Annotated in this window: 57 protein-coding genes and 1 riboswitch (1 of these 58 cut by a window edge); of the genes, 22 read left to right on the forward strand and 35 right to left on the reverse strand. The window is 40.0% G+C overall.

The window, feature by feature from the left end; all coding sequences use genetic code 11:
* The 3 genes in view from BLR53_RS20040 to BLR53_RS03260 are tightly spaced (at most 26 nt apart) and all read right to left on the reverse strand, a layout consistent with a single transcriptional unit that may run on beyond the window.
* Window positions 1–209 carry the 5' portion of an N-6 DNA methylase gene (locus BLR53_RS20040; RefSeq protein WP_143007810.1) on the reverse strand. The gene continues 103 nt to the left of window position 1, outside the view, so the window shows 209 of its 312 coding nt (coding positions 1–209); it begins with the start codon at window positions 207–209; its stop codon lies off the left edge, out of view.
* Window positions 210–235: 26 nt separating this feature from the next.
* Window positions 236–1081 carry a hypothetical protein gene (locus tag BLR53_RS03255; protein ID WP_143007811.1) on the reverse strand — a complete coding sequence of 282 codons (846 nt, stop codon included), beginning with the start codon at window positions 1079–1081 and terminating at the stop codon, window positions 236–238.
* A gap of 7 nt (window positions 1082–1088) precedes the next feature.
* A complete protein-coding gene (locus tag BLR53_RS03260) occupies window positions 1089–1964 on the reverse strand; it encodes an AraC family transcriptional regulator (RefSeq protein ID WP_074587116.1) in 876 nt (291 codons plus the stop codon).
* Window positions 1965–2049: 85 nt separating this feature from the next.
* Between BLR53_RS03260 and BLR53_RS03265 the strand changes: the two genes are divergently transcribed.
* Genes BLR53_RS03265 through BLR53_RS03275 form a run of 3 tightly spaced genes read left to right on the forward strand, consistent with a single transcriptional unit; the run spans window position 2050 to window position 4576 of the window.
* Entirely contained in the window at window positions 2050–2997 is a 948-nt protein-coding gene (locus BLR53_RS03265; RefSeq protein ID WP_074587118.1) for an NADP-dependent oxidoreductase, read from the forward strand.
* A gap of 11 nt (window positions 2998–3008) precedes the next feature.
* A complete protein-coding gene (locus BLR53_RS03270) occupies window positions 3009–3968 on the forward strand; it encodes an alpha/beta hydrolase (RefSeq protein WP_074587120.1) in 960 nt (319 codons plus the stop codon).
* Between the two features lie 2 nt (window positions 3969–3970).
* On the forward strand, window positions 3971–4576 hold the full coding sequence (locus BLR53_RS03275; RefSeq protein WP_074587122.1) for an NAD(P)H-dependent oxidoreductase: 606 nt from the start codon (window positions 3971–3973) through the stop codon (window positions 4574–4576).
* 69 nt (window positions 4577–4645) lie between these two features.
* Here the strand turns inward: BLR53_RS03275 and BLR53_RS03280 are convergent, their stop codons facing one another.
* Window positions 4646–5638: a helix-turn-helix transcriptional regulator gene (locus BLR53_RS03280; protein WP_074587124.1), complete on the reverse strand. Its 993-nt coding sequence runs from the start codon at window positions 5636–5638 to the stop codon at window positions 4646–4648.
* Window positions 5639–5749: 111 nt separating this feature from the next.
* On the opposite strand from BLR53_RS03280, the gene BLR53_RS03285 reads away from it, so the two are divergent.
* From BLR53_RS03285 to BLR53_RS03295, 3 genes are read left to right on the forward strand one after another with little or no spacing between them, the layout of a single operon-like run.
* Entirely contained in the window at window positions 5750–8128 is a 2379-nt protein-coding gene (locus BLR53_RS03285; protein WP_074587127.1) for a TonB-dependent receptor plug domain-containing protein, read from the forward strand.
* A 26-nt stretch (window positions 8129–8154) separates the two neighbouring features.
* A complete protein-coding gene (locus tag BLR53_RS03290; protein WP_234797546.1) occupies window positions 8155–9405 on the forward strand; it encodes a hypothetical protein in 1251 nt (416 codons plus the stop codon).
* A 41-nt stretch (window positions 9406–9446) separates the two neighbouring features.
* Window positions 9447–10160 (forward strand): nickel transport complex protein, NikM subunit, transmembrane, encoded by a 714-nt coding sequence (locus BLR53_RS03295; RefSeq protein ID WP_074587362.1) that lies wholly within the window; start codon window positions 9447–9449, stop codon window positions 10158–10160.
* Window positions 10161–10251: 91 nt separating this feature from the next.
* On the opposite strand, the gene BLR53_RS03300 is transcribed toward BLR53_RS03295, so the two are convergent.
* The 5 genes from BLR53_RS03300 to BLR53_RS03320 all read right to left on the reverse strand — a co-directional run bounded on the left by BLR53_RS03300 (window position 10252) and on the right by BLR53_RS03320 (window position 17003).
* The gene (locus tag BLR53_RS03300) at window positions 10252–11292 is read right to left on the reverse strand and encodes a linear amide C-N hydrolase (protein ID WP_074587364.1); all 1041 of its coding nucleotides are present in this window, start codon (window positions 11290–11292) and stop codon (window positions 10252–10254) included.
* Window positions 11293–11690: 398 nt separating this feature from the next.
* Window positions 11691–14465 carry an outer membrane beta-barrel family protein gene (locus BLR53_RS03305; RefSeq protein ID WP_083331981.1) on the reverse strand — a complete coding sequence of 925 codons (2775 nt, stop codon included), beginning with the start codon at window positions 14463–14465 and terminating at the stop codon, window positions 11691–11693.
* A 172-nt stretch (window positions 14466–14637) separates the two neighbouring features.
* A complete protein-coding gene (locus BLR53_RS03310) occupies window positions 14638–15624 on the reverse strand; it encodes a FecR family protein (RefSeq protein ID WP_074587132.1) in 987 nt (328 codons plus the stop codon).
* Between the two features lie 74 nt (window positions 15625–15698).
* Window positions 15699–16295, reverse strand: coding sequence for an RNA polymerase sigma factor (locus BLR53_RS03315; RefSeq protein ID WP_074587134.1), 597 nt, complete (start codon window positions 16293–16295; stop codon window positions 15699–15701).
* Window positions 16296–16409: 114 nt separating this feature from the next.
* Window positions 16410–17003 (reverse strand): pentapeptide repeat-containing protein, encoded by a 594-nt coding sequence (locus BLR53_RS03320; RefSeq protein WP_037444136.1) that lies wholly within the window; start codon window positions 17001–17003, stop codon window positions 16410–16412.
* Between the two features lie 152 nt (window positions 17004–17155).
* Between BLR53_RS03320 and BLR53_RS03325 the strand changes: the two genes are divergently transcribed.
* Window positions 17156–17407: a hypothetical protein gene (locus BLR53_RS03325; protein WP_037444138.1), complete on the forward strand. Its 252-nt coding sequence runs from the start codon at window positions 17156–17158 to the stop codon at window positions 17405–17407.
* Between the two features lie 117 nt (window positions 17408–17524).
* Window positions 17525–19063 (forward strand): serine hydrolase domain-containing protein, encoded by a 1539-nt coding sequence (locus BLR53_RS03330; RefSeq protein ID WP_176763509.1) that lies wholly within the window; start codon window positions 17525–17527, stop codon window positions 19061–19063.
* On the opposite strand, the gene BLR53_RS03335 is transcribed toward BLR53_RS03330, so the two are convergent.
* On the reverse strand, window positions 19064–19597 hold the full coding sequence (locus BLR53_RS03335; RefSeq protein WP_051760204.1) for a hypothetical protein: 534 nt from the start codon (window positions 19595–19597) through the stop codon (window positions 19064–19066). It lies immediately after the preceding gene.
* Between the two features lie 202 nt (window positions 19598–19799).
* On the opposite strand from BLR53_RS03335, the gene BLR53_RS03340 reads away from it, so the two are divergent.
* The 3 genes from BLR53_RS03340 to BLR53_RS03350 all read left to right on the forward strand — a co-directional run bounded on the left by BLR53_RS03340 (window position 19800) and on the right by BLR53_RS03350 (window position 22928).
* Window positions 19800–21368: an MFS transporter gene (locus BLR53_RS03340; RefSeq protein ID WP_074587144.1), complete on the forward strand. Its 1569-nt coding sequence runs from the start codon at window positions 19800–19802 to the stop codon at window positions 21366–21368.
* A gap of 38 nt (window positions 21369–21406) precedes the next feature.
* On the forward strand, window positions 21407–22546 hold the full coding sequence (locus BLR53_RS03345; protein ID WP_074587147.1) for a DEAD/DEAH box helicase: 1140 nt from the start codon (window positions 21407–21409) through the stop codon (window positions 22544–22546).
* 61 nt (window positions 22547–22607) lie between these two features.
* A complete protein-coding gene (locus tag BLR53_RS03350) occupies window positions 22608–22928 on the forward strand; it encodes a hypothetical protein (RefSeq protein WP_074587150.1) in 321 nt (106 codons plus the stop codon).
* 117 nt (window positions 22929–23045) lie between these two features.
* Here BLR53_RS03350 and BLR53_RS03355 read toward each other — a convergent pair whose 3' ends face one another.
* Window positions 23046–23504, reverse strand: coding sequence for a GNAT family N-acetyltransferase (locus BLR53_RS03355; RefSeq protein ID WP_236634455.1), 459 nt, complete (start codon window positions 23502–23504; stop codon window positions 23046–23048).
* A gap of 70 nt (window positions 23505–23574) precedes the next feature.
* On the opposite strand from BLR53_RS03355, the gene pdxR reads away from it, so the two are divergent.
* Entirely contained in the window at window positions 23575–25032 is a 1458-nt protein-coding gene (gene pdxR, locus BLR53_RS03360) for a MocR-like pyridoxine biosynthesis transcription factor PdxR (protein WP_074587153.1), read from the forward strand.
* A 46-nt stretch (window positions 25033–25078) separates the two neighbouring features.
* On the opposite strand, the gene BLR53_RS03365 is transcribed toward pdxR, so the two are convergent.
* The 6 genes from BLR53_RS03365 to gnd form a co-directional block, all read right to left on the reverse strand.
* Window positions 25079–26002, reverse strand: a complete 924-nt coding sequence (locus tag BLR53_RS03365; RefSeq protein ID WP_074587155.1) for a carbohydrate kinase family protein — start codon at window positions 26000–26002, stop codon at window positions 25079–25081.
* Entirely contained in the window at window positions 26002–26376 is a 375-nt protein-coding gene (locus BLR53_RS03370; RefSeq protein ID WP_074587157.1) for a hypothetical protein, read from the reverse strand. Before BLR53_RS03370 ends, BLR53_RS03365 begins: the two co-directional genes overlap by 1 nt.
* Window positions 26377–26486: 110 nt before the next feature.
* Window positions 26487–26846, reverse strand: coding sequence for a winged helix-turn-helix transcriptional regulator (locus tag BLR53_RS03375; RefSeq protein ID WP_037444155.1), 360 nt, complete (start codon window positions 26844–26846; stop codon window positions 26487–26489).
* A 75-nt stretch (window positions 26847–26921) separates the two neighbouring features.
* A complete protein-coding gene (locus tag BLR53_RS03380; protein ID WP_083331982.1) occupies window positions 26922–29096 on the reverse strand; it encodes a multicopper oxidase family protein in 2175 nt (724 codons plus the stop codon).
* Window positions 29097–29170: 74 nt separating this feature from the next.
* Window positions 29171–29572 (reverse strand): hypothetical protein, encoded by a 402-nt coding sequence (locus BLR53_RS03385; protein ID WP_143007812.1) that lies wholly within the window; start codon window positions 29570–29572, stop codon window positions 29171–29173.
* A gap of 240 nt (window positions 29573–29812) precedes the next feature.
* The gene (gnd, locus tag BLR53_RS03390; protein WP_037444158.1) at window positions 29813–31267 is read right to left on the reverse strand and encodes a decarboxylating NADP(+)-dependent phosphogluconate dehydrogenase; all 1455 of its coding nucleotides are present in this window, start codon (window positions 31265–31267) and stop codon (window positions 29813–29815) included.
* A gap of 91 nt (window positions 31268–31358) precedes the next feature.
* Between gnd and BLR53_RS03395 the strand changes: the two genes are divergently transcribed.
* Window positions 31359–31823: a DUF1572 domain-containing protein gene (locus tag BLR53_RS03395; RefSeq protein ID WP_074587164.1), complete on the forward strand. Its 465-nt coding sequence runs from the start codon at window positions 31359–31361 to the stop codon at window positions 31821–31823.
* A 28-nt stretch (window positions 31824–31851) separates the two neighbouring features.
* Window positions 31852–32244, forward strand: a complete 393-nt coding sequence (locus BLR53_RS03400; RefSeq protein WP_037444162.1) for an acyl-CoA thioesterase — start codon at window positions 31852–31854, stop codon at window positions 32242–32244.
* Window positions 32245–32293: 49 nt separating this feature from the next.
* Here the strand turns inward: BLR53_RS03400 and BLR53_RS03405 are convergent, their stop codons facing one another.
* Window positions 32294–33907: a Na+/H+ antiporter gene (locus BLR53_RS03405; protein WP_074587167.1), complete on the reverse strand. Its 1614-nt coding sequence runs from the start codon at window positions 33905–33907 to the stop codon at window positions 32294–32296.
* A 149-nt stretch (window positions 33908–34056) separates the two neighbouring features.
* Between BLR53_RS03405 and BLR53_RS03410 the strand changes: the two genes are divergently transcribed.
* A complete protein-coding gene (locus tag BLR53_RS03410) occupies window positions 34057–35205 on the forward strand; it encodes a lycopene cyclase family protein (protein ID WP_074587170.1) in 1149 nt (382 codons plus the stop codon).
* 22 nt (window positions 35206–35227) lie between these two features.
* Here the strand turns inward: BLR53_RS03410 and nudK are convergent, their stop codons facing one another.
* The 6 genes from nudK to BLR53_RS03440 all read right to left on the reverse strand — a co-directional run bounded on the left by nudK (window position 35228) and on the right by BLR53_RS03440 (window position 40067).
* The gene (gene nudK, locus BLR53_RS03415) at window positions 35228–35806 is read right to left on the reverse strand and encodes a GDP-mannose pyrophosphatase NudK (protein ID WP_074587173.1); all 579 of its coding nucleotides are present in this window, start codon (window positions 35804–35806) and stop codon (window positions 35228–35230) included.
* Between the two features lie 47 nt (window positions 35807–35853).
* A complete protein-coding gene (locus BLR53_RS03420; RefSeq protein ID WP_074587175.1) occupies window positions 35854–36141 on the reverse strand; it encodes a hypothetical protein in 288 nt (95 codons plus the stop codon).
* 16 nt (window positions 36142–36157) lie between these two features.
* On the reverse strand, window positions 36158–38044 hold the full coding sequence (locus tag BLR53_RS03425; protein WP_074587178.1) for a gamma-glutamyltransferase family protein: 1887 nt from the start codon (window positions 38042–38044) through the stop codon (window positions 36158–36160).
* A 78-nt stretch (window positions 38045–38122) separates the two neighbouring features.
* A complete protein-coding gene (locus tag BLR53_RS03430) occupies window positions 38123–38548 on the reverse strand; it encodes an NUDIX hydrolase (protein WP_244889445.1) in 426 nt (141 codons plus the stop codon).
* Window positions 38535–39113 (reverse strand): hypothetical protein, encoded by a 579-nt coding sequence (locus tag BLR53_RS03435; protein ID WP_074587181.1) that lies wholly within the window; start codon window positions 39111–39113, stop codon window positions 38535–38537. Before BLR53_RS03435 ends, BLR53_RS03430 begins: the two co-directional genes overlap by 14 nt.
* Window positions 39114–39191: 78 nt before the next feature.
* Window positions 39192–40067, reverse strand: a complete 876-nt coding sequence (locus BLR53_RS03440; RefSeq protein WP_083331983.1) for a lysophospholipid acyltransferase family protein — start codon at window positions 40065–40067, stop codon at window positions 39192–39194.
* Window positions 40068–40219: 152 nt separating this feature from the next.
* Here BLR53_RS03440 and BLR53_RS03445 point away from each other — a divergent pair, with 152 nt between their 5' ends.
* Genes BLR53_RS03445 through BLR53_RS03460 form a run of 4 tightly spaced genes read left to right on the forward strand, consistent with a single transcriptional unit; the run spans window position 40220 to window position 43468 of the window.
* Window positions 40220–41257 carry a hypothetical protein gene (locus tag BLR53_RS03445; RefSeq protein WP_037444173.1) on the forward strand — a complete coding sequence of 346 codons (1038 nt, stop codon included), beginning with the start codon at window positions 40220–40222 and terminating at the stop codon, window positions 41255–41257.
* A gap of 47 nt (window positions 41258–41304) precedes the next feature.
* Window positions 41305–41877: a porin family protein gene (locus BLR53_RS03450; protein ID WP_037444174.1), complete on the forward strand. Its 573-nt coding sequence runs from the start codon at window positions 41305–41307 to the stop codon at window positions 41875–41877.
* Window positions 41878–41918: 41 nt separating this feature from the next.
* On the forward strand, window positions 41919–42485 hold the full coding sequence (locus BLR53_RS03455) for an RNA polymerase sigma-70 factor (RefSeq protein WP_037444176.1): 567 nt from the start codon (window positions 41919–41921) through the stop codon (window positions 42483–42485).
* Complete coding sequence (locus BLR53_RS03460; RefSeq protein ID WP_074587183.1) at window positions 42482–43468, forward strand: FecR domain-containing protein; 987 nt, start codon at window positions 42482–42484, stop codon at window positions 43466–43468. The genes BLR53_RS03455 and BLR53_RS03460 overlap by 4 nt, the downstream gene beginning before the upstream one ends.
* Before the next feature lie 32 nt (window positions 43469–43500).
* On the opposite strand, the gene BLR53_RS03465 is transcribed toward BLR53_RS03460, so the two are convergent.
* The 10 genes from BLR53_RS03465 to BLR53_RS03510 all read right to left on the reverse strand — a co-directional run bounded on the left by BLR53_RS03465 (window position 43501) and on the right by BLR53_RS03510 (window position 53004).
* A complete protein-coding gene (locus BLR53_RS03465) occupies window positions 43501–45135 on the reverse strand; it encodes a hypothetical protein (RefSeq protein ID WP_074587185.1) in 1635 nt (544 codons plus the stop codon).
* Window positions 45136–45236: 101 nt separating this feature from the next.
* Window positions 45237–46283, reverse strand: a complete 1047-nt coding sequence (gene moeB, locus BLR53_RS03470; RefSeq protein ID WP_074587187.1) for a HesA/MoeB/ThiF family protein — start codon at window positions 46281–46283, stop codon at window positions 45237–45239.
* A 20-nt stretch (window positions 46284–46303) separates the two neighbouring features.
* Window positions 46304–47416, reverse strand: a complete 1113-nt coding sequence (gene thiH, locus BLR53_RS03475; protein ID WP_074587189.1) for a 2-iminoacetate synthase ThiH — start codon at window positions 47414–47416, stop codon at window positions 46304–46306.
* A complete protein-coding gene (locus tag BLR53_RS03480; RefSeq protein WP_074587191.1) occupies window positions 47409–48176 on the reverse strand; it encodes a thiazole synthase in 768 nt (255 codons plus the stop codon). The genes thiH and BLR53_RS03480 overlap by 8 nt, the downstream gene beginning before the upstream one ends.
* An 8-nt stretch (window positions 48177–48184) precedes the next feature.
* The gene (locus BLR53_RS03485) at window positions 48185–48844 is read right to left on the reverse strand and encodes a thiamine phosphate synthase (RefSeq protein ID WP_074587194.1); all 660 of its coding nucleotides are present in this window, start codon (window positions 48842–48844) and stop codon (window positions 48185–48187) included.
* A gap of 11 nt (window positions 48845–48855) precedes the next feature.
* A complete protein-coding gene (locus BLR53_RS03490) occupies window positions 48856–49488 on the reverse strand; it encodes a thiamine phosphate synthase (RefSeq protein ID WP_143007813.1) in 633 nt (210 codons plus the stop codon).
* The gene (gene thiC / locus BLR53_RS03495) at window positions 49472–51355 is read right to left on the reverse strand and encodes a phosphomethylpyrimidine synthase ThiC (protein WP_074587198.1); all 1884 of its coding nucleotides are present in this window, start codon (window positions 51353–51355) and stop codon (window positions 49472–49474) included. Before thiC ends, BLR53_RS03490 begins: the two co-directional genes overlap by 17 nt.
* 15 nt (window positions 51356–51370) lie before the next feature.
* Window positions 51371–51574, reverse strand: a complete 204-nt coding sequence (gene thiS / locus BLR53_RS03500) for a sulfur carrier protein ThiS (protein ID WP_037444195.1) — start codon at window positions 51572–51574, stop codon at window positions 51371–51373.
* A 59-nt stretch (window positions 51575–51633) separates the two neighbouring features.
* Window positions 51634–51722, reverse strand: a riboswitch (TPP riboswitch).
* Window positions 51723–51921: 199 nt separating this feature from the next.
* Window positions 51922–52668, reverse strand: coding sequence for a DUF2931 family protein (locus tag BLR53_RS03505; RefSeq protein ID WP_074587200.1), 747 nt, complete (start codon window positions 52666–52668; stop codon window positions 51922–51924).
* 3 nt (window positions 52669–52671) lie between these two features.
* Window positions 52672–53004 (reverse strand): hypothetical protein, encoded by a 333-nt coding sequence (locus tag BLR53_RS03510; RefSeq protein ID WP_037444200.1) that lies wholly within the window; start codon window positions 53002–53004, stop codon window positions 52672–52674.
* A gap of 170 nt (window positions 53005–53174) precedes the next feature.
* On the opposite strand from BLR53_RS03510, the gene BLR53_RS03515 reads away from it, so the two are divergent.
* The 3 genes from BLR53_RS03515 (at window position 53175) to BLR53_RS03525 (ending at window position 56530) form a co-directional block, all read left to right on the forward strand.
* Window positions 53175–54158: an aldo/keto reductase gene (locus BLR53_RS03515; protein WP_074587202.1), complete on the forward strand. Its 984-nt coding sequence runs from the start codon at window positions 53175–53177 to the stop codon at window positions 54156–54158.
* A 145-nt stretch (window positions 54159–54303) separates the two neighbouring features.
* Complete coding sequence (locus BLR53_RS03520) at window positions 54304–54819, forward strand: PPC domain-containing DNA-binding protein (RefSeq protein ID WP_037444206.1); 516 nt, start codon at window positions 54304–54306, stop codon at window positions 54817–54819.
* Window positions 54820–55054: 235 nt separating this feature from the next.
* Complete coding sequence (locus BLR53_RS03525; RefSeq protein WP_074587204.1) at window positions 55055–56530, forward strand: serine hydrolase domain-containing protein; 1476 nt, start codon at window positions 55055–55057, stop codon at window positions 56528–56530.
* A gap of 11 nt (window positions 56531–56541) precedes the next feature.
* Here BLR53_RS03525 and BLR53_RS03530 read toward each other — a convergent pair whose 3' ends face one another.
* Entirely contained in the window at window positions 56542–57612 is a 1071-nt protein-coding gene (locus tag BLR53_RS03530) for an AI-2E family transporter (protein WP_051760214.1), read from the reverse strand.
* Between the last annotated feature and the right edge of the window lie 59 nt (window positions 57613–57671).

Here is a 57671-nt window from a genome sequence, read left to right on the forward strand (position 1 = left end):
TACGGCCAACAGTCTTCCAACGTATCGCCATTGGAAGTTAAGAGAGGATAAATCTTGATTTTGATAATGACTTCGAATCCCAGCGGGATCAGGAAAACCCTCACATTTCTGTGCGGATTTTTGCGTTTAGAAATAAGGGGCGGGATAAAAAGCTGAGGCAGTTTTAGCATCTTTCGCATACCGAAAGACAGGCGAGAAATGAGCCTCATGAAAACTAATGAGTTAAGGGAAATGCTTATTTTGAGGAGCTAGCGGCGCTCAGAAACATTTTGCCATTCACGGTAATCCAGGTGAAATAATTGTATGGCCACTCTTTTGATTTATTAGTAACCATTTTAGACAGTTGCTGATCGTCAATTCGTTCTATATGAACTTTACCACTGGGATAATGGCATTGGTATAACGATTGATTTGTTGTAAAGGCTATCGTTTGCTTATCTGGTGACAAGGCTGCAAATTCCCCTCTGATTCTGTCTTTTCCTGGCCGCGTTATTTCATAAGTTTTGCCGGTTTTCTGGTTAAAAACATAGTCATTGTCGACCATTAAGATATCAGGTCCAATCTTCACCATATCACGGTTTTCCCATTGCCTGTCGCCCTCTATAACAGTAGGCCTGTCTATACTATAGACCTTTAAACCCGATTTTTGAGCTGTGAATAAATAAAATCTATTTCCTATACTATATGGACCGGAAATACGCGCAATAAAACTTGTTTTGGATGGATTAATATAGGTAACATCATCAAAGTCGTATTGAGAACGCTCCTGAGAAGGGTAGTCTGATGATTCGGAATCGCTGGGTGGCGCCACCTGTGGATTTATCCTGATAACTGTATTATTGTACAGCACTTCATTCCATTCTTTGAATTGTTTAGATCCGAATATCCCCCCTACCCATTTTTCTTTCCTGCTTTTTAGATGCCGTTGTGAAAACACAGGTTCTCCTACATTTGGATATTCATTTAAATCAACTTTTGTATCAAAAAGTGTAGCTTGATATACTTTTTCATGCTTACAGGATGTAAATATGATCAAGGAGAAACAAAGTATAATCTTATATTGAAAATGATTATTGGTCATAATTTTACTATAGCCCATTACTGGCATTGTCTAAGGAAGTCAGAACATTTACTTTCTTACAGTTATCCCTGTAAACACGTAAACTTAATCCTTTATGTCGTTTGAAAAATTTATTGATATGACTTTCATCGGCAAACCCAAATTCATCTGCTATTTCATGAACTCGTTTATCGCTGAAACGTAATCGATGCTCCATCAGTCGAATTCGGTATGAAGAGATATACTGTTGTATTGATTCATTGCATTGCTTCCGGAAATAACTACCAAGATAAGTGTCAGACAATCCGAATTTCTGAGCAATTACACCTATTTTAAGCAGTTCAGGGTTACGTATATTTTCTTGAATATAATCTGTTATTTGTAGTATTCGGATGTCTGTATTTGGTGAAATGGATTCGGGTTTGATAACTGATATGTTTCGGGCCGCAATCACAATAATAGCATTGACTAAATGACGTATTAAATCTTCTCCATAAATAGACTTCTGTCCCACGGTGTGCAGTAAATTCTGCATCAAACTACCAACAATGAGCTGATCCGCTTCATTGCTTAAAATAGAGCCCGAAAAATGAGAGGCATAATACAATAAACACTCAATATGGTCTATACTTTGCCAACTATAACTTTTCACATAAGATGGTGCAAAGCGCACAACCATAAACTCACAGACCTGATGCAGATCAAATGAATGACAATCACGAGGTGTGATTAGAAAAAGATCTCCGGTTTTAAAAGGAAGTTGATTGCCATTGATTCCATGCATTCCATTTCCAGATAATACGTAGACAAATTCGAAAAAATTGAATTCTCGATCCTGCAATGGACAGCAATCTATCTTTTCATAATATACTTCCAGTGAGTTATGAATATTTTCTCTTGCCATAACGCAAAAACACCTAAATACACTGGAAATGTACCAGTAATACCTTTTAATTTCAGTCTATTTTTGCCGAATAACTATTAAATACATGAAAGCAATCGTATTGAAGAGATTCGGAGGGATAGAAAATTTCATTTATCAAGACATAGAAAAACCTGAAATAAACGAAAATGAAGTGCTTATTAAAGTTATAGCAATTAGCATTAATCCAGTAGATATTAAGGTTCGCAATAGAACAGCGCCGTTGGCAGAGGATTTAGCACATTTTGATCCTTTGATTTTAGGCTGGGACATTTCAGGAGAAGTTGTGGATGCTGGAAATAAAGTTACCAGATTTCGTATTGGCGATGAAGTATTCGGAATGATAAACTTTGTTGGACATGGAAGGGCTTATGCAGAATATGTGAGTGCTTCGGAAGAGCACCTGGCTCTGAAACCGAAGAATATTAGCCACACTGAGGCCGCTGCAAGCGCAATGGCAGCCCTAACCGCCTGGCAGGCTTTTGACCGTTATGGGAAATTGAGATCCGCAGACAAAGTTCTTATCCATGCTTCTGCAGGTGGGGTCGGTCATTTTGCCTTGCAGATTGCTAAACATATTGGAGCTTACGTAATCGCTAGCTCATCGGCATCCAATCGTGATTTTGTGCTGGAACTGGGAGCAGATCAGCATATCGATTATCAAACTATTCGCTTTGAACAAACACTTGAAGACATTGATTTTGTATTAGAATCCGTTGGAGCTGAAAATTTTCAGAAATCAGTACGCGTTCTAAAACCCTTCGGTACTATCGTTGCTTTGAATTCCGGGTATACCATTGACGATGAACGTAGTGCTCAGGCTAAACATCTCCATGCCTGTTATTTTATGTCCGTTTATTCTAATTCTTCTGATATACAATACATCGCTTCCCTGCTGGGAACTGGCCTGTTAAAACCACATATTTCTCATGTATTTGACTTTGACGAAATGGCAAAAGCACATCTTCAAATCCAAACCGGCCGTACGGTGGGGAAGGTTGTGGTAAAACTGTAAACAATATAGATATGGAAAGTACGATTGAGAATGTTGATCCGGCTCTTTGGAAAGCGATTGCTAAAAGCCCCTATCATCAAATAGATTACGAAAACCTGTTAGAGAACAGCCCCACGGAAATCAGGAAAGAGGAAATTAATTTGTCATTAAAAGAAGAACCTCTTAAGATTCCGGAACATTTGGATGTCAAGGATATATCCGTTCAATCTGCTGATAAATCCAGAAAGATCTGCTTAAGAATATACAGACCAAAAGGAAAGCAGGATTTACCAATGTTGTTGTATTTCCATGGTGGTGCGTTTATCTATGGTACTCCCGAACAATATGATTTTATATTCTATCGCTTAGCGCTGGATATTGATTTAATGATAATTTCAGTGGATTACCGGTTAGCTCCGGAACACCCATTTCCAGCAGGTATGGAAGACGGTTATGATGCGTTACTATGGATTTCTAAATATGCTGATCAAATAGGTGGAGACAAAGATAATATCCTGATCGGTGGAAGCAGTGCCGGTGCAACAATTGCGGCATCTATTACACAGCTAGCAAGAGACCGAAAGGAGGTGGAAATCCGACACCAATACTTGCTATACCCTCCAATGAGCCAGCTTTTACAAACATCATCTATGACTAAACTAGCAAATGCACCAATGCAAACCAAAAAGGCTGCAGAATGGATGTGGAAACATTATCTGCAACATAAAATAACTCAGCCGCCAAAATATGCAGTTCCATTATTAGCAGAGAGTTTCGAGAACCTCCCAGATGCAACCATTATTCTTTGCGAGTTAGATCCGCTAAAAGATGAAGGAAAAATGTATGCCAAGGAATTACAGAAAGCAAATATTCCGGTTCATCTGGTAGAAATAAAAGGAGCCGTACACGCTTTCGATTTCTTCTCCTGTCCCCTCTCCCATAATTTTTATGCGCAACAGATTCAAATATTCAAGCAAATTTTAAATCAATAGAAATGAAAAAAATATTAGTTGTCAATGGACATCCGAATAAAGAAAGTTTTAACACTGTCATTGCACAATCCTATATGAAATCTGCATTGGAAGCCGGTTCAGAAGTGAGATATATTGCCATTGGAGAACTGAATTTCAATCCGAATCTACAGTTCGGTTATCGCCAGCGAATGGAGTTGGAACCGGATTTGGTAAAAGCATTGGAAGATATCCAATGGAGCGAGCACCAGGTATGGATACATCCTTTGTGGTGGCTTGGGATGCCAGCAATTATGAAAGGGTTTTTCGACAGGGCATTTCTTCCTGGCATCACTTTTAAAAGTGGTAAAGAAGGGAGTACTGCAGGATTGCTGACTGGTCGGACAGGAAGAATTATTACAACGGCAGGAGATCTGTCCCTTGATGTTTATGAGGACATCTATGCGTCAAGCGGATTAGTTCAATTAAAAAAAGGAATTCTGGAATATTGCGGAATATCTTCTATTCAGGATAGTTTCATCGGACCGCTTTACGAATTAGAGGAGGATGACAGAAGAAAATGGATAGCCCGGATAGAAAATTTCGCTCAATCAGACTCAAAGAGAAAAATTCCGCTTAATGCCTTATAAATAACATTGAAAAAATTCGGTCCCCAATGTTATAGGACGTCGGGATGTTTAGCAACGAGTGTTTAGTCTTTAAGCTTTAGCACGAAGCCGGTTCGGTGGATAGCCATAGGTTTGCTTAAAAGCAGTGCTAAAGTTGGATATGTTTTTATAGCCTGATGAGCGGCTTATCTGCTGTATTGTCAGGCTTGTATCGAGTAAAAGTTTAGTTGCCATATGCATCCTCGTCTCTTGTAAGTAACCGAAAACAGTATTATTGAAAATGGCCTTAAAGCCACTCTTCAGTTTCGTCTGATTGATTCCTACTTTACGTGCAAGCTCCATAATCGTAAAGGGATTATTAAGATTCTCCCGGATCAATACAGCAGCATATTTGATTCTTTCTATATCAGGCCCTGTCAACCGGTATTCCGCAACAGTATGTTCGGTACTTTCGTGCATAAAAGCAAGCAACTCATAAATTTTTGACTCCAGGTATACCTTTTTAGTAAAACCTTCAAAGGGACATTCCCTAATTGCCTGAATCGTACTATATATTCTGGGATTTATTGCAATTTCAGAATTCGAAAGTGTCGTGCTGAGGTTTTTATGTATATTATTTAAAAAAGTGTCCACTGTAGGGCTCTCTCCCATATAGTTTGATAACAGAGACAATGGCAGATGAATATCAAATGTGCGGTAGCATATATCTTGATTGAATGCTATTTTAGCCCGGTTTTCCTCCGCAGAAAGAAAGGTAATATTACCAGTCATTGCCGGAGCAAACTCTCTTTTAATGGCGTTGTTATGATAATATATATCGTGGTCTGATATATTAAAATGCATTTCCAGCAAATGCGCATCCCCTTCCCCATATATAGTAATGTCTTCATTGAGGTGATAACTCCCCTGAAGAATATACAGACCGTCCTTTACTAAATCTTCCTTATACGAGATCTGACCTTTAAGGGTATGCAGCCTGGTCTGTACCGGACTTATTAGATCTGCCTGAGCTAGTTCAGCCCCCGCTGAGCTAGCAGAAGCAAGAAATTCACTAAAATCGTTACCCTGAAATATAAACCCCATTTAAACTTCCATTTTCAAAACAAATACTTCCTAATTCATAAATGCTCCCCAGACCAAAAGAAATACATTTGCACGACAAATTTAGTTTATAATTAGTTTAAATAAAACACCTTGATTAAAGTTCTACTTACCTGTTTTCTGCTGACCACTTGTTTACTGGCAACCGCCTGCCCGGTATTTATGCAGGTGAAGGATAAAAGTGGCAAAGCGGTTCAGGGCATTACCATTGTTGTCGATGGTATTGTCAAAGGAAACACAGACGCTACCGGAATGCTGACAGTTGAACTGGAAAGCGGCCACCATAATCTTCTGTTCCGTAACAACTCATTACTGTTAAAACAGACGGCCATAAATGTCGACTGTAAAGAGGAAAATCGATTTGAATTTGAATTGAGAGATCATAACGGCAAGTCAATAGTACTGGAAGAGGTCACAGTAAAAGCGATAACCGCGAAGGAACTGAATGCACAATCACCATTCTCTGTACAGACAATAGATCTTAAAAAATCTTATGAAAAAGGCGGAGACGTCGGAGAAATTTTAAACCGTGCTTCCGGAGTTAGATTACGGAGTGACGGCGGACTCGGCGCTCCTGTGCAAGTCAATTTAGGAGGATTACAGGGAAAGGCAGTCAAATTATTTAAAGATGGAATCCCTATTGAGTTATTCGGACACGGCTTTAACCTGGGAACTATTCCGGTAAATATGCTAGACAGAGTAGAAATATATAAAGGCGTAATGCCTATATATCTTGCTTCTGATGCCTTAGGTGGAGGAGTCAACTTTGTTTCCCGACATGACAATAAGAATTTTGCGGAATTGTCCTATGAAGTTGGTTCATTTAACACACATCGGGTTACTGCTAATGCTTTATGGAGAAATAAAGCGAAAACATGGTATCTGGGAACGAGTAGTTCTTTTAATTATTCAGATAACAGCTACACTATTAACGCCCCAATGCCTACCAGCCCGGTTACTTTTAAGGATGTCAGGCGTTTTCACGATGCCACAAACACTTACTATGCCGAAGGCTATGCAGGTATTCAAAATGTAGCATGGGCTGACGATCTGCGCCTTACCTTGATCAGTTCCAGCTTTTACAAGGAAATACAGCATGATTCGCAGATGGATAAAGTGTATGGCGACCCTTATTCGAAAGAAAGAAATTACACCGGTTTGCTGACCTATAAAAAGAACTTTTTAAATGAACGGTTGAAAACAAATATTGTAGGAACATATAGTTTATTCAAAACTAAGTTCATCGATACCGCGACCGTAAGGTATGATTGGGATGGTAAGATCATCGGCAGTAACTTAAAACCCGGCGAGATCAACATGGGAAATAATCAACATATTGATTACCGTTTTTTTTCTTCACGCGTAAATCTTTCCTATGAGCTTTCAGACCGGCATACCCTCGATTTCAGTGAATTGTTTTACCAGCAAAACCGCAAAGGCAGTGATCCGCTAGGTGCTATTTCAGCTATCGAAGGCATTGACGTGCTTAGCGTACCCGCGGTTTACCGGAAGGATAATACAGCATTGGGTCTTCGCTCAAATTGGTTGGGCAAGGAAATGGAAAGCATTATTGCGGCTAAATACTATCATTTTAAGACGGAAGGTTATACAACAGACAATTTTGGAATGGGATACCGGTCTTCCGGAAGTGGGCAGAGTCTGGGTTATATGGGTGGATTGAGGTGGAGCCGGGGTAATTATCTGGTTAAAGCTTCCTATGAATACGCCACCCGCCTACCCGATGAATACGAAATTTTCGGTGATGCCAGACTGATTAAAGAAAACATGGACCTCAAGCCGGAGCGAAGCCACAATATCAATGTGAACGGACAGTACCGGATAGAAAATGGAGATCAGGTCTTCACGTTCTCCACCGGTCTTTTTTACCGGAAGGTAAAAGACATCATCTTCCTGCAGCTTGATATTCCGTTCAGCAGGTACATTAACTATGAGCAGGCTAAAGTAAAAGGTATTGAGCTGGAAGCCAGTTATGCGCCCTCCAAACGTTTTGATGTCGGAGCGAATGCCACTTATCAGGATATCCGCCGGATCGATATCAAAGAAGCTATGTTTAGAAATCTTGAGAATTCGAGAGTGCCCAATGTCCCATTTTTGTTCGGTAATTTCTGGTTGAACTACTACTTCAAAGACGTACTGCATAGCGGAGATCGCGTGGAATTAAATTGGAACGGAAATTACACCCACCGGTTCTTTTTACACGCTATTCCAAAAAACCAGGAACCAGGCCTGTTTGAGAAGTCTGGCAATATTCAGACCTCTTTGATAATTCCAAGAGACGGCAGGCTGGGACAGTTTGCAAACAATGCCGGAGCCTATTATCACTTCGCAAAGCCTAAGCTAACGCTGTCGGCTGAGTGCAGAAATATCGGAGATGTTAAGCTATATGATAATTTCAACATACAGAAACCAGGCAGAGCACTCTATTTCAAAATACTATACCAATTTTTTTAATCACACTATACAAATTAAGAATTAATATGAAACGTAACAAATTTTGCGTAATGATGATCGGTCTTTCTGCACTGATGGTTTTTGGCTCCTGCAGCAAGGATAACGATGTCGAACCAGCACCTCCTGGCGGCGATCTGCCAGCAAATGAAACCTGGATTATTTACAACGCCAACGCCAACTGGAGTGGTGGAATTTACGCGCTGAAAGATAAAAAAGCAAGGGAAATAAACCTTTCCGGCATGCCTTTTTTCCAGGTAAGCAGCTCATTGGGTGGCAGTGTTCTTGGAAAAACACTCTACAAGGTTAATAGTGCCTCAAATGCGCAGGGAATTCTGAAACTTGGTCTTAATTCTGCAGGTAATGTAACCGAAGATAAATTTCTACCATCGCTTTCCTCAGCGTATATCTCTAACTACCTGGTGGCAAGTCCAACCGAGGGCTATTACTGGGATGACGTAAGAGGAGGATTAAAGGTACAGAAATTCAATCCGACTACTATGGAACGCACGGGTGAGATTGACTTTAGCTCCTTATCAGAAGGTCTGCCTAATGAATCTGCAGGGCAACTGATCCTGGCTAAACGTGATGATAAGCTTTACGTAGATTTATTATTGGGAACAAAACAGGCCGGAGACTGGCAGGTATCACCAAAAAATAAAGAAGTTGCTCTAGCGGTTTATGATCTGACCAATAACAAAATCCTGAATGTTACGAAATTTGCCGGAACTACAAATCTGGGTGTATTTATAGACCACGTACTTTGGGGCCTTGATGAGAAAACCAAAGATCTGTACTTTGTTGCAGTAGGTGACATGAAAAGGCAACCATCAAATTACTCTTCTAAAATTGTACGTATAAAAAGCGGAGAGACACAGTTCGATCAAAACTTTTCTATTGATATCAAGTCATACCAGTTCCCTGCTGAATTTAACAGACTGTTTGTATACGATAGTAAGATTTATACTACTATCCCTTCACGCGGTGTTTCTTATTACGGTGGCGCACAGCACGGTGTCTCTTACAGAAGTGATGTCTGGTTCTGGAACGAAATTGACGCAACAACGAAAAAAGCTAAACGCCTACCGATTCCAGCTGACAGCTTCTACGGTACACAAAACCCTTTCTTGCACAACGGCGAGATTTATTTCCTTTCTAACAACACTTCAGAAGGCTATTCTGGCGTAAATCAATATAACCCTGCTACAGGAACCGTTAAGGAAACTTTTCATTTGAAAGAGAGTGGAAGACTAAATGGGTTCAATATCATCGCTGATTAAGCGAGCTTGGAAGTTTTAATAAGACACGAAAAATTATGAAGATGAAAAAATGGAATATTTTATTGCTCACTTTTGCAATTAGTCTGATGACCACAGGCGCGTTTGCCCATGCAATCTGGATTGAAACAGGTAATACAGGTCAGATCGGCAAAGCGCAAACTGTGAGAATCTACTACGGAGAATTCGTTGACGGAGAACGCGATAGTGTAGCCAAATGGTATTCAGATATTAAAGATCTGGAACTTTGGCTGGTTGGGCCGGATCAGAAGAAAATAAAGTTAAAAACTACCGCAGCCGCAAATTATTATGAAGCGAAGTTTACTCCGGGTAGTAACGGGGCATATACATTAACGATAAGCCATCAGGCTAAGGAGTTAGGCGGCGAAACCAAATATCATTTTCTGGCTAGCGCAGATGTTATTGTGGGTAAACCGGCAGGTAAAAGCACAGTTTTTGTTAATAGCTTACAGCTTCAAAAAAGTGAGATTACAAGCGCTCAGGTGAACAAGCAGATAATGCTGAAAGCTTCTCACAATAATAGTGACGCTGCTAAAATGAAAGTTTCTGTTTTTTCACCAAATGGATGGTCAAAAGAATTAACTACTGACACCACAGGCAGTGTTTCATTTCTCCCTCCCTTCCCGGGCAGATATGTGATCGAAATTTCGGACATGGATAAAACAGCGGGCGAACATTATGGCAAACCTTACCAGGAAACCTGGAGTGGCGCCACTTATAGTTTCGAAGTTAAATAATCTAGTAATAAAAAAAGGAACCGATCGTAGCTGTTGTGCAACAGCCACGATCGGTTCCTTTTTTTATATTAAACCAGATTTATTTATCTAATTAGATTCCAACAAACTTAAAAGGCTCTGCCGCTTTAAAATCCGAATTAGACAGGCCATTTATAGCCGTGCTCTGTTTCAGAGCGAGCTTCATAGATTTTGCACCCTCTTTTAAATCAAACTTTTTAAGGTCGACCCAAAAAGTACCTGGTGTTAAAACATTCTCGAAGTAGTACACGTTATTTTTCTGATCTGCTACAGATCTCCAACGGGTTGAGGAAATATTCGGTTCTGCTACTGAACTGATTCCAAAAGGTACAGAGCAATTTCTAATTACACTGAATACGCTCGCAACAGCGATCCTGGTATCTTCCGTTTGTGGAATAGCATTAATATAGTACGAAGCGCGGACAAAACGATCAGCAGCTCGGTTGGTACCCGGCAACATCATTGTTCCCGGAATCCCCTGCCAATAGCTGTTCAATGCCAGCTGCTCTCCGAAGATTGGAGAGTTGGTCATTACTGTATAAGAGGCATCGTGATGGATAACCAATTTTCCATTAATGTATTCAAATATTGCATTGTCTCCGGAAGCGTCGGAAATGGATAAATGAAGTGTCGTAAACTTTTTAGTGCCGGGAATATAATCACTGACTATAACGAACGATTCGTCCTTTAATGCAGTTACAGCATCATTTACATTGGCAAAATTATCCAATACGTACTGCGCCCAGGCCGATATTGCAACCCCCTTTTTATTTCCAGATGGATCAAATTTTGGATAACTGGACTCCACCAGCCACAATACATTTGCTACGAGTCCTTTCTCGTTTAAACCGTCAACGGTCGCAATATCCCAGGCACTTGAGATGACACTTCCATATTTAGAAGTCCATTTCAGGGATTGGGGTCCGACTTCACCATTTCTGACTATCCCTCTGGGAAATACCCATAAGTTAGCAGCAATATCATCCTTCCAGTCCATACTGCGCGCTGTAATTACGGTTCCATTTGGACCTTTATACACCACTCGTGTACAAGCAAGAGACTCCTTCTGATGCAAAAGGAATACTACAAAAACAAAAGAGAAAAGATACTTCATATTTACAGATTTAATTAATAACCGACTAATATTACCCCTTAAGATATGTGCGGATGGATACCGTACTATATATTTATAATATGAACTAAATAATGTACTGATATTGCCGTAGCATTTCACATGAAGATAAAGAATGTTTTTCATACAAGATATTAATTTTATCCATTTATGATCGAATTTCAATAGTCATTCAGCAAACCGACACCTCAAACTTAACCAAGGGTTAATGGATTCATGGTCGGGTTTCGCCAAGATCTAGTACATACTTTGTTCACTGTTTCTTCATACTTCCTTCATTGTTCGTTCATTCGAGATTGAACATATATTGAAGGAACATTGTATGGAGTTTAAACAAAACCTTACGAATAGACGAAACACAGCTTATCGTCTAGAGAGAATTATAAACGTCCTCTCGCCTCATTCCCTCCGGCGTCAATATTGTCTTTGTTATTTTTCTTCTTGCCTTTTGAAAAATTATAGGTAAGCCAGATTCCAGCATACCTTGCCCAGTCGACTTTATTTCTGATCACGTTCCTTCTAAACTCTGGCGTATTAATCTCATAATGTGGTTTGTATAGATGGAATGGATCTTGTAATTCCAGCCTTGCGGTCAGCCGATCCCCGAAAAAACTCTTCTTAACGGACAAATCCATTTTAGCAACGTTAAACTGATCATAGATTCCATAAAAACTATTCCTGCTAAAAGACCCTGAAATTTCCATAAAATAGTTGCCTGGCAGATTAAACTTACTAGAGGCCCATACATTCTGAGATAGTTTCGACCGGTGTACCACAGGTGTTGATTGAATGTCTATTGTGGTGTATCGCAGTGTGGCATTGGTATTAAATTCCCACCAATTTGTAAGTTTTAACGGGATATATACAGACATAAATACATTATTATTGTCGCTGATATTCTCATCTTTTGAAATAATAAGATCGCCAACATTTGTGACATTAGTAGCGATAGCATTACGCGTATTCTGATATCCGGTAGTGATAGAATATTTATTTTTCCATAGATATTCCAGCTGTAGATTATCACTGAAATAAGGCCTTAAATCTGGATTGCCTTCCCAAATATTGTTGAGGTTAGTGTAAGTTATAAAAGGATTCAGATCTCTGAATCCAGGTCGGTTTATCCTTCTGGAATAAGAAAGTGTTAGGGAATGGTCTGCTCCGATTTTTCTATTTACATATGCCGAAGGAAAAAGGTTCCACTGATTACGACCGATAGTTTTTCCAGTTGTTATTGATAACCCGTTATAATTAGTTTGTTCAGTTCTCAAACCAATCTTTATATCCCATTGGTCAAAGGATTTTGCAAGGGTTCCATAGAAGGCCAGAATATGTTCATTGTATAAAAATCTGTTTGACTGTAATGTATCCAGGCTGGATTGTTCACTAAGCCCCTGTCGATAATCCATTGAATAATCCGTTTTGGAATTCGTGTATTTACCACCAGCACCTAGTACCCACGATTTAGAAAAATATTTTTCAAAATCTATATTGATAACATGAACCGAAGATTTACCCCTGGTGTCGGTAAATAAACTATCACGGGGATGAGATTCTATCCCTCCGACATTTAAAAACTGGCTTTCTATGGCTGACGGGTCTCTTAAGCCATAATATATGTAACTATAACCTGCATCTAATTTGCTGCCCAGGGTATCGAGTTTGTTCCGGTAAAAGACATTTGTCATTTGGTTAGTGTAACGAAACCTGGTATCCTTGCTGGTATATAAAGATGAATCAATAGAATTTGTGTGAGCATTAGCTAAATAGTCGATATTAGTCGTTGTTAGATTACTAATATCGCCGGGGTTGGAAAACTTATTATAACTGACACCGATTGTTTGTTGAAGGTTGAGGTTATAATCAAGTCCGATATTGTAACCAATAGAATGATAATCTTCTTTATATTTCTCGGTTTGAGGGCTATAAATACCCGTAGATTTGAACTCCTGTATTATACTATCCTCATAAAAAGCAGGCGCACGCCGATAATTGAAACCGCCCTGTACGTTCAGTTTACCAGCCCTGTAGTTCAAAAACGTTGAACCCATGCGATTATGAGAACCATTATACCAGTAACTGCTACTCACATTACCGGACAGTCCATACCGGTATTCCGACTTCAGTACTATATTAATAATCACCCCACCATTTTGGGCGTCATATTCAGCACCAGGAACAGCTCTTAATTCATAAGATTTGACGGATTCTGAAGGAATAGAACGTAAATAAGCAAATAACTGATCTCCCTGCAACATGACTTTTCTATTGTCTACATAGACTGTCACACTTTCTGAACCGCGGAATAGAATATCTTTTCCTTCTACACGTACACCTGGAATAACGTTAAATAACCTGAGGGCATCCTCCCCTTTCTCATATACACTACCTTCGACGTTCAACGTCAGCTTATCGGTAGATCTTCTGAGCAGCGGCGTTCTACTCCTGATAGTAACTCCGTTTAATTGTATAGATTTTGTTTTTAGAATGATATCAGGCAACTCAAGGGAACTTGTATCTCCGACATTCACTTTCAATATCAAGCTATCAGTTCCGGGCGAAAATACTTTAAGCAGATAATCTCCTTGTTCATACACTTTCAGATTAAACCTGCCGGCTGTATCTGCAAGAGCCGATGTTATAAGTTGAGAATTGGTAGCCTTATTGATTTGTATTGTAGCGAATTCAACAGTTTTACGGTCCGAAGTGAGTATCCTCCCTTTTAACATATACGCTATCTGCTGTTGTTTCTTTAGTAAAATGTTATTGTTGATTTGGCGGAAAGAGAATCCGGTATTTTTCAGCAGTTCATATAGTGTGTTTTCTACTGTCCGGGTACGGAACGCTATATTAAGATCGGTAATTCGCTTTATTTCGGATTTTCTGTAATAAAAGCGAAAAATTGATTGTTCCTCGATTCTTTTGATACCGGTGAGTAAACTTTCATCTTCCAGTTTCAGGCTGACTTTATAATCACGCATACTCTGACTGCTTACCGGCACAGCCAGAAGGACCTGAAATGAAATTAAGATAAAAAGAAATACGACGGTACTTACACGCATCAACCAGATTATAAAATGTCTATTTAATAATAATACACGAGCGAGATAGGCGCACGTCGTCCCCATATTCCACAGTATTGCAGAATTTTTCATAATTTTAAAATGTTTTAAGTGATTCCCATTATTTAAAGCCCCGGAAACTCCGGGATACCTGTAGACCGATGGCCGTCGGTTTACAGGCTTTTTAACTGAACCTGCCTCCTGGAAGCATTTCAGGATATATATAGCTTAGTCGTTATTCATTATATATTTTTCTTAACTACGGTTAATTACAGCCTTCGCCATTGATAATTATATGATTGCGGGAAGACTTCTGCCAGGTTGAATTATTGAAGCCACATATCACGTCAAGAATATCATCCAGCTTATCGCCCTTTAATGCGGTACCGCTAAACCGGCAATCTTTCAGTTTATCATTCTTAAAAGTAATCTTCACATGAAAATGCTGCTCCAGCTGTGTCGCTGCCTCAGCAAATGTTACATCGTCAAAAAGCATATCATTCTCCTGCCATGCAATAACGGATCTGGCATCAACTGTTTTTTCAGCGGCCTTTCTGCTCAGTAGATCAAGGCTTATCTGTTGGTTAGCCGTAAGAATGCTTAGCAGTTTACCGTCATCAGCTACGCTGACTTTACCTCTGGTTACGGTAACTTCCAAGGTGTGCTTTTTTTTATCTTCTTTAATATTAAAAGCAGTTCCAAGCACCCTGGTGACCACATCGCCCGTGTGGATTAGAAATGGTTTGGCCGCATCATGTTGCACATCGAAATAAGCTTCTCCTGAAAGGTAGACCTCTCTTGAATCTTCGTTAAAAACTTTGGGATATCTGAGTTCAGCGCCCGCATTTAACCAAACGGTAGTACCGTCTGCAAGAGTTATCTGCTTTTGCTGGTGTTCAGGAATGGATATTGAAGCTAAACTTCCAGACAGGATTTGGTTCTCCAATAATGGCCAGCCTAGATATAGACTGAAACTAACGATTAATACCGCCGCCACACCTGCAATTTTGTACCAAAGGTATTTCCTCGAAGCCAATGGTATAACCTGGGGTGAGTTCTGCTTAATCGTGTCTTTAATCTCAACAAGCATGTCTGAAAGCCACTGGTCTTTATCTGTTCGATCTAACTTTTGCCAATCCGGATCGGCATTTCCGTTATCTGCCAGCCATTTTTCGACGAGCAGATTTTCTTCTGCAGAAGTTTCCTTATTAAGATAACGGACTATTAAAGCTTCGATATTATCGCGGTTCATTTTATCGGATTTGAGCAATAGCCGTTTGAACCGCCATTTAGTACTATGCCTAAATAAAATATTTTTAATAAATTTTATTGGAAGATTAATGCGGATACCAAAGTGATGACACAGAGACAGAACAGACAGGTTAAAACCCTTCGTAAATGCTTTAATGCAGAGGTCAGCTGGTTTTTCACTGTTTGTTCGGAGAGCTGTAATTTACCGGCGATTTCAGTGATACTCAGGTTTTCTTCACGACTTAAATGATAAATCTCTTTCACTCTTGGGGAGAGTTCTTCTAACGAATTTCCTATCCGTAGTTTTAGTTCTTTCGCAGCAATTTGTTGTTCAATTTCTGATTCTAAACTTATATGTAAAGCGAGTATCATTTCAGAATAATCTTCGTGAGTGATATTCTTTCTGATTTTGTCAATAATGCGGTAACGAACCATTGTGAATAAATAAGCTTCTAAACTCCGGTCTACCTTTAATGATTTCCTTTCCTCCCATAATTTCACAAAGAGGTCATGAATGATGTCACGAGGATCATCAAGATGGTACAGTTTAGAACTTGCAAATCCAACCAATTTCTCAGCGTAGCGGTGATAAATTTCTGTAAAAGCGGCTTCATCATCTTGCTTTAAAAGATCGACCAACTGGAGATCGCCTGATAATTTATATACAGCCATTTAGATTTGATTAACCATTTCGCCCAAAACTACAGGAAATGGCGTACCGGCACAACCCTTAATTAATTAAAGTTAAATTGTAGCGTTTAACAGGTGGGCCCGATGATAAGGTTTTCATCCTTCATACTCAATATCAAGATTAAACTGATATAGCAATCCAGCTAAATTTAGCGCTGAGAATTTTGCCTGTTTTATCTTATTGACCGCAGGATCTAAGCTGAAATTCCTGGCCGTCCGGAAATCTGCCTTCTCTAAAATTGACCGGACAAAGGTCGCTCCTGAAAGGTCGCAATTGTGAAAAGTACTAGACGTTAAATCAGCCTCTTCAAAGTCGGTCTCTTTAAGAGAACAGTCTGTAAAAGTGGTCTTTCTCAGTTTAACACCGTAAAAAGTCGAATAGTCCAGATGGCTTTGTTCGAAACGGAAGGAAAAAAGGAATTTATTACACTTTGAAAAGTCAATACCTAATATTTTACACCCCGTGAATACAGCATCTTTAAATCCAGTACCGGTGACAATGGTCAATGAAAAATTGCATTGCTTAAAATGACAGTCCATAAAATCATTATGGCTTAAATCACTTTTAGAAAAGTCGCAGTTTACAAATTCACAACCGATGAATTCCCGGTTAGCCAGACGTTTTTCTGCGTAATTAATATCAGTAAATGTTTTGTCTTCGTGGGTGATAGTTTCCTCGGAATCGCTCATAACAAAAAGGTGTCTTAAAAATTTAAAAGTTTATCAAAGATCTTATATAAATCCTCAATAGAAGTTTTAGCTTAAAAATTTTTTATAAATAGTTGATTTTTTATAAATTTATAGTTGAGTTATGATGTTGTAAACCTTTAATTGCATATTCCATGAAAAAAAATATACTATCTGAATTAACTCTGGATGAACTAAATAAGCAAAAAAAATCAACACGTGGAATACTAATTGCAACGAGTATTGTAATGCTAATCCTCTCCAGCGTAATCTTGTATCTGAGTATTGCCAAACACAATATGTCACTAATTACATTCATCCCTATTTTCTTTCTGAGCATGTTCCCAGGTTTTATCAAATTAAGCCAGGTAAATTCTGAAATAAAATCCCGTAATCTCAATAATTAAGGCACTCCTGCCTGAAGATAACAGCAACGTTAAAATTAAACTGTTATTATTTTCATTGTAACCTGTTTCCCTGATTTAGGGTCTTAGATGCCATACCGCATTTTAAACCCAAAATTCATGAACCCGCTTAAAAAATCCAGGAGGCTACCATCCATTTTACTTTTTTTTATATACTTCATTATAATTTCTTCTCTGGCTGCTTTTATCACAGTCAGACAACTTCCTGGAGATACATCTCGCTGCGATTACTGCCAAAACAAAGAAGCCCGGAATTTAAGCGACTCATTAGACGTATTACTTAACCAGGTTCAACAATCCTTTGGCAACAATGCCATCAATTTAACTTTAGGGGTTGTAAAAGACGGCCAGGTTTTTCTAAAAAAGAACTATGGTTATTCCAACCCGGAGAAAAAGACTGCCTTCTCTGACCATTCTCAAATTTATCTTGCATCGACATCTAAATCATTAACGGGTACGCTGGCAGCGGTTCTAGATCATAAAGGAATTATAAAACTGGATCGAACCCTCGCGGATTATTTGCCAGAGCTGAATTTTGAGGATAAAAATATACATCCCGATCAAATTACCATTGCGTCCCTGATTACCCATACGCATGGCATTAAGAATAATGATGCTGTAGTTTGGACGGCATTTATAGGTCATAAAGGAAATGAACAGCTAATGGATATACTAAAAAAATATACTACTGCCCTGCCAGATACCAGCTTTTATTATTCCAATTTAGGGTCTGTTATTTATGCTTTGATAGTGGAAAGGCAGACTGGTAAACCCTGGCAGCAGGTTATGGCCAATGAAGTTTTTAAGCCCTTAGGCATGCATTCCACAACTGCCTATATTTCCAAAGTGAATCCGCATTATCTTAGTTATGTAATTGACGACTCAGAAGGGAAACAAACAAGTGTATTTGACAAGGCAGATAATTCAATGTCAGCTGCAGGGGGGCATTTAAGTACTGTAGATGATTTACTGAAATATCTTCAATTTTTCCTGAGTGATGGAGATTCTACTCCAGGATTGTTAAGTAACAAGCAATTAATGTTTGCCCGATCTCCAATTGTAGTACAAAGTAACAGATATCAGTCATATGGGAGATATGGATACGGATTAGGGTGGGAACAGTCGATCTTTAACGAGGAAAAATTGGTCTCACGCCTTGGGGGCTATAGTGGCATCTCTTCGCATCTGTCATTTATCAAAGACAGGAATATCGGCATTGTGGTCTTAAGTAATAAAAAAGGAATGGAAGCCTTGCCCCATTTGGTTGCAAATTACCTCTATAATTCAATTTTGAATAAAAAAAATAAAGACAGCATCCTCAAAGCCAATCTGGTATCGCTGAAGCAAAATTTCGACTCGGATCTGAAAGAGACAAAAAAAGTTAATGAAGCAATGCGCGTCAAAATACCAATGGACGAAAAATATGCTGGTATTTACAAAGGCGGCGAAAGATCGGGTTATATGGAAATAAATAAAAAAGGCAAAGTTTCCTGGGGCAATTTGAAAGGGCAGTTATACATGTTATCAGATAGTACAGGGCTAATTAATTTCAGAACAATGTTGAGGTCCTTTTCTGTGAAAAAGGACCATGGCGCCGTGCTTGGCGTTTATTCTAATGAAAGGTATTTCAGCCGCTGATTAATAGGCTTTAAACTCCCTCAATTCTTCATTTTTTAATCTTTTATTCATATTTCCGGTAAAATCTCTTTTTTTCATCTCACCAACCATCTGAGCAAAGTAAAAACCATGTCCTATTATAATACAGTTTTGATTCTCACTCAGAATATGATCTAAAAATTGATTTATACGTGCCTGAGAACTCCTTTTCGTCTCTGGTTGATTTGAAGAATTAAAATACCACTGCAATCTGCCCAGGACCATCCATAAAAAAATTGGTAGTCGCAATTTTGTACGAATGAATGGCTTTATAGGAATTTCGTTTAAAAGCGCTGTTGCTATGACTTCAATTTCTTTCTGAAACAAGTTATTACTGGTTTGTTCCGTTCTTATTAAGCTACTGATGTAAACAGGTTGTTTTTCTATTTTCAATTTTTCGCCGGACTGCACAGGTGAGTTATCATACTCCTTGCAGGCAGATACGAATGAATCTGCATTATAAAATTTGTCCCAATTAAATAATACTTTGGAATGTCGTATAAAAGTTATTTTCATAATCTAATCATTTTAGGAAGGCTCCGCTCCCATTAAGATTTCTGACTATCAGGATCAAGCCACGCCAAAAATAAAAGATTGGACTGGTAACTTTGTTTTGTAAGTGTAAATCGTATGAAATGATGTATTCATCGGGACAATTAGTTAAATTTAAATGTACTCGACATTTTGAGCTTTCTCAAATCATAAAAAAACCGATTTTATGGCTACAGTAGCACTTCGAAGTTCCCAAGGTAAATGGGTTATGGTCTGTACCATAATGGCTTCCGCAATGGCTTTTATAGATGCTACTGCACTCAATGTAATCCTTCCATCATTACAGAAGAACTTAAAGGCTTCGGGTCCGGATCTCTTTTGGATATTAAACGCTTATTTATTGATGCTGGCCTCGCTCATTTTAATCGGCGGTACTCTGGGCGACAAATTGGGACGCAAAAAAGTATTCATGATCGGCATATTTATCTTCATTCTGGGTTCTGTTGCCTGTGGATTTTCATCTGGTGCAACTATGCTGATCATCTTCAGGCTAATCCAGGGAATTGGCGGCGCATTAATGATTCCAGGAAGTTTATCTTTAATTTCTTCTTCAATCAATGAAAAAGAAAGGGGAAAAGCAATTGGAACCTGGTCTGCCGCAACCACCTTAGTTACCATGGGAGGACCCGCACTGGGAGGCGCGCTGGCAGATGCTGGTTTATGGCGCTACATTTTTTTTATTAATGTCCCTATTGGCCTTATCGTACTTTTCTTTCTGACTTCAAAAGTTAGCGAGAGCAAAGAGGAAACGGCGCACACAGGACTCGATTTCTATGGGGCCATTACTATCGCTGCCGGGCTGGCAATGTTAACTTTTGGATTCCTGCGTCTGCCGGCGGTTGGTTTCATTCATCTTCAGAGCTTCGGTTCAATTGCAGGCGGAATTGTATTTCTGTTCGCTTTTATTGGGATAGAACGTAAAAGCAGCCACCCAATGATGCCTTTAAGTTTATTTAGTAATCTCATTTTTAGCGGAACAAATCTGCTCACCTTTTTCCTTTATGCAGGCCTTGGTACAGGTATGTTATTTATCTCACTAAATATGGTCCAGGTACAAGGTTATACACAACTGGAGTCGGGTCTGACCTTTCTGCCATTTACTTTTTTTATGGTAATTAATGCGCGTTATGCAGGCAGCCTGGCAGACAAATACGGACCAAGGATATTTCTTATCTCAGGCCCTTTTTTAGCGGGAACGGGGTTACTGTTACTCTCTTTTATCGGGCAGACCAGTGGTGCCTCTGATTACTGGACTTCCTTTTTCCCTGGTATCCTTGTTTTCGGTTTTGGGATGTCCCTCACCGTTGCTCCGCTTACTGCGGCGGTTATGGGCTCTGTAAGCGACAACCTTAGCGGCACCGCATCTGGCGTTAATAATGCTGTCTCAAGGATAGCTGGTGTTTTCGCAAATGCAGTTCTGGGTTCTGTAGCCGTACTTTTATTTTCTGCAGCTCTGCAGAAAGAGATTAAGACGGACACATTTGACCTGCAGCAAAAACAAACTATAATAGCTCAGGCAGCTAACCTTGGAAACGCAAGTGTACCTGAAGGTTTTACTTTAACTGAGGGACAAAAAATCAAGAAAGCGTATCAGGCCGGTTTTATAAACTCCTATAATGTAATTATGAAAATTTCGGCTGTACTCGGATATACTGCATCTTTAATGGCTTTGATATTTATACGAAAAAAAGCAACCAAAATTACTCCAGATAATAAACAGTCTTTATCTGCCTGATGGCGATTTTTGTATACTTTTGCATAAAAACTAAAAATATGTCTTTTGAGTCCCTGGGTCTTTCATCCGCTTTATTGAAAACATTATCAGATCAGAATTTCACCATTCCTACTCCTATACAAGCAACAGCTATACCAGCGATACTAGATAAAAAAGATGTATTAGGCATCGCTAAAACCGGTTCTGGAAAAACAGCTGGTTACGTTTTGCCCCTGCTAATGAATTTACAGCATTCACTGGGTGTGAAAAACCGCCATGCAAATGTATTGGTTTTAGTACCCACACGCGAACTTGCAGAACAGGTAAAGGATGTTTTTAAGCTTTTCAGTAAAGCAATTCCCGAACCCATCAAAACACTGGCTGTATACGGAGGCGTCTCAATTAACCCCCAAATGATGGCCATGCAAGGTGTAAATATACTTGTTGCAACCCCGGGAAGGCTATTGGAATTAGTAGACTCAAATTCCGTCCACCTTTCAGCTATCGAAACTCTGGTTCTCGATGAAGCAGATAAAATGCTTAATCTTGGATTTAAGGAAGAAGTGAATAAAATTATAGCTCTTCTACCTGCAAAGCGTCAAAATATATTGCTATCGGCCACGCTGAGTAATGATCTTAAAAATATTCATCAGATCTTGTTGCATGAGCCTGTGATTATAGAGATCGAAGCCGAACAAGAGTCACTGGATCTTATACATCAGACAGCCTACTTGGTTCAAGAAGAGAAAAAGGGTCCTTTTTTACGCCGTCTTATAAGTCACCATGAAATGAAACAGGTCCTTGTATTTGCCTCTTCAGTTCATCAGGTCGATGTAATCGTTAATAAGCTGCGTAAAAATAATATTGATGCAAAAGCTATTCACAGTAAAAAAAGTCAGGGGGCCAGAACTGAAGCATTATCTCATTTTAAATCAGGCAAAATCAGTGTTCTTGTAGCAACCGATTTAATGGCAAGAGGCATTGATATCAATTTTCTTCCATTTGTAATAAATTACGAATTACCACGGTCGCCTAAAGACTATATTCATAGAATTGGCAGGACCGGTCGTGCCCAGGCACCTGGTGAGGCGATCTCCCTTGTGAGCCAGAATGAGTTACATCATTTCGAGGTAATCCAAAAGAAGATGGGTAAAAAGATTGAATTAATAGATATCGAACGCCAGGGGTATACAATCTAATTTGATAGTTCTGTTATCAGATTGCTGGCAGATATAGAAAAAACTGTACCTTAGCGGCAATATGGGTTACGCAAAAGAAAGAGGAAAGCTTGAAAAGCTGTCGGCAAAAATTACTGGTCTGACGATTTATGATGATAGAAGTCTTGCCATTATAACGGATATATATGAACAATATTCGCATACAATTAGGATATTAAAAAACAAAGACCCTGAGAACTTCAACGAACTATATATCAATGATTTACAACAGGTAAAAGAATTCAAAAAGTCGCTTAAAGTGAGTGAAGAAGATGAAGATCGTCAAAGTAAATTCTTAAAATATAAAGAGGTGCTGATGGCCGCAATGGTTAAAACTATTCTGGTTACAAACACTATTCTATAATTCGGTTCATCGGGGATAATCCTGGTGGTCCTCTGCAAAATAAAAATATCAAAAACCCGATAATCTAATGATTACCGGGTTTTTAATTTAAACTGGGTTAAACCCTTCATTTTGCTGTTATTTCCACCAATGATAGTAATTATGCTGCCCGTCATAGATAAATCCTGTACGAGGATATAATCTATTTCCTGTATCATTCGTTTTTTCGGTTTCAAGCATTAAACCACAAGCATCAGTTTCTTCACACCATTTTTTACTACGCTCGATAAGTGCCCCGGAAAGTCTCCTTCCCCGATAATCCGGATGAACAAACAAGTCGCTTAAAAGCCATTGTTTCTGCAATTTAGTGTAATGGAATAATTTGTATAATTGAACAAATCCTACAGCTTTATCATCCACTATCGCAAGAAAAATAACTGACTCACTATTCAGAAATCTCTCTTTCAGGAATGCCTTGCCTTTTTCAACGTCAGAATCCTGGCGGTAAAAAATGCGATAAAGGTCAAACAATACTGCAACTTCATCCAAATCCTCTAAACTTGCTTTTCTAATTTTGTAATCCATTTCATATTTCATTTAGTTTACAAAACTATGCGGTCACAGGACTACATTTGTAATCCAGTTTTAACATCAAAGGTAGTCCAGCATGTTTTCATACGAACATATTATTCCAATAGAAAAAAAGAGTAAAATTCCTGTCTACAGGCAAATAGCTATTTCGATAATCAATGCAATAAGAAATGGCATTTTGAAACCCGGAACGCACCTTCCCAGTAGTCGCGAATTGGCCAAAACCTTATGTGTACACCGTAAAACGGTCATTGCAGCCTATGAAGAATTAAATACACAAGACTGGATTGTGATCATTCCCAGAAAACATGTTGCAGTCTCACAATACATTCCACTACTTAAACCACAAAAGTGGGACGAGGAAAAGATAACTTCTTCTTACGGACATGAGTTTAAACTCCCATTTGATACAGTGAATGAAAATGTAAATGAAGAAACTATATCTACTGCTTTAGACATCGTCATAGATGATGGATATCCAGATGTAAGGCTCTCTCCGATAGATGAATTACTGAAAACTTACCGCTCCCTCACTTATCGAAAGTACGGGATAAAAAATGCCAATAAGGGAACTACGCAAGGAACATTAAAACTGAGGGACGAACTAGTTAATTACCTGTCTGAGACCAGGGGATTGAATATTTCTGCAGCAAATATATTGATTACTCACGGAGCGCAAATGTCTATTTATTTATCTGCACATCTGCTTTTAAATCCAACTTCCACTATTATCGTCGGCAAGCCTAACTACCCGATCGCCAATATGGCATTTGAACGAACTGGCGCAAAATTAATTGAGGTAGACGTCGATGAATACGGAATTGACACAGATAAGATTGAAGCTATTTGCGAGAAGACAAAAATAAATGCGGTATATGTGATACCACATCACCACTATCCAACAACGGTAACCTTAAGCGTGGCTAGAAGGATGAAGTTACTAGAGTTATCAAAGCAGTTTTCATTCGCTATTATCGAGGACGATTATGACTACGACTACCATTATACTTCTTCTCCCTACCTACCGTTAGCAAGTGCTAATCATAATGGCAACATCATTTATATTGGATCATTTTCTAAAATACTAGACCCTTCAATTCGTATCGGCTTTATGGTAGCGCCGGCAAACTTCATAGTGCAATGCACAGCCTTAAGAAAAGTAATCGACTTTGGAGGAGATGGTTACATGCAAAACTCCCTGGCGACACTCATTAATGAGGGCGAGCTCAAAAGACATCTTAAAAAAGCAAAAAAATGTTATCTTAAAAGAAGGGATTACTTAGACCAATTGCTGAATGAACATTTAGCAAAATACATTTCTTATACGCTTCCCACGGGAGGAATGGCTATCTGGATTAAGCTCAATCCAGATTTTCCGGTTGAAGCAATGACAAAATACAATCTCAAGATCAATAGATTAGATTCAGCTCAAAATGCATTCCGATTTGGGTTTGCGTCCTTAGATGAAAAAGAGCTTGAAATGACAGTCAAGGCTTTGAAAGAAAATATTCTCAGTATTGAAAATACCTTGTAAATGCATACAGCGGGTCGGGTCTCTACGCGACCCGCTGTAAATTACACTATAAAGGTATCGCTGCGATCTGATGATTGTCCCTGAAGCCTACAAATTCTTCCAGTGTGTACTCTGGACATGCCCCTTCACGCGCAGTAATAAATGCGCCCAACGAAACCGCCTGACGCATAACCTGATCTGGTGACGCACCCTTTTCTAATCTCTTTGATAGAAAACCAGCCAGAAATGAATCTCCACTGCCCACTGTATCTTTTACTTCAATAGGGATTGTCGGGTACAAATAGAAATCATCTCCATTCACATATAGAGCACCTTTGCTTCCTTTGGAGATTATAACCTCCTGCATACCAAAAGTATCCTGCAAATACCTGACGCAATCTTTCTCACTGCTATAATCTTTACCAAGAAACTCTACCATCATGCGGAGTTCTGCTTTATTAAATTTGGCGACCTGAGTTTTATGTAATAGTTCTTTAATGACATGCACATCATAGTACGGAGGGCGTAAATTGATGTCGAAAACATTGAACTTACTTGCTTCTATTAATTCAAACAGCGTGTTTTTTGAACGTTTATTTCTAGTGGCCAAGGTACCGAATACCAACGCGTCTGCGGTGGTCAGCAGTTGTTTACTTTCCGGGATAACTTCGATGAAATCCCATGCTACGTCTTGCACGATGTCATATCGTGCATCATTATTTTCATCCATTGTAGCGATAACGGTACTTGTAGGATGCACTTTGCTAATCTGTATACCAGCGACTGACATTTGCCATTCTTTGATTTTATTCAGTAGTTCATGCCCTAATTCATCATCACCGACACTACTAATCATCGTAACATCTGCCCCCATCTTAAAAAGATGATATGCAACATTAAAGGGTGCTCCTCCGGCTCTTCTGTGGCCGCCAGGAAATATGTCCCATAGTACTTCTCCAAAACAGGCTATGGTAGTTCTTTTTTCTTTCATTATAAATTTAATGTGAGTTTAAGTTGTTCCGGACGAGTTACTATAATCTGTGCCTTACCGTTATACATTGAAACTTTCCCATTGATAGTTACCTTTTTATGCAAAAAAAAAGATAGTATGTCATGATCAAAATTCTTGTAATCATTTTTAGCGATGAAAACAGAAACAATCTGTCCGGGATACTTTCCCCCGATATTAAGTAAAGTGTGATTATCAAAAGCCCTTCCGTCATACACCGAATCAACTAACACAACCTCCTTACCTACAGCCTTTGTGATTTCTTTGAGATCCAATTGGCTAATTACAACATCTTGTTGTGCTTTCAACGAGAAAGACACTGCTAGGAGCGAACAGATTATTAATAGTATTTTCATATGCTTAAAGATACTTGTTATCAAACTGAACCTGTTTAATAGTATCAAAAAATAATCGTCTAATCATCCGGATGCGCTCTGAATATTCTTTGGAAACTCAGAATGCCTCACTATTTCATTAATTCACGATGCTTTGCACCCCATTCGTCCAGCTTTAACCAAATAGGCAACAGCTCACAGGCAATCGGGCTTAAATTGTATTCGACTTTCGGAGGGACCTGCGCATAAACAGTACGGATAATCAACCCATCTTTTTCGAGTTCTTTTAACTGCAAAGTCAGCATTCTTTCCGTAATTCCGTTTATCGCATCACGTAATTCTCCAAAGCGCAGGGTCCCGTTTTTCAACTGGTGCAAAATCATCATTTTCCACCGGCCCCCTATCTTACAAATGGCATATATAGAATCGCAATCCTGAGTAATTCTCGTCTCATTCAACATATTTGTTGAGTTTAGCTTTCTTTCTCCCATTATCTACAGAATTGATAATACCGCACTTTAGCATACATCTGACAAAAATAGGTGTTTATTTTAAAGCGACCTTAATTAATAAGTTAAAGTAAGTCCTCCGCCATAACCCATATCACTATCATAATGCGTGGATAATGAGAAAGCTCTGGTCATTATATACCTGAAACCAGCCATATATTCTTTATCTGTATTGACCATGAAATTGAAACGCAGCCTTTTAGTCAAAGGGACATCTTCCCGGGTCAACTGAAATCTTAAATTGCCTTTGTGGTCTACGGATGCATCGGCCACAACCAACATAGGCAAAGTGTACTGCAAGCCTATATGGAATACTTGCCTTAAGTTTTTAGTATTGTTCTGTCCGAAAATATTCCTATTCTCAGGTTCAATTATTCGTTTACGGAAGTCCCACCCTACATAAGGAAAGAGCCACTGCATCTTACCGATATACCTTCCAAAATGACTTTCACTTTCGTAACCCATCGACTTGTCAAAACCCACTCTCCATTCCGTAGTAAACCTGTAACGGGTATTCGCGAGCATGATTTCCCCGTCGCTGCCGTTACTTTCAATACCTATTCTCGCCATGGGATGAAACCCGTTATCCTCCCTGAATAACATCCGCTGCGCCATTTTAGGATTAGGAATTTCCGGATTTACAGGTGAATTTTCATAGCTGAATATTCTGCCCATACCGCTCATCATATGGTATAGTATATGGCAATGAAAAAACCAGTCGCCCCCTGATTCTGATGCAGCAAACTCTATCGTATCTCTTTCCATCGGCATAATATCAATGACATTCTTCATCGGCGATCGCTCGCCCTGCGAATTCAGCAATCGAAAATCATGACCGTGTAAATGCATAGGATGCCGCATCATACTATTATTATATAGAATGATACGCACATTTTCGCCCTTTTTGATTAGGATCTTATCACTTTCCGAAATAGTTTTATTATCTAAAGTCCATACGTACCGGTTCATATTTCCTGTTAGATCGAATTTCAATTCTTTCCAGGGGCCTTCCGGTAAAACTGTATTCTTTTTTGCACGCAACATGTCGTAGTTTAAGGTAACCATTTCATTTTTCTCAGGGTACATCACAGTATTCATATCCATGGTCTGATTTTGCATTTTCATGCCATCCATATCCTTCATATTCCCTTTCATATCCATCATATTATTCATCATCTTCATCCCGGCAAAATAATTAAGCTTCGGCATGTGCAGAGCCGGTACCTTCTCACCCTCACCCAACCAGAGCGATGTAGATTTTGTACGATCTTCCGGGGTAACCAGAAATTCATAACTCTTATTCTCAGGAACCGTTACGACAACATCATACGTTTCAGATACTGCAATGATCAACCTATCTACATCGACCGGCTCAACATCATTTCCATCCGTTGCCACTACAGTTATTTTACCGCCAGAGTAATTAAGCCAGAAATAGTCTGAAGCCCCGGCATTAGCGATACGCAACCTTACTTTGTCACCAGCTTTAAATTGAGGATGCAGATCCTGATTCCTGCCATTCACCAGAAACGTATCATAGTATACATCACTGACATCCATTGCATTCATGCGTTTCCACTCATTATTCACTTTGGTTTTGAAACTACCAGATTTAATAGCTTCTGAGTAGCTCTGCGTAGTGCCTTTTTGTACAGCGAACCAATCATTTGCATTTTTTAGATTTCTATGAACTTCTTCCGGCTCCATGTTTGTCCACTCACTGATCACAACAGGTATCGTTGGAATATCCCACTCTTCTCGCTTATTAATGATGAAAGCGCCATACATTCCGATCTGCTCCTGAAAGCCACTATGGCTGTGATACCAATGTGTACCGCTCTGGATAATCGGAAATTTATAGACATAAGTAGTATGCGGTTTAATGGGCATTTGTGTCAAAAACGGAACTCCATCCATCTTATTTGGTAAAAACAGGCCATGCCAGTGTAATGAGGTTTCCACCTCCAGATTATTGTGGACATAAATCTCTGCGGTGTCTCCTTCTGTAAAAGTCAGTACCGGCATCGGAACCTGACCATTTACAGCGATCGCCCTTTTTGGTTTGCCTCCATAGTTTACGGTTGTATCTGCCACATATAGATCATATCGTATTGTGCGGGATTCTTTCTGATTATCTACTTTTCTAAAGCTTTCCATTTTCGTTGTGCCGAGATCCTGAGCGGAGACCGATACATAAAGGCATAATAGAAAGACCATTAATATATTTTTCATTTGTATAAAATTTAATGTACATACTGTTCCAGCCGTAGCAAGAAGCTATAGCCATTGCTTTAACTACATTAATTCTATATCTGAAAACTCTGAATAACCGTCCTGATGTCCCGTTTCGGGGGGCGATCGCTATAATCCGTATAGAAATTACAGTGCAACTCAATATCTGTTGCAGGAACAGGTAACTGATAAAAATACGCGGGTAACCAGATTACCGGCAAGGAGATCTGAACTTTGCCTATCTCCGGAATTAATTTACTCTGAACCACCAGATCATTCACCAGGCTTTTGCAACAGAAGTCATCTGGTGGAAGATTAGTGTAAGATTTCACATTAGAAAGGTGGTGATGAGTAATATTGCTTTTAGGCCTGTGATTTTCGTTATGGGAGTTATTTTCCATGCTTAATGCGCAACCTATTCCAATAACAGTATTGAGCAAAAATATGACTAACAGAAAGATAGCTCGACTTTTCATAACTACACAAATCTAGACTAAGAATAGAAAACAGATTTACATAATTCAGTTCTTTTTTTACATTTTCCGGCGAAAAAAAAGATGCCGTATATCAAAAACTAATTGCAAAGATATTGATTGACAGACCTTAACAAAGAGGCAGTAAAGGTTATGGGCATCGCTGGGTGAAGTGCATCACGGAAATTCTTTTAAACAAGAAAGGCGCATCTAATGCGCCTTTCTTGTTTAAAAGAAGAGATTTTATACTCCGTAAGTCGTAGAAGAAGTTTCTCCCCCACGTCCTGTCCAGTTGGTATGGAAAAATTTACCACGCGGCTGATCAAGTCGTTCATAAGTATGTGCACCAAAATAATCACGCTGTGCCTGCAGCAGATTAGCTGGAAGACGCTCACTTCGGTAACCATCAAAATAGTTAATACCCGCGCTGATACAAGGTACAGGTATTCCATTCAATACTGCAGCTGAGACGACACGGCGCCATCCGGCCTGTGCATTCAGGATTTTTTCTTTGAAAAAGTCGTCAAGAATAAGGTTTTGTAATTTTGGATCCTTATCAAAAGCTTCTTTAATCTTACCCAGGAACGAAGATCTAATGATACATCCTTCACGCCACATCAACGCTATACTTCCATAATCAAGACTCCATCCGTACTCCGCAGCAGCAGCCTGAATCATTTGATAACCCTGCGCATAAGAAATAACCTTAGAGGCGTAAAGGGCGTCACGCAGATCATTAATAAAAGCTTCTTTGTCACCCTCAAATGAAGGAGTCGGCCCAGTTAAAACTTTAGATGCTGCAACACGCTCCTCCTTTAATGCAGACAGACATCTCGCAAATACAGACTCCGCAATTAGTGTTAAGGGAACGCCAAGTTCGAGCGCTACAGTGCCCGTCCATTTCCCTGTACCTTTCTGTCCGGCAGTATCCAATATCTGATCAACCAGAGGAGCTCCATTTTCGTCTTTAAAAGCAAGGATATCACTGGTTATTTCAATCAGGTAGCTATTCAGTTCACCTTTATTCCACTCATGAAAGACCTTCTGCATATCATCTGCTGACATTCCAAGCATCTCTTTCATTACCTGGTACGTCTCATTGATTAACTGCATGTCACCATATTCGATTCCATTATGCACCATTTTCACAAAATGCCCGGAACCACCGGATCCGATCCAGTCGCAGCAAGGAGAACCGTCTTCCACTTTAGCAGCAATTGCCTGAAAAATAGGCTTTACAGCAGGCCAGGCAGCCTCGCTACCACCAGGCATAATAGATGGGCCTAATAAGGCACCTTCCTCACCCCCGGAAACACCTGTTCCTACATAAAGCAGTCCTTTACTCTCTACAAATTTAACACGTCTTTCCGTATCGGGAAAATGAGAATTTCCGCCATCTATAATGATATCTCCCGGTTCCAGAAGTGGAATCAGAGTATCAATAAAATCATCAACAGGACGTCCGGCTTTGACCATTAACATCACTTTGCGCGGACGCTTCAGGGAACCTATGAACTCTTCAACAGACATTGCGCCAAAAATATTTTTACCTTTGGCCCTGCCATTTACGAACTTTTCTACTTTATCAACGGTCCGGTTATACGCTGTTACATGAAAACCTTTACTTTCCATATTGAGAATTAGGTTTTCGCCCATTACTGCAATACCGATAACGCCTATGTCAGATATCTCTTTCATTTTTATTTATACAATGGTTAATTTTTTGTTAAATTATAATTTAACTCTAATATATCGTAATAAATCTGCTAATTAATCAAGCTATACTACTATGCATTTAACAGAAGAGCTGGCAAAACACCTCAGATACGTTCATTTCGGTGGAAATTGGACGACTTCAAATCTGAAAGACAATTTGAAAAATGTGACCTGGCAGCAGGCTACAACCAAATTACAATCATTTAATACAATAGCTGCACTAGTCTTTCATATCAATTACTATATCAATGCAGTTGAAAAAGTACTGGCGGGCGAAACACTTCAGGCCAGTGACAAATATAGTTTCGATGTGCCACCTATAAATTCTGAACGAGATTGGAATTTACTTCTGGAAAAAGCCTGGACGGATGCCGAAAATTTCGCTTTGCGTATTGAAAAACTTCCGGACAGTATCCTATCAGAGAATTTTACTGCAGAAAAGTATGGAAGTTATTATCGAAATATTCAGGGAATTATTGAGCACTCTCATTACCATCTCGGCCAGATTGTAATCCTAAAAAAGCTTCTGCAACTGTGATTTAAAATATAATTTGGATATTTACAGGATGGAAGATTACCTGTTCGAAATCCAGTTAAAAGTCAGAGATTATGAGTGTGATATCCAGGGCATTGTAAATAATGCCGTGTACCAGTCTTATCTCGAACATGCCCGTCACGAATATCTGCAATCCAAATCCATTTCATTCAAACAACTAACCGAAGAAGGTAAAATCCTAATGGTATCCAGGATTGAGATGGATTTTAAGCGATCACTTACCTCAGGTGACAGCTTCCTTGTTAAACTAAAGATTGCCAGACAGGGAATAAAACTAATATTTTTCGAAGATATCTACCGTTTCTCAGATCAGGCACTTTGCCTGAAGGCCAAGGTCGAGGTGATAGCACAGATAGATGGCAAGCTGAGTCGGGGAGAAATCTTTGATACCCTTAACCTTTAAACATCCGGCACACCAGTTCGGCAATAATGCAGTAGCTGGGAACCGTCAGTTAAAGGACTCCGTGATTACGCTGAATTTTTAGTTCATTGAGATCCAGCTGCATTTGGGCTTTGCGTATTTCCTCGTCACTAAAAAACTTTTCCTTTCTCAGCTGAAATAACTCCTTACGCTGCAGCGCGTAAATATCAAATAACATGTGATGATAATATTCAATTTCGTTCAGCTCTGTCTCATCACACTCCAGTGAGGCCAACTGCCCCTGAGTTCTGGAGATATCATTTTCCAGACTGGATTTATAAAAACCAACCAACTCATTTTCTAAAATAGCATGCTGATACTTTTCATCGATTAAATTTAGTGCAATTCTGTCCAGTCTTAGTTTGATACCCGCCTGCTGCTCCTCTTCCCTTACCAAATGATCAATATCTTTTATTTTAATCAGCTTAATCATAAAAGGTAAAGTCAATCCCTGAAACACTAGCGTAACGAAAATTACAACAAATGTTATAAATATGATCAAATTACGCTGTGGAAAAGCAGTGCCGTCCAGCATGAGTAAAGGAATCGAAAGTGCAGTAGCAAGGGATACCACGCCACGCATACCTGCCCAGCTGATTACGAACGGACCTTTCCATCCTAAAGTAGGTTCCTGTCTCGCTTTCGCATTAATCCAACGCGGAAGATAAGTCGCCGGATAAACCCACAGAAACCGGAGCGCGATGGTAATTGCACTGATAATCAAACCATACTTGATCCCGTCGGCCACAGAGTAGTCACCCAGGCCCATAATAATCTCGGGAAGCTCAAGACCTATTAAAATAAAGACCAGTGCATTCATCACGAAAATCATTGTAGTCCAGACACCAAGCATATTCATGCGGGTGTCTCCGGTATTAAATATCTCATGTGAACGATACGACATAAAGAGTCCGGCACTCACAACGGCCATTACACCAGAAAAATGAAACTGCTCGGCAATCAGAAATAGCAAGTAAGGCGTCATTACTGTGATGGCAGCATCTATAGCTGGCGTAGTAGGCAAAAAACGATGAATAAAGTATACAATATGGGCCCCCGCCAAACCAACGACCACACCCATGCCGGCAACCAGAAAAAATTGTCCTGTCGCTTCCTGCATCGAAAAAGTTCCTGTCAGTACTGCTAGTAAAGCAAATTTAAATACGATAAGAGAAGATGCATCATTAACGAGACTCTCCCCCTCTAAAATCGTCATCAGTCGCTTTGGGACACTCATACCCTTTAAAACCGTTGCAGCTGCAACAGCATCAGGTGGCGAAACAATACCGCCAAGTAAAAAACCCAGCGCGAGTGTGAATCCGGGGATGATCGAAACCGAGGTATAAGCTATAATAGTAGAGGTGAAAAAGACCAGCCCAAAGGCGAGTAATCCAATCGGTCTCTTCCATTTCCAAAAGTCATTCCAGGACGTATACCATGCGGCTTCATATAACAGCGGCGGTAAAAAAATCAGAAAGATCAGGTCCGGATCAAGATGAAGCAGCGGTACACCTGGGATAAAACTTATCCCTAATCCGGCAATAACTAAAAAAATGGGGTAAGCGACTTTTATTTTCTGCGCAAGCATCACCAGCAGGAATACCAAGAACAGCAGTCCCAGGATAAGAAGTAAAGTGTGGTGCATAAATTGTCTGAAAGCTTAGATTATGATATATTGAAATGAATATCGTTGACGCATACAAGTTAATTAAAATTCGAACACAAATAAAACTATAACTTATCTTTAGCATCCGGCAGGTTCCGGCAGCATTTTATTTTAAGAAGCGTACCCAAATGGAGTTAAAACCCAAAATCTACGATTATATTATAGCCGGAACAGGAGCTGCAGGCCTTAGCCTGCTTTGCCATATTCTTTCCAATGACAACCTAAAAGATAAAAGCATCCTGCTAATCGACAGAGACCTGAAAGATAAAAATGACCGGACCTGGTGTTTTTGGGATACTGGAGAAAGTCCTTTTGAGAGCTGTTTAAAGCATACCTGGAAAAAACTATCCTTCCATTCCCCCGATTGTTCCAGATTGCTCGACATCAAACCCTATGCCTATAAAATGCTCGATAGTCTTTCGTTTTACAACTATTGTTTCAATCTGATTAAAGACAAGACTAATATCAGTTTTATACAAGATGAAATTCGACACGTAGACCAGGAGAAGGGATTGGTAGCTGGCTTGAAAGATAGTTATCAGGCTGCATATATATTTAACAGCATTCTGTTCAAAAACATCAATCAGCTTCCCGGAAAACACTATCTGTTGCAACACTTCAAAGGAATTTTCATACAGACTGAAGTCCCTGTATTTAATGCCGAAGAAGCCACGCTCATGGATTTTAGAGTTCCACAGCATAACGACTGCAGATTCGTGTATGTACTCCCGGTGAATAACACAGAAGCACTAATAGAATATACGGGATTTTCAAGCGAAGCTTTAAGTCAGGAATGCTATGACCTGGAACTGCAAGCCTATATTCAGGAATATCTGAGTATCAGTAAGTATAAAATTACACATGAAGAATTTGGGATAATCCCGATGACAGATGCTGCGTTTGACAAAGGCAGTAAAAAACTCATCAATATCGGCACTGCCGGAGGAGCAACGAAAGCATCTACCGGATATACATTCAGCTTTATTCAGAAACAATGTGCCAAAATTGCGGATAATCTTGCTGCAGGCGTGCATCCCCTGGCACAAAGTAGCAAACGACTTGATAAGTATCGATTTTATGACAGCATATTTTTACGCGTGTTATCAGAAAAAAAGATCCCTGCAGTATCTGTTTTCAGTGCTATGTTCAGCAAATTGCCCGCAGAGGTTATCCTGTCATTTTTAGACGAGGAAAGCAGTTTATTAGACGATATCCGTTTAATGTATACGCTGGATAAAGCTGTATTCATGTCAGCAGCCTTAAGAAACTTTTTTTAAACCGGCCAAATTGACCAGTAGTTTATCCTAACAATTTATGAATAGCCGCATGCTGTAGTAACATGATAGTTTTACCATCTTTGATTTCACCGCTGGTTATCATTTCCAATGCGCGTTCAAAATGGATTTCCAGCACTTCGATGTTCTCATCTTCAGCTTTAAGTCCGCCGCCGGCACTCACTTTCATCTCCGCAGCATATTCGGCTGTAAAAAAATAAATAAGCTCTGTTACTGAGCCTGGTGACATATAGGCCTCAAAAACCTTATTTATTTTTTCTATTCTGAAACCAGTCTCTTCCTCTGTTTCTTTCCTGATACAATCTTCAGGATTATCCTTATCAAGCAAGCCAGCGCAACATTCTATCATATATCCGCTTTTATTACCGTTAATAAACGTCGGCATTCTGAATTGCCTGGTTAAAATAACCGATCTCCGTTCCGTATTATACAAAAGAATAGTAGCTCCGTTTCCCCTGTCGTAAGCCTCTCTGGTTTGAACAGATACCGTTCCGTCGGAATGTGTGACCTCAAAACTTATTTTATTCAATACATACCAATCATCAGATAGCACTTCAGATTTTGTTATTTTTATCGTATTCATACACAGGTCATAATTGATCAAGATTTCCAGATATTGTTAGATGCGCTTTACAAGTATATTGACAATAATTGCTCCCACTCCTGCTCTAATGTAACATCGGGACGTGAAACACCCGATTTGCGATACCAGTAATCGGCATTCCAGATATCCCCTTCCTTTCTGTGCAGGTATGCATGAACGTGAGATGAAGCCTTGTCTTCAAGATGGTCAATCTGATCGTGTGCCTTTTTCCAGTCCCCGCGACCGTCATACCAAAGCGCCAGTAAATGAGGTGCCAGATCTAAAGGAAGTCTTCCTTCAGAAACAGACTGTTTGAAATCCTGAATATTTGCCATTTTATTTCATTAAAGGCTACCAGCCTATTCCATAATCTTCACCATGATTGCTCGAACCTCCCCAAAGACTCTGATGCTTCCAGTCGAAGTAAACTGCATTAATCGGCCCGCTCGTTCTATCACTGTAAGTTGGCGTGTAACCCATCTTTTTGAGCGTTTCGCGATCTTCTGCTTTGGTGTTGCTGTTTAGTAAAATCTGACCCGGTTTAGGCAACCTGTCTTCTGTTTTGGTACCGCCTAATGAAAGCCATAGTTGGTTCGTATTGAAATTCGGCGCTTCAGCAGCTTGCTGTACGTTCATACCAAATTCAGTCATATTTAAGAAGAATTGCAGCAGGTTCTGGTCTTGTGTATCTCCTCCCTGTACAGCAAAAGAAACATAGGGTTTGCCATCTTTTAGAGCAAGTGAAGGCGACAGTGTTACCCGCGGACGTTTCCCGGGAGCAACTACATTAAAAGGGTTAATAGTAGAGTCGAGTACAAAACTCTGCATCCGCTGACTCATCCCCATACCTGTATTTCCAGCTATAGTGGCGGGTAACCAGCCTCCACTCGGTGTAATGGATACAATCCAGCCTTCTTTATCGGCAGCCTCAACTGAAGTAGTACCTAACCATAATCTTTCCTGATATACCTCATCCTTTGAATTATTGGTCAGGTCATGTTTAGGGGCAAAATTACGCTGGGTAGTATCCATCTCAAAACCTCTTGATTTCAGCAAGTGTAAATAAGGGTTGGTTTTACCTTCAAACGGATAAGGATCGCCGGGACCAATATTAGGATTGTTTTTATCAAATGAGATAAGTTTGGCGCGTTGACGAGAATACTCCTTACTTAACAGACCTTTCATCGGTTCCTGAGGACCGAAGTTAGGGTCACCGTAATAAAAGTCGCGATCAGCAAAAGCAAGGTTCATCGCCTGATATAAAGTATGAATATATTTAGGACTGTTAAAGCCCATAGTCTTGAGATCAAAAGTTTCAAGGATATTTAAAGCCTGCAGCATAACCGGGCCCTGTGTCCATTGCTTTAGCTTATATACGTCAACTCCTTTATAACTAACCTTTAAAGGTTCTTCTTCCACAGGTTTCCAATTAGCCAGATCAGCCATGGTGATCAGACCTCCCTGCTCTTTACTGCCCCTTACAAATTCCTGTCCAATATCACCTTTGTAAAAACGGTCATATGCAGCCATTAACGCTTGTTTCCTGGTTTTCCCCTGTTTAAGCGCAGCTTTTTCAGCGGCGACTAATTTCGACAATGTCTCAAACAAATCTTGCTGAACAAAGATCTCGCCCGCTTCAGGTGCTTCTCTCTGTTCGCCCGGGTGGGTTAGCAATACCTTTTTACTATATGGCCATTGTTTAATTTTGTCTTTGTTCTTTTCAATCATATTGGCTGCCTGCGCTTCAATAGGATAACCCTTCGCCAGATCCATAGAAGGTGCGAGTACCTGTTCCAGACTCATCGTACCATAATTGGCAAGCATATAAATCAGTCCTCCCGGTGTCCCTGGAGTCGTAGCTGCAAGCGGGCCATATTCAGGTGGGAAATTATATCCTTTACTTTTGAAGAACTCTGGGGTTGCACCAGTGGGTGCTACTCCCATCGCATTTATAGCGATTACTTTTTTCGTTTTAGGATTATAAAGCAATAGCTGCGTTTCACCGCCCCAGCTTAAAGTATCCCACATCGTACAGGTAGCTCCGAGCATTGCACAAGCAGCGTCAACAGCATTCCCTCCCTGCTGGAAGATCATAGCACCTGCTGTAGCAGCCAGTGGCTTTCCGGTAATGGCCATCCAGTTCTTACCATGAAGAACCGGTTTTTGCGTCTGTTGTGCGAATACAGGATTTGCATAGCAAAACGAAGAGATAACAAGGGCGGATAATAATCTTTTCATAAAATTTTCAGATGGCTAAATTTAGCTAATTAATGCAGATGCGAATTAAAAGATCAGACCGTTTTTGTCACATTCTGGCTACTCTGAAATTAGACGATCTGCTATCAGTTGTTTAAAAATAGAAATTACACCGGGTACCTGTGCAGGCTCGGAAAGGTACGTTTCCAGGTTAAAATAAGCAACCTCTTCAATTTCATTAGTTGGTTTGATTTCTTCGGTCAGCTTATAGAGAAAACAATCCTGCTCCATCTGTATATTTGTGTTTTCTCCGAACGCAGGAGCAGTAATATGTGTGTACAGCTTTAAATTATTCGCAACCAGATCTATATCAAGCTCTTCTTTTATTTCCCGCTGTATCGCCTCCAGGGAGGTCTCCCCCTGATCAATTTTACCACCGGGAAGATACCAGGCTTTCTTATTCCTGCTGTAGGCGAGCAATAGTTTTTCATCACGTAATACCACGAGTCCTGCAGTATGTAATTTAATTATATTAGTATCTATCATTTCTTCCTTTTCTCCAGTTATTATTGTTATTTGTTCTACCCATTACAGCTACCCTGGAAGTATTTCCCTGAATAGATTTTATCCTTCCGAAATCCTCATCTCTGTCAAACTTATTAAAATATTCAATTTTCACAGGACCTACCAATTTCACTTTCCCCTTCGGATCGTTGATGTCAAAACTGTTATAATATTCAATTTTAATGTCTCCTATTGACTTCAGTAAACCAAATTTATCGTGGATATCAAATGTATTATAGTAAGTAAACTGAAGGTTCCCGATCGATTTAATTTTGCCGGTTGGATCATGCATATCAAACTGGTCATAATAACTCACCCTGAAATCAGGTCTATCTATACTGTTTCTTCCACCGGACCTCGCAGATTCCATACTTTCAATCTGCCCGCTGTCATCTATTACAACCATTACATCATTATCCAGCAGCAGTTCAATATACCTGAAACTATCACGATTGTTGTCAACAAAAAAACGGGCACTGGTAACAGTTTGCGCCTGTGAAAAGAATACCGTGCAGAGCAGCAGTACGCTTAAAAAAATCTTTTTCATAAATCCCGGGTTTACATTTGTGTATCCCAAAGATCAAAAAATCGGCGAATATCCGAAATAGACAATATCAATTTAAAATTATGCTTTCCACCGCCGGTGAGACCATAACCAGTAGGCCGGATGCCGCTCAATCGTCTGTTCCAGCTTGCTCGAAAAGGTATGCGTAATCAGGTTTTCAGTTGTTGTTGAAGCTGTGTCAGTGATTAGGGATAAAGAAATCTTCCAGCAGCACCTATCCTGCGGAATCATATCCAAATAAACCACAACAGCATTAGTTGCTCTGGCGAGCTTCTCTGCGCCATTAAACATCAATGTCGGTTGATGGAGAAAATCAACCTGGCATTTAGCCTGTTTTCCAGGAAACTGATCGGCAATAAACAAGGAGAATTGCGGCTGCCGCGTCTGCCTTAATAAGTGTCTTAATGCATGCTTTGCTGGGATCAACTGCATACCATACCTGCATCTTACACGGGTAACTAATTTCGCCATTACCGGGTTGGACAAAGGTTTATAAATTGCATTCACTTGAAAAGGCAGCAGTAAAGGCAACACATTAAGGCATTCCCAGTTGCCATAATGCCCCAGAACAGCGATAACGTTTCTTCCTCCTTTAAAATATTCTTCCAACACTTCCGGATTAATAAGCTTCACTTGTTTAAGCTGCTGATGACTACTGATAGAAAACAATCTAATAATTTCAACAATCATTGATGCAAGATGCAGGTAGAATTCTTTGGCCAGCAATTCAATTTCAAGGTAAGATTTCAGGGGCAGCGCTCTGGACAGATTTTGTAAAACTACACTGTACCTGTACCTAAAAATTGTATAGGACAAAAAAAACAACGGTCTGCCAACTAATGCGTTCACAATTAAATAAGGCAGCATTCCCAGTAAGTAGATCGGAGGAAAAATAAGGCAGTAAATGAAATTCAGGCCATGGTGTTTTGTCGTCATCTTAATTAATTTAAGATAAGACAAGCAATGTAGTATTTACCCCTATTAACAGATTGTCTCCAATTCTTGTAAACTCAATTAGTTGCAAGTCGACGTAAGGGTAAAGATAGAGTTCCGTGTTATGGCTCTGAATACACGAAAAAAACACCCCTATGAACTCTAAATTTTACTCCATCCTGCTCCTATGCATGCTTTTTATCGGAACACGTTTAAATGCGCAAAACCGGAAACAAGTCCGTACTAATGTCGGGTTAACTTATCCTTTAAGCAGCAATTGGACAAATGCGCCGAGAGACACCAATAATTTCTCTTTAAACATACTTGCAGGCGTTTCGGCAGCAGAACGGAGGGTCACTATAGCCGGATTGATCAATATTATCCATCACAATGCATCCGGCTTTCAGATTGCCGGCTTCTCCAACTATATCGGACAACAAGCCAGCGGTACACAAGTTGCCGGCTTCTCCAACTATATCGGACAGCAAGCCAGTGGTACACAAGTTGCCGGATTTATGAATATTTATAAAGGCGGTAAAGGCATGGCGATCGCTGGTTTTACGAATTTATCCGGTGGTAATAGTTCTGGTCAGATCTCAGGATTTATGAATAAAAGCAAAGATGTCTATTCAGTTCAGCTCACCGGCTTTATCAATCTTGCGAAAACAGTGAAAGGAATGCAAATTGCATTTATCAACATCGCAGACACCGCAAACCTGCAGATTGGAATTATTAACCTTTCCAAAAACGGAGAGAAAAGTCTGGGACTTACTATTGACGAAAATCAGACTACGATGTTAACTTTTCGTTCCGGTGGCAAGACTCTGTACGGGATTCTGGGTATCGGTTACAACTTCAAAAACAAAAAGGACAAATATGCCTATGAGGGAGGTATCGGTGCACATCTGCTGGACATCCGCTCGTTCAGATTAAACGCGGAACTTACGGGTGGTGGTCTGGAAAGTTTCAAACGCGGAGACTACATTAAGTCGACCCTAAGGATACTCCCAGCTTACAAAATCACTCCAACTCTTGAAATATTCGGCGGGCCTTCTCTGAATTTCGTCCAGACCAGCTCTGAAGATGGAAAGAGTCTCACCAAACATTATCTATCAAGCTGGAACGGTAACAAAAACAAAGATCTATATGGCTTCTATATCGGCTATTCTGCAGGGGTACAACTCCTGTTCTAAAACTTTACATACGAATTAATATCATTAAAATTAAAAACAAAAAAAACATGAAAACTTTCAAATTGACATTAGCTACTGCCTTACTTGCGCTTGCTTCAACTGCTGTTAAAGCACAAACCACACCCGAATTTACTTATGGCTTGAAAGCCGGAGTGAGCTTTTCCACCCTGAAAACCGGACTGAATGCCATTAACGATAAATCGGGCAAATTGGGTTTGAATGCCGGCGCATTTGCCAGGATCGGAAGTAAGATTTTCTTTCAACCAGAGTTAAACTACGTTTCATTCAGCAATGAATATCGTTTTAACAACACGAAATATGAGTCTAAGTTTAAACAGTTAAACGTACCATTGATGGCCGGAATCAAGTTAATGAATACCGATCAGATGAACCTGAGAGTTTCTGCCGGCCCGGATCTGTATTACAATCTCAATACTCCCTCGGCACCCGCAGGACATAAGTACAAAAACTTATCAGTTGGCGGAGTCGTTAACGCTGGTATTGATGTAGGAAGTCTTACCTTCGATGCCCGTTACAGCCTTGGCCTGAGTAAAATGAATAAAGACCTGGGACAGAAAACCAACATATTTAGTGTTAGCGTTGGTTTTAAATTTCAATAATATTAAGTTTGATCGAATCAATCTGCGAAAGAAACAGCTAAATGGAGTATACTCAAAACAATACCTCCCTGGAAAATGAAGCAGCGTTTGAAAAACTGTTTAAGACACATTTCAGAGAGCTTCATGCCTATGCCTACAGCCTGTTAAAAGATTGGGACCTTGCCGAAGATACCGTTCAACAAGTATTTCTTAAACTATTAGAGAAAAACGAGTGGATGCTTTTGCAGACTGCTGTGAGATCCTACTTATATAAAGCAGTTTATCATGACAGCCTGAATTATATCAGAAGACAGAAAGTCCAGTTAAAATATCAGAACATTACGGTACACAGCATGAAAAACCATACAGACGATGCTGCAGGCAGGTTGAAAATGAGTGAACTCGAAAAGCACCTGAGCAGTGCATTAAATAAACTCCCCGAAAAATGCAGGGCAATCTTCCATCTAAGCCGTTTTGAAGAGTTAAAATATCAGGAGATCGCCGTACAACTTGATATCTCCATTAAAACTGTAGAAAGCCAGATGGGAAAAGCATTGAGAATATTAAGAGCAGAAATGAAAGACTTTCTGCCTCTTATTTCTATTGTACTATATAAAATATTCAGATGATGAAAGGGACCATGAGCGAAGATATACTGATCAAATATTTACTTGGAGAAGCAAATGCAGTAGAAAAAATGGAAACTGAGATATGGGTTACTGCAGATCTTAAAAATGCTAAGAAACTTGACGACTTGAGGATTATTCTGGAAGCAAGCAGAAAATTGGCTGTATCCAGTCCCCTAAATGAAGAACAGGCCTGGTCTAATTTTAAGGTAAGAAAAGAAAAGCAGGTACCGGATCCTATACTTTTAAAATCTGTCAGCACACGATTCAGCTGGGCACAGATTGCCGCTGCAGTATTATTGATTTCTGCGGCAGGCTGGATGTATAGTTATTTATACCACCCCGGCCAGGATGATATAAAAACAATTACCTTAACCAGCACAGAAAAATTCATTACAGATACATTACCAGATGGTTCTATAGTTCACCTCAATAAAAATTCTAGCATTACGTATGCAAAGAACTTCAGTAAATACAGAAACATAAATTTGATAGGAGAAGCCTTTTTTGAGGTCAAGCATGGAATAAAATCGACTTTTACCGTCAGCGTAAATGACGTCCTTGTAAAAGATATTGGTACAGCATTCAATGTTAAAGCCTACTTGGGTAAGACAGAAGTTATCGTAGAAGAAGGAGTTGTAGAGGTAAGTAAAGCTGCGAAGACTATTCGGTTAAATGAAAATGAAATGGTCAATATTCATAATGGTAGTGCGGAAATGATTGTTGAAAAAAGCCCGGATCATCTGTACAACTATTACCGAAGCAAAATTTTCACTGCAAACAACACCCCGCTAGACCGTCTGGTTAACGTCTTAAATGAGGCTTATGGCGCTGATATCCGGATCGATAACAAAGCCTTAAATCATATCCCAATTACCGTTACAATCAGATGGGACAGCCCGTTATCCGATATTTTGGAGATTATCCGGGAAACCACACCTGAGATCCGGATCCAAAAGACGGGAACTATAATTCACCTCCAGTAAGTTTAAAGGGTTGTAATCGGAAATACGACCCTTTATAACACAAACTGCAAGCCGGCGTTAAAGCCACCGTAGAGCGTTTTAATCCGGTTTCTGCTATGTAAACTTTCCTTAAACTTCCATCCCTTAATTTCCATTCCATCCTCAGAATAGGTGGTACTGAAGTTAAACGTTGGTCCGGAGATTATTCTGAAATGCCTGTTCAAACGAATCGTATTCAATACCCTCGCAGAGTTGAATTGCCCATTTCTAGTTTTAAAGTCAATGAGATTTCTAGTTACGAGCTCCAGATTTAGCGTAAAATTCCTGCGGTCTATTAATCTGCCACCCAGTCCAACTTCGTAAGCATATTTCGCCGGATTATGGCCAGGCCTATATCCAATACCGATTATACTGTATAGAACACGCCCTCCAGAACGGAATTCAAGATGATTGAGTAAAGATTCGTCTGTAGATAAGGAGAATGTTTTCTCCCCATTTTTAATCAGGTTTATTATGCCAACCGGATAATCACTGCTATCTGCGACATTTAACAACAATCCAATCTGAAAACCTTTCACTTTCTCGGCTATATTAACAGAACCTGAAAGCTGGGATCCCGCCACCCCCTTAGTCCGGTTAACCAGGCCAGCGATTTGCAGACCATCCATCGAATCATTGTTATTCGCTATTCCGGCAATCTGCAAGCCCGAACCTTTACTTCTTACATTATTGTAAACCCCGGCAAGCTGAATCCCTTTTGTATTACCGCCTACCACATTAAAAACACCTGCGATTTGAATAAAACTAACATCTTTCCTATTGACATTAAACACCCCTGCCATCTCCAACCCTTTTATCCCCGCAGTGTAGCCTCCGATCAGATTTAATGAAAAATGGTCAATAATCTGACTGTTGTACATTCCATGCGTGCTTAGCCCGGGGGTAAGAGAGATCTGATATGGCCGGGAAGCAAAAAAATTCCCGAGATTAATTCCTTGCATCAATTGCCTGGAGCTAATAAAGAACCGGGCAAACCGGCTGTGCTCAACACCGTTGTCATTGTCAGGATAATAATCATAACGCTGATCGCGCCCTTTTCCGGCAATATTTATTTCGGGCAGCAGATACAAGGCGGTATCCCGGTAATTTTCCTTACTTGCTTTCAGCAATATAGATACATCTTTATTTTTCAGCTTCAATTCAAAATAACCATGATCATTAGTCATTGCAGAAATCAGCTGATTATGCTCATAAACACTTGCCCTGGACACAGGTTTAAGAGAAGGCAGTTCATTTACATAACCCTTAATTATGGCCTGCTTCCCTTTAGCAGATTCTATTTCTGCAGTTATATAGAATTTGCCAGGTGCGTTTCTAAGTACGATATAACCCGGAACCTCCTTAAATTCATAATCGTTGCCGAGCAATCTATCCAATAAACTAAATACAGACCCTTTAAAAGCACTTATCGAAACCAGGCTGTCTGCCGGGATTGTATTACTATTATAGGCGAAGTAAAAGTCACCTTTGTCAGCGACCATTTCCAGCACCTGCTGAACGGGTTGTTTTTTAACTTCGTTAAGGGTAACGATTTTCATCAGATTGTGCTGGCCATAAGCATGGGAACACAGCAAGCCCAAAGTCAGTACATAAACACAAGAACAGAGTAGTTTTTTTCTAAAGGTCATTTCGCTTGTCGGGGGTATAATTGACAGGTGTCACCCATCAAAATTAATATTATTACTAACACTATATCACATAACACCTAAATCCAAATCTACCCCTACGCCTATTTGAATAATAAAGTGCCCAGACTATACATTTCACCTTTATAGTGACCTTTTAATACCTGAACAGCCATTCTACTTCTTGAACCAGACTGACAAATGAAAACCAGTATTTTGTCTAAAGGTAATTGGGCGGTAAGCAGCTCATAGAGCGGAATATTTAGGGCCAGGGTCGGTAGTTCTTCAAATTCGTACACTTCACGCACGTCAATTACGCAGACCCTTTGAGCATGTAAATCCGAAAGACGTTTAAACTGCTCCAGATTAATTGCATACGCTTCTTCGGTGCCCGATTTTTCTTTGTCTTTTTTCAGGTCGGGATTAGCCCCCGCAATCATAAAGACCTGACTACTATTATCAAGCAGGTCTATAACCAATAGCCGGCCGGACAAAGGAGTTCCTATACCGGTAATGATTTTAATAGCCTCAGCAGCCATATAACTCCCAATAACACCCGGCAGCATACCCAAAACACCACTATCTTCGCAATTTGGACGCTGATCTTCCGACGGAGCTTCCGGAAAAACATCCCGGTAAACAGGCCCTCCCTCATAGTTAAATACAGAAACCTGACCATCAAATCTAAAAACTGCCCCGAAAACAAAAGGCATATTCAACAGCACGCAAGTATCATTAACCAGGAACCGCGTTTCAAAATTATCGGATCCATCCAGAACCAGATCGTATCCCCTGAATAACATCTCCGCGTTCTCCGGCACCAGACGTTGCTGGTAAGATATTATCTGAATAAGTGGGTTAAGTAAAGACAATTTTTCACTGGCTGCTAATGCCTTAGATCTCCCTATATCAGTTATACCATACAATACCTGACGATGAAGATTACTGAGCTCCACAACATCATCCTCTACAATACCTATAAACCCAACCCCGGCTCCTACCAGATATTGCAAAGCCGGGCAGCCCAGGCCACCCGCACCGATCACCAGTACTTTAGCTCCTTTTAGTTTTTCCTGACCTGTTATACCGAGTTCAGGCAGGATGATCTGCCGGTTATACCTCGCCAGATCTTCTTTTTCCAATGTGTCCATCTGCGCTCAATTAATAGATTTTACATTAAATGCTGATCCCAGTCTTTCCATACGGGCTCATATCCCTGCGCACTAATTATCTCCGCAATAACCTTTGGGCTGCGTTCATCACTGATCTCAAACTGCTCCAGAGATTCCTGCTCCACTGTATACCCTCCCGGATTCGTCTTTGAGCCCGCACTCATAGAGGTGATCCCCAGTTTAATTATATTATTCCTGAACACCTCCGATTCTCTGGTAGAGATAGATAACTCAGCTTCCTGATTCCAGAGCCTGTAGGCGCAGATTAACTGAACCAGTTCCCGGTCACTCATCTCCACTTTCGGCTCCAGTCCTCCGCTAAAGGGTCTCAGCCTTGGAAAAGACAGGCTATACTTGCTCTGCCAGTACTTTTTCTCCAGATAGTCCAGATGTACGGCAGTGAAAAAGGAGTCTGTTCGCCAGTCTTCCAGACCTATAAGTACGCCCAAGCCCATTTTATGAATACCTGCCTGCCCCAATCTGTCAGGAGTTTCCAGCCGGTATACAAAGTTTGACTTCTTCCCTTTAGGATGATGAATCTGGTAAGCTTCCCGTTGATATGTCTCCTGATAAACCAAAACCGTATGTAAACCATAAGGAACCAATTCCTTGTAATCCAATAGATCAAGCGGCTGAACCTCCATAGAAACATGAGCAAAATGAGGACGGATCAACTCCAGAGCTTTCTTTAAATAATCGACGTGAACGGTATGATTTGCTTCGCCCGTAACTAAAAGCACATGGTCGTATCCCATCTGTTTGAGGTGCTGTACTTCCTGCATAATCTCAATCCCAGAAAGAGTTTTACGTTTCACTTTATTGTCATAACTAAAGCCGCAATACGTGCAGATATTATTACATTCATTGGAAAGATATAAGGGGATATACAACTGAATTACCTTACCAAAACGCTGCAAAGTTAGTTGCTGGCTAACCGAAGCCAACTGTTCCAGATATGGCGCAGCGGCCGGTGAGATCAGGGCTTTAAAATCTTCCAATGTCCGATGATTCGCGGCTATTGCGCGCTCTACATCTTTCGATGTTTTAGAATAAATACTGGCTTTAGACTCTTCCCAGTCCATTTTGTCGTAAACTTCTTTGAAACTACTCATCTAAAAACAAGGTTAATGGGCTACTTGCCGCTGCCCGGTTTACAATGGGTGCAAGTTTGGCTAAATATGCCATACGACCGGCCTGAACGGCTAGTTTAAAAGCCACTGCCATTTGAACCGGATTTTCTGACACTGCGATAGCAGTATTGACCAGTACTGCGTCAGCACCTATTTCCATCGCATAGGCGGCATCTGAAGGCGATCCAATTCCTGCATCAATAATAACAGGTACCCGACTCTGGCTAATAATGATTTCCAGAAAATCAATAGTTTTAAGCCCCTTATTACTCCCTATCGGAGACCCTAAAGGCATGACTGCAGCCGTACCGACTTCTTCCAGCCGCTTACACAATACAGGATCAGCATGAATATAAGGCAATACTGTAAAGCCAAGCCGGACAAGCTCTTCTGTAGCCTTCAGCGTTTCAATAGGATCGGGCATCAGATACTTTGGATCCGGATGAATCTCCAGTTTAATCCAGTTGGTCTCCAGTGCTTCCCTTGCCATCTGTGCTGCAAATACAGCCTCTTTCGCATTTCTGACACCAGAAGTATTAGGTAGCAGGTTAAATTGAGGTGCTGAAAGTCTTCCCAGCAAATCATCCTGCTCACTGCCATCTAGCTGAACACGTCTGAGCGCCACTGTGACCAATTCAGATCCCGATGCGATCAATGCCTCTTCCATGAGTTCAGCAGAGCTGAATTTACCTGTCCCGGTAAACAACCGGGAACCAAAAAATTTATCGCCTATTTGAAGCATATTTTATTTCAATTGAGATGAACAGATTTTAGAGCAGGAACCGACAAAGCCTGTTTAATAAATTTTACAGTTACTGCACCGTCGGCGGCATTGGTTATTGCACCCGACAACGCCACACCATAGATACCTGTTTGAAGTATAGCGGGAAGATCTTCCGTTAAAATTCCACCGATAGCTATTACAGGGATATGAATCTTTGCCGCATTTACCTGCTCCATTATCCGGGCATAACCATCTAACCCTAAAACAGGGCTCAGGTTCTTCTTAGTAGATGTAAATCTATATGGGCCCAGGCCAATATAATCGGCTCCATCCTGAGCATGCCTAACGATTTGCTCGAAAGTATTCGCAGTGGCGCCAATAATAAGCCTGCCTCCTAATAATTGTCTGGCCTGATGAACGGGCAAATCATGTTCTCCTAGATGCAGCCCATCGGCACCCGATTTTAATGCAATATCTGCATAATCGTTAATTATCAGTCTGGCCTGGAAGCTTTCACAAAGTACCCTGGCCTTCGAAGCGATTTCAGATACGTCTTCCGCTGACTCGTCTTTGATCCGCAGCTGAATCCATTTACAACCGGCCTGAAGAGCTTTTTTTATTGCATCCAGGTGCGAAAAAGTCAAACTTTGCTGGGATATATAATGTAGTTTATCTATAGTATTCATTGTGTAAAAGGTTAATGCAAAGCAGTTAACAAATTTTTATAGTTCTCAATGGCTCTTTCAGGTTCATTCCAAATCAATCCAAGGACAGCTGCACCATCGAAATTCATCTCACGCATTAGCGGTATTTTTTGCGGTGTTACACCCCCCAGACCAATTACACAGGTGCATTTTTTCAACTGGCTATCCAATTCGAAATCTTCAGTACAGATCCCCTGATATCCGTTCTTGGAAAGACTATTATACACCGGGCCGAAAAATGTATAGTCAAAAAGCTCAAGTCCGGTAAAGCTTTCATTTTCATGTACCGAAGTGCTCAGTATATAACCACTAGAGGCCAGTCCAGACAAATAAGTCCCGCCCGAAAGATTCCTTTGTGCCACTGGGAAATGTAACCTGTTCATTCCTAAATCAATAGCTATTTCATGATGCTGATGCCAGGCGATTCGGGAATGAAAAACAGCATCTATGCCGTCGATTAAACTTCTTAAATCCTGATGACCGAGCCCCGGTTTACGCAAATGAAAGCAGGGTAAGCCTGCTTCAAAAAGCAGATTAATCAGCCGGGCTTCACCTGAAATCACTTGCGGTGAGGAGATAACCAGAACCTGCATACGGGTAAAATCCAGCTTACAAATAGATTTCACTGCCTTTATTTAAAAACTCAGCTGATTTCTCCTCCATACCTTTGAGTAACGCCTCCTGTGCATCAACCCCTTGCTTATCTGCATATGCCCTGACATCCTGAGTAATTTTCATCGAACAGAAATTAGGACCGCACATTGAACAGAAATGCGCAATTTTAGCACCGTCTGCAGGTAATGTTTCATCATGGAACTCCTTAGCCGTATCAGGGTCAAGCGATAGATTAAACTGATCCTCCCAGCGGAACTCAAAACGAGCTTTACTCAACGCATTATCCCTGTATTGTGCACCCGGATGCCCTTTGGCAAGATCAGCCGCATGTGCTGCAATTTTATAAGTGATGACGCCGTCTTTAACATCCTTCTTATTTGGTAATCCTAAATGCTCTTTTGGCGTCACATAACACAGCATCGCTGTCCCGAACCAACCGATCATAGCAGCACCGATTGCAGAGGTAATATGGTCATACCCAGGCGCTATATCAGTAGTTAGCGGACCTAATGTATAAAACGGTGCTTCAGAACAATGCTCCAGCTGTTTATCCATATTCGCTTTAATCAGGTGCATCGGAACATGCCCCGGACCTTCTATAATGGTCTGAATATCATGCTTCCAGGCGATTTTAGTCAGTTCACCAAGGGTTTCCAGTTCACCAAATTGTGCGGCATCGTTTGCATCGGCAATACAGCCTGGCCTTAAGCCATCTCCAAGAGAGAATGAAACATCGTAAGCTTTCATGATCTCACAGATGTCTTCAAAATGTGTGTATAGGAAATTTTCTTTGTGATGTGCGAGACACCATTTGGCCATAATAGAACCACCTCTTGAAACAATACCGGTAATTCTTTTGGCTGTGAGTGGTACATAACGCAACAATACACCTGCATGAATGGTAAAGTAGTCTACCCCCTGTTCGGCTTGTTCGATAAGGGTATCGCGGAAAATCTCCCAGGTCAGATCTTCAGCTTTTCCATTCACTTTTTCTAATGCCTGATAAATAGGCACTGTACCAATAGGCACCGGTGAATTTCTGATAATCCACTCTCTGGTTTCGTGAATGTTTTTGCCGGTGGAGAGATCCATAATGGTATCTGCACCCCACCTGCAAGCCCAGACAGCCTTTTCAACCTCCTCTTCTATACTGGATGTCACTGCAGAATTTCCAATATTAGCATTTATTTTTACCAGGAAATTTCTACCGATAATCATAGGCTCTAATTCCGGATGATTGATATTTGCAGGAATAACAGCTCTGCCCGCAGCCACTTCCTGTCTCACAAATTCGGGAGTTATATAACCTGTTGGTGTCAACGCACCGAAACTTTGTCCCGGATGCTGATGTGACATGACCTCGTATTGCCCGTTAAGCTGCTCTTTCAAGAGGTCCGCACGCTGATTTTCACGAATTGCTATATACTCCATTTCCGGAGTTATAATTCCTTTCCTCGCATAATGCATCTGTGACACATTCTGGCCCTTTTTTGCTCTGAACGGTTTGCTGATATGTGCGAAACGTAAGTGATCCAATTTCTCATCATTGGCCCGCTGATTACCATAATCAGAAGAAATATGATCGAGCTGTTCTACATCTCCACGATCGGAAATCCATGTTTTACGTAGTCTGGAAAGTCCTTTTTTAATGTCAATTTCAACTGAAGTATCGGTGTAAGGCCCGCTGGTATCGTAAAGTGTAACGGGAGCATTGGGCTCTGTCTCTCCAAAACGCCCATGTAGCCGGGTATCGCTGAGACTAACCTCACGCATAGCAACTTCAATCTCGTGAATCTGTCCTTTGACAAATATCTTTTTCGACGCCGGAAAGGGCGCTCTACTGATCGTTTGTTCTCCTGGTTGTTTTTCCGTTTTCATGTTTTGGTTTTTTAATTATCCGCCTTGAGTTGCTTTGATAATAGTGACCTGGTCACCTGGTTGCAATAGATAATTACCCCAATCTGCTTTCGAAATAATCTGCTGGTTAACCGCGACAGCGATGCCGGTTAAAGGATGCTGAATAACAGTCCGGAGCATCTGCACCACTGAGCATACCTGAGATAAAGAATAAGTTTTTTGGTTGACGGTAATATCCATAGTTTAAAAAATTACAAACTATAGGACGCCCCGTATAGAGGAAGGAAAAACAACATCGTCATGTCGTTTCCACTTTTCCCTTCGGCAGTACTAACTGCATCAGGTTCAAAGGGTATTTCTCAGCACAAAGGCACCCCTAAAGTTTTTTGTAAATGTATAGAATAATAAATCAAAAAAAAGAAAGCTAATTTTAATTAAAAAAAAAGCTTACGCATAAATATCAAACTAACAGTCTATTAAATATATCTTTATCTATTAAAAGATTAACAGACATATGCCTATCGACGGCCTCAAAAAGCGTAAATGGTCCATTCAACCATATATGGCATTTCAATGTGACTGGCTATTTAGTCGATAAAATGATTCTTTTTTTGATACTCCCAGAGTTCTTTATTTTGCTCAATATAATTTGTAGAACTATCCAGATAATTTGCAGGTGTTCCCGACCCTTTCTTTAACTCGAGTTTCACACTATCTGAAAGTTCCTTAAATAAGAGATTCAACGCAGCATTATCCTTTCCTGGAAGAACCTTTCCCTGAGAATTTACGCTTTCGATTTTGGTCTGTAATATTTTCTTTTCCAGGTAAACCCCTCGCAGCCACACAACGATATTCCCTTTCGGAGCAATCCCAACAACAAATCTTAAACCCAGCTTATCCCCACCACTGGAACTCAGCTTAGCAGCCTGTTTTTCTTTTAGTGCTGCCTTAAAAATTTCAAGAATCTCCGGACCGGGAAGATCAATCACACCGGAATAGAACTTCTGCTCGGAATAAGATGCATATTCAATTACCAGTTTTTCAGGTAAACGCAAGGGTTTATGAACCCATGCAGAGTAATATTCCTCACCCCATCCTGTTCTGAATGCATTTACATTTTCGTCCCTGGACTGATAGAAGTCATGCGAATCTTCTTTATCCGGTAGCTGAAACTGTATTTTCTCAATAAATACAGGGTAATCTGCTGGTGCTGAAACACTAGAGAAATAGTAAAATCTTTCCCAGCCTTTATAGTTTATGATTTTATAGGAAAGACAAATGAATAACAAAACGGCAATGGAGATATATAGTTTATTAACCAGGTTCAATTTCATATTTTAATGCTGAAAAGCAGCCGCCATACCGGCCGCATAAAGATATAGACCAATAGCTGCTGCAGCCAGCACAAGGGATGCTACAAAGAGCCATCTCCCCGCCCTGTACCCCTTACCGCGGTAACTCAGTGCATACCCGCCCAGAAGAAAAGATAAGGCACCTATCATCAGGATTATATTAAAATAGTACTGATTTTCACTGACATAACCCCAATTCAAAAATATGAGCAGCAAAATCAGGTTAATAAATATTAAACCAACTGTCAGATTACTATTTTTCTCTTGAATTGCGGCATTCTTCTGGTCGCCGTCTTTTTCTGAAATTCGATCCTGCATATACCTAATTAATATCCGGGTTGATGTTTACCGGTTAAATATAAAAAAGTAATAGCAGTATACCCATTGTATTCAGCTATCATAATTATGATAGACACCCATGATTTAACTTATTTTACTGTTAAATCCTATTTCCAGACCTTTGAATTATTAATTAATTCAAACACAAAATGGAATATAGAAAGTTAGGAGATACAGACTTAGAACTATCAGCAATAACATATGGTGCATTCGCAATTGGCGGAACAATGTGGGGCGGAAATGAGAAAAAAGACTCAATAGAAGCTATACATGCATCTTTAGACCATGGAATAAGTACGCTGGACACCGCACCTTTTTATGGTTTTGGTTTAAGCGAAGAACTAATTGGAGAGGCATTAAAAGGAAAGCAAAGAGATAAAGTCCAAATTCTGAATAAATTCGGGCTTGTCTGGGACGGCAGTAATCAAGGAAAAGGCGAACACTTTTTTGATATGGAAGAAAATGGAAAACCAGTTTCAATTTACAAATACGCTTCCAAAGAAAACATCATTAAAGAGGTAGAAGAAAGTCTTAAACGCCTGAATACAGACTATATAGATCTCTTACAGCAACACTGGCCAGACTCAACCACCCCTATTTCTGAAACTATGGAGGCGATGGAAACCCTAATTCAGCAGGGTAAAATAAGGGCAGCAGCTGTATCAAATTATAGCCTGGATCAACTGAAAGAAGCGACACAGACTTTCACTCCTGCTTCCAATCAGGTTTACTATAGTATGCTTAACCGGGAGATTGAAAAGGAATTAGTTCCTTATACCATCGATAACAAAATCGGAATTATTGTTTATAGCCCTATGGAACGCGGTCTGTTGTCGGGAAAATACTTTCTGCAGGAAAAACTAAAAAGTACTGACCATAGAAATGGATACTTCAGTCAGTTTGATCTGGAAAAGGTGAAGACATTATTAGCCAACATCAGTCCTATAGCTGAAGAGAAAAATGTATCCCTGGCCCAACTCGTTTTACGCTGGACTACCATGCAAAAAGGTATAACAGTGGTCTTAGCTGGTGCCAGAAATGCAGAACAGGCAATTTCTAATGCTGCCGCAATGAGTTTTGATCTGGATACTGCCGAATTGGAACTGATTCAATCCGAACTTGCTAAAATTTAAAAGAAACCAACATTAATCTTTGATTTAAATTTGAAAACATGCGTTTCGAAGTTAAATGAACCGGACAGAACATATTTTTCGGAGGTGATGCCAAAGGCTATACCGATTATCCGGCCTACCACGTTATATAAACATATCAAACGTCATGAATTACAAGAAACTATTATTAGCCGTAACAGCAATATTATTAAGTGTCACATTTAGCGCCAATGCACAACAAGCCGACACCATTAAACGGTATATCAAAATACCGGCCGGGTATCTCCTGGTTCTGCGACAAGGTGATGATATTAATTCGCAACTGGAATCATTTGCCAAAGCCGAAAATATTCCATCAGCGAACTTTACAGGGATGGGTTTCGTCAATGTAACATTTGGTTTTTTCGATTCTGCCAAGAAGAAGTTTAATCCCAGGACATTCAATGACGTAGAGTTGGGAAGTTTTACCGGCAGTATAGCCTGGCAGGAAAGCAAACCCAGTATACATATGCATGGTATTGTCGCAGGTGATGATTTTAAAGCATATGGAGGGCATATTTTAAAAGGCACAGTCGGCACCGGCTCGCTGGAAATTATGGTTACTGTGCACGATAAAAAGCTGGAACGGGTATTTGAAAAAGAACTCGGTGCGAACGTGCTGCACCTGGATGTACAGAAATAAGTTTTAACAGAAATATCCATTCACATTGAGCAAATTCAGTTCATACTTCTAAAAATGACATTGCTCATTTTTAGAAGTATGAACTTTATAAACCCTGATCGCATTAAAGATACTTTTTCGCATCCTGCACGAAAATTATTGATTAGTTATATATAAAATGTAACAATTGACCGAACTAGTCATCAAAAGGCTGAAATGCATTTTTTTCAATAAAACCAGGTATAAAAACATCTTTATGATCAAAAAACTAGGTCTAATGACTCTATTAGTCATTGCAGCCACACATACTTTTGCCCAAAACAAACAGAAAGAATTAGATGCATACTTTTCGGCACTATCACAAAACCAGCAGTTCAATGGTAATGTATTAATTGCTGAAAACGGCAGAGTTGTTTATGAGAAGTCATTCGGCTACGCAGATTATTCGGACAAAAGGCCTAATACAGCTCAGTCCTCTTTTCCGATGGCCTCCATCACGAAAACATTTACTTCTACTGCTATCTTACAACTGAAAGAAAAAGGAAAACTGCAATTGGGTGATCCTGTTTCAAAATTCCTTCCTGATTTCCCTTATTCAAATGTCACAATTAAACAATTATTAGCACATACTGCAGGACTGCCGATTACCGACACACTGTTTGATGCGATGATACTTGAACACCCTGATACGGTTTTCACCAATAAGGATTTAATTCCCGCCTTCATTTCACGAAAAGCACCCTTAATTTTTAAGCCCGGGGAAGATTTCTCTTACAATAACGTTAACTATAATATTCTTGCTTTGATCGTAGAGGAGATTACAGGTTTGTCATTTGACGCATATCTTAAAGCGCATATTTTCAAACCTGCCGGGATGACAAACACTTCTTTGTCCTTGTTTTTCAAGCGAAAAGACAATAATCTTTCTGAAAGGTATAGTTTAAAATATCCATATTCCGATAAGGTGCAGCGCGCAGATACCGCCGCTGAATTTCAAATTATCTATCGATTTAATTGCCAGGGACATGGTGACATCATAAGTACGACTCATGATTTATTAAAATATGATGAAGCGCTGTACAACGGTAGGCTTTTAAGTAATGCTACTTTAAAAGAGGCGTTCACACCTGTTAAAATTAAAAACGGAAAAGACAATATTCAACGATACGCATTAGGATGGATTACCAGAGAAGATACTTCAATGGGGGAAATAGTAAAACATGACGGAGGCCTTCCTGGTGGCCGTACTATGCTGCTTAGAAACATAACCAGACATCAAACGATTATCATTTTTGATAATACAGCTAACAATGTTATTCCTATTTCGGATAATGCATTGCGTATTCTAAATGGTGTAGTAATAGAAAAACCCAAACAAAGTGGTGCAAGAATTTACGGAGTTGCTCTTGCCAAAAATGGCCTGGAAGCTGCGGATAAAGCTTTAGTAGAAATAAAAAAAGATACTTCTAACTATTATTTAAGTGAAGATGAAATAAATTCATTAGGATATGCCTTCATGTCGAATAATAAAGAATTTGAAGCAGAAATCACATTTAAGCAAAACATGCAGCTTTTTCCTACAAGCTGGAACACATATGATAGTTATGCAGAAATTTTATTGAAACATGGAAAGAAGCAAGACGCTGTTAAAATGTACCGAAAATCCCTTGAGCTTAATCCCAACAATGAAAATGGGAAAATGATGCTGGAACGGATATTAATTGACCATTAAACAGGCAAAGCTTATTTATCAAGCTCCGATGCCGGAATAAGCTGAGCTTTGTTTATTTTCTTCACATAAAGTTCATCCGTGAAGATAATCACCATGGATAATAAAGGAACGGCGAGGATAATCCCAAGTGCTCCGGATAATGCAGCCATAATTAATTGACTGATCAGCGTTAAGGCAGGTGGAATGCTGATCATTTTTTTCTGGATAACGGGTGTAATAATATTGCTGACTATGGTTTGTGAGACAATATAGAGTAAAGCAACACCTATAGCAGTATTGGTGGACACAGTAAGCGCAAGTAATACGCCAGGGATCATGGCGACCATAGAACCGAAATTGGGAATAATCTTTAGCATACCCGCAATTAAGGCCAGAATCAGTGCGACTGGTATCCCGATTACAGACAGTCCGATCGCCAGCATTATTGTAATTAAGGCCACCGCTAGTAAAGTCCCCTTAATCCATCCTTTTAGCGAAAAACTAATCCGGTCCATTATTCTTTTAGCTACCTCTTTACGGTCAGGCGGTACCAGCAGCAAAATACCATTTTTATACAAAGACGGTTCCGCAGTAAAGAAAATACCCAGGAACAAAATAATATATAGGTTTCCCAAAGCGCCAAAACTGGTGCTGAAAAATTGTCTGGCTGTATCAAAAAGCTGCTTGGAGTTATTATCACTAAAATACCCGAGTACTTTTTGCCCGATTGGCGTCTCTCCCAGTTTATCCTTTACGGTGTTTATGGTACCGGGTAATGAGTTGCTTAATTCAGCAACCTGCACCTGAATCTTTGCACCCATAAACCAAAGAAGCGTAACGAGCAGTGAAATTGACCCGACTATCGAAATAAACATACAAATTCTGCGCTTGAGACCGGTCTTTCTCTCCAAAAGATCGCCAAGACCGTGAAAATAAGTAGCGATTAAACAACCAGCCAAAGCCATCAGCAAAACATTGAATACCACTCTCGCGATGAGCAATACTGCAATGATTAATACAACAATTGCAGCTGTCAACCAGACTTTCTGGCTATAAGAAGTTTCTTTGGGTGTTTCAGGTCTTAGCCCGCAGTCAATATTCATGTGCATATTTAACCAAAAAACATGCAAAATGTTTGATACGCGGCAATTAAAGCTAGATA

This window comes from Pedobacter antarcticus, from assembly GCF_900103515.1.
Lineage (GTDB): Bacteria > Bacteroidota > Bacteroidia > Sphingobacteriales > Sphingobacteriaceae > Pedobacter > Pedobacter antarcticus.

What these genes read in the sequence shown, in the direction of transcription:
- BLR53_RS03335 (WP_051760204.1), bottom strand. Translation starts at nt 19,597, where the DNA reads ATGAAAATAACTTTTATACGACATTCCAAAGTATTATTTAATTGGGAC.
- BLR53_RS03350 (WP_074587150.1), top strand. Translation starts at nt 22,608, where the DNA reads ATGGGTTACGCAAAAGAAAGAGGAAAGCTTGAAAAGCTGTCGGCAAAA.
- BLR53_RS03465 (WP_074587185.1), bottom strand. Translation starts at nt 45,135, where the DNA reads ATGACCTTTAGAAAAAAACTACTCTGTTCTTGTGTTTATGTACTGACT.
- BLR53_RS03255 (WP_143007811.1), bottom strand. Translation starts at nt 1,081, where the DNA reads ATGACCAATAATCATTTTCAATATAAGATTATACTTTGTTTCTCCTTG.
- BLR53_RS03450 (WP_037444174.1), top strand. Translation starts at nt 41,305, where the DNA reads ATGAAAACTTTCAAATTGACATTAGCTACTGCCTTACTTGCGCTTGCT.
- BLR53_RS03260 (WP_074587116.1), bottom strand. Translation starts at nt 1,964, where the DNA reads ATGGCAAGAGAAAATATTCATAACTCACTGGAAGTATATTATGAAAAG.
- BLR53_RS03380 (WP_083331982.1), bottom strand. Translation starts at nt 29,096, where the DNA reads ATGAAAAATATATTAATGGTCTTTCTATTATGCCTTTATGTATCGGTC.
- BLR53_RS03460 (WP_074587183.1), top strand. Translation starts at nt 42,482, where the DNA reads ATGATGAAAGGGACCATGAGCGAAGATATACTGATCAAATATTTACTT.
- thiC (WP_074587198.1), bottom strand. Translation starts at nt 51,355, where the DNA reads ATGAAAACGGAAAAACAACCAGGAGAACAAACGATCAGTAGAGCGCCC.
- BLR53_RS03395 (WP_074587164.1), top strand. Translation starts at nt 31,359, where the DNA reads ATGCATTTAACAGAAGAGCTGGCAAAACACCTCAGATACGTTCATTTC.
- thiS (WP_037444195.1), bottom strand. Translation starts at nt 51,574, where the DNA reads ATGGATATTACCGTCAACCAAAAAACTTATTCTTTATCTCAGGTATGC.
- BLR53_RS03270 (WP_074587120.1), top strand. Translation starts at nt 3,009, where the DNA reads ATGGAAAGTACGATTGAGAATGTTGATCCGGCTCTTTGGAAAGCGATT.
- BLR53_RS03420 (WP_074587175.1), bottom strand. Translation starts at nt 36,141, where the DNA reads ATGGCAAATATTCAGGATTTCAAACAGTCTGTTTCTGAAGGAAGACTT.
- BLR53_RS03315 (WP_074587134.1), bottom strand. Translation starts at nt 16,295, where the DNA reads ATGGCTGTATATAAATTATCAGGCGATCTCCAGTTGGTCGATCTTTTA.
- BLR53_RS03485 (WP_074587194.1), bottom strand. Translation starts at nt 48,844, where the DNA reads ATGAATACTATAGATAAACTACATTATATATCCCAGCAAAGTTTGACT.
- BLR53_RS03510 (WP_037444200.1), bottom strand. Translation starts at nt 53,004, where the DNA reads ATGCAGGATCGAATTTCAGAAAAAGACGGCGACCAGAAGAATGCCGCA.
- BLR53_RS03405 (WP_074587167.1), bottom strand. Translation starts at nt 33,907, where the DNA reads ATGCACCACACTTTACTTCTTATCCTGGGACTGCTGTTCTTGGTATTC.
- BLR53_RS03435 (WP_074587181.1), bottom strand. Translation starts at nt 39,113, where the DNA reads ATGAAAAAGATTTTTTTAAGCGTACTGCTGCTCTGCACGGTATTCTTT.
- BLR53_RS03525 (WP_074587204.1), top strand. Translation starts at nt 55,055, where the DNA reads ATGATCAAAAAACTAGGTCTAATGACTCTATTAGTCATTGCAGCCACA.
- BLR53_RS03265 (WP_074587118.1), top strand. Translation starts at nt 2,050, where the DNA reads ATGAAAGCAATCGTATTGAAGAGATTCGGAGGGATAGAAAATTTCATT.
- gnd (WP_037444158.1), bottom strand. Translation starts at nt 31,267, where the DNA reads ATGAAAGAGATATCTGACATAGGCGTTATCGGTATTGCAGTAATGGGC.
- moeB (WP_074587187.1), bottom strand. Translation starts at nt 46,283, where the DNA reads ATGGACACATTGGAAAAAGAAGATCTGGCGAGGTATAACCGGCAGATC.
- BLR53_RS03340 (WP_074587144.1), top strand. Translation starts at nt 19,800, where the DNA reads ATGGCTACAGTAGCACTTCGAAGTTCCCAAGGTAAATGGGTTATGGTC.
- BLR53_RS03430 (WP_244889445.1), bottom strand. Translation starts at nt 38,548, where the DNA reads ATGATAGATACTAATATAATTAAATTACATACTGCAGGACTCGTGGTA.
- BLR53_RS03445 (WP_037444173.1), top strand. Translation starts at nt 40,220, where the DNA reads ATGAACTCTAAATTTTACTCCATCCTGCTCCTATGCATGCTTTTTATC.
- BLR53_RS03385 (WP_143007812.1), bottom strand. Translation starts at nt 29,572, where the DNA reads ATGAAAAGTCGAGCTATCTTTCTGTTAGTCATATTTTTGCTCAATACT.
- BLR53_RS03295 (WP_074587362.1), top strand. Translation starts at nt 9,447, where the DNA reads ATGAAAAAATGGAATATTTTATTGCTCACTTTTGCAATTAGTCTGATG.
- BLR53_RS03375 (WP_037444155.1), bottom strand. Translation starts at nt 26,846, where the DNA reads ATGGGAGAAAGAAAGCTAAACTCAACAAATATGTTGAATGAGACGAGA.
- BLR53_RS03320 (WP_037444136.1), bottom strand. Translation starts at nt 17,003, where the DNA reads ATGAGCGATTCCGAGGAAACTATCACCCACGAAGACAAAACATTTACT.
- BLR53_RS03305 (WP_083331981.1), bottom strand. Translation starts at nt 14,465, where the DNA reads ATGAAAAATTCTGCAATACTGTGGAATATGGGGACGACGTGCGCCTAT.
- BLR53_RS03530 (WP_051760214.1), bottom strand. Translation starts at nt 57,612, where the DNA reads ATGAATATTGACTGCGGGCTAAGACCTGAAACACCCAAAGAAACTTCT.
- BLR53_RS03480 (WP_074587191.1), bottom strand. Translation starts at nt 48,176, where the DNA reads ATGCTTCAAATAGGCGATAAATTTTTTGGTTCCCGGTTGTTTACCGGG.
- pdxR (WP_074587153.1), top strand. Translation starts at nt 23,575, where the DNA reads ATGTTTTCATACGAACATATTATTCCAATAGAAAAAAAGAGTAAAATT.
- nudK (WP_074587173.1), bottom strand. Translation starts at nt 35,806, where the DNA reads ATGAATACGATAAAAATAACAAAATCTGAAGTGCTATCTGATGATTGG.
- BLR53_RS03370 (WP_074587157.1), bottom strand. Translation starts at nt 26,376, where the DNA reads ATGAAAATACTATTAATAATCTGTTCGCTCCTAGCAGTGTCTTTCTCG.
- BLR53_RS03425 (WP_074587178.1), bottom strand. Translation starts at nt 38,044, where the DNA reads ATGAAAAGATTATTATCCGCCCTTGTTATCTCTTCGTTTTGCTATGCA.
- BLR53_RS03300 (WP_074587364.1), bottom strand. Translation starts at nt 11,292, where the DNA reads ATGAAGTATCTTTTCTCTTTTGTTTTTGTAGTATTCCTTTTGCATCAG.
- BLR53_RS03330 (WP_176763509.1), top strand. Translation starts at nt 17,525, where the DNA reads ATGAACCCGCTTAAAAAATCCAGGAGGCTACCATCCATTTTACTTTTT.
- BLR53_RS03355 (WP_236634455.1), bottom strand. Translation starts at nt 23,504, where the DNA reads ATGAAATATGAAATGGATTACAAAATTAGAAAAGCAAGTTTAGAGGAT.
- BLR53_RS03515 (WP_074587202.1), top strand. Translation starts at nt 53,175, where the DNA reads ATGGAATATAGAAAGTTAGGAGATACAGACTTAGAACTATCAGCAATA.
- BLR53_RS03325 (WP_037444138.1), top strand. Translation starts at nt 17,156, where the DNA reads ATGAAAAAAAATATACTATCTGAATTAACTCTGGATGAACTAAATAAG.
- BLR53_RS03400 (WP_037444162.1), top strand. Translation starts at nt 31,852, where the DNA reads ATGGAAGATTACCTGTTCGAAATCCAGTTAAAAGTCAGAGATTATGAG.
- BLR53_RS03345 (WP_074587147.1), top strand. Translation starts at nt 21,407, where the DNA reads ATGTCTTTTGAGTCCCTGGGTCTTTCATCCGCTTTATTGAAAACATTA.
- BLR53_RS03410 (WP_074587170.1), top strand. Translation starts at nt 34,057, where the DNA reads ATGGAGTTAAAACCCAAAATCTACGATTATATTATAGCCGGAACAGGA.
- BLR53_RS03505 (WP_074587200.1), bottom strand. Translation starts at nt 52,668, where the DNA reads ATGAAATTGAACCTGGTTAATAAACTATATATCTCCATTGCCGTTTTG.
- BLR53_RS03520 (WP_037444206.1), top strand. Translation starts at nt 54,304, where the DNA reads ATGAATTACAAGAAACTATTATTAGCCGTAACAGCAATATTATTAAGT.
- BLR53_RS03310 (WP_074587132.1), bottom strand. Translation starts at nt 15,624, where the DNA reads ATGAACCGCGATAATATCGAAGCTTTAATAGTCCGTTATCTTAATAAG.
- BLR53_RS03455 (WP_037444176.1), top strand. Translation starts at nt 41,919, where the DNA reads ATGGAGTATACTCAAAACAATACCTCCCTGGAAAATGAAGCAGCGTTT.
- BLR53_RS03280 (WP_074587124.1), bottom strand. Translation starts at nt 5,638, where the DNA reads ATGGGGTTTATATTTCAGGGTAACGATTTTAGTGAATTTCTTGCTTCT.
- BLR53_RS03290 (WP_234797546.1), top strand. Translation starts at nt 8,155, where the DNA reads ATGAAACGTAACAAATTTTGCGTAATGATGATCGGTCTTTCTGCACTG.
- BLR53_RS03275 (WP_074587122.1), top strand. Translation starts at nt 3,971, where the DNA reads ATGAAAAAAATATTAGTTGTCAATGGACATCCGAATAAAGAAAGTTTT.
- thiH (WP_074587189.1), bottom strand. Translation starts at nt 47,416, where the DNA reads ATGAGTAGTTTCAAAGAAGTTTACGACAAAATGGACTGGGAAGAGTCT.
- BLR53_RS03440 (WP_083331983.1), bottom strand. Translation starts at nt 40,067, where the DNA reads ATGACGACAAAACACCATGGCCTGAATTTCATTTACTGCCTTATTTTT.
- BLR53_RS03365 (WP_074587155.1), bottom strand. Translation starts at nt 26,002, where the DNA reads ATGAAAGAAAAAAGAACTACCATAGCCTGTTTTGGAGAAGTACTATGG.